Genomic DNA, 57105 nt, shown 5'->3' with positions numbered 1-57105 from the left:
CCACAGATGATGCTCGGCGAATGGGACGTGCCGCTGCTGTCGATGGACGAAGCGCTGCAACGCTGCGATGTCCTGATCGAAATGAGCGCGCAGTTCGGCGCGGACTACCTGCGCGCGTTCCACGAGCGCGGCGGCAAGGTCGTCACGATGCGGGTCGGCAACGACTACGTGATCGACATCGAACGCGCGATGTTCAACAAGCCGTCGGGCTTCCTGTTCTCGGGCGCGCCGTACGACGCGGTGTGGACGATTCCCGAGTTCGAGCGCTCGTGCCTGCACTATTACCAGACCGGCCTGCGCGCGCCGGTCACGATCGTTCCGCACATCTGGCATCCGATGCTGTTCGACAAGGCACGCGCGACGCTCGGCGGCGGTTTGTCGTACGGCTATCAGCCGGGCAAGCCGCGCTGGCGCGTGACGATGTTCGAGCCGAACATCTGCATGGTGAAGACGAGCATCATCCCGATGCTGGTCACGGAAGAGGCGTACCGCGCCGATCCGCGGTTCCTGGAGTTCGTGCGCGTGTGCAACACGATCCACATCAAGGAGCACGCGACCTTCGTCCACTTCGCGAAGAGCCTCGACATCGTGAACCACGGGATCACGACGTTCGAAAGCCGTTATGCGGTGTACGAGTTCATGGCCGCGTACGGCGATGCGGTGGTGTCGCACACGTGGGAAAACGCGCAGAACTACCTGTATTACGAGCTGCTGTACGGCGACTATCCGCTGATCCACAACTCGCCGTTCCTCGGCAAGGCCGGGTATTTCTATCCGGACTTCGACTGCCAGGCCGGCGGCCGTGCACTGCTGCAGGCGTTCGCCGAGCACGACGCGAATCTGGAAGCCTACCGCGAGCAGTCGAAGCACGTGCTGTCGTCGGTCAGCATCTACAACCCCGCGAACGTCGCCGCTTACTCGGACGCGATCGCCGCCCTCTATCGCGACGCGTGACGCGCCGCCCTTTCCGGACCCCGACATGAACGCACGCCCGCCCCTCTCCCGCGCCAAATGGCTGATCGGCTGCGCCGTCGCTTCGATTGCGATCGGCGCACACGCACAATCCGCCGGCGAATCGGCCGACTCGCTGCTGCGCGACTCGAACGCGGTGTTCAAGCTGCTCGACGCCGGCCAGTACGGTGCAGTGTGGAGCGATGCCGCCGCGTTCGTGAAGGCGCGCATCAAGCAGGATCAGTTCGCGGCCGACATGCAACGTGCGCGCCAGTCCTTCGGCGCGGTCGACCATCGCGGCTGGGCGCAGATCACGCGCATCCGCTACTCGAATTCGTCGACGACGCCGGACGGCCTCTACGCGAACGTCGACTACGCGACGACGCTCACGAGCGGCGCGACCGTGTTCGAGAAGCTGAGTTTTCGTCTCGACGACGACGGCCGCTGGCACCTGACGGGCTACGTGCCGCGCCAGTCGCAAGGCGCCGTGCAGTAAGCGAAGAACCGCCCGCCTCACCGGAGCCGATATGAAACTCAATGTCGCGATAACGATGAACGTGCAGCGCGACGCGACGCAGTCGATCTGGTACAACGGCGCGAACCAGCACTGCGTGTACCTGTACATGCTGCTGAAGCAGTCGCCGCTGATCGGCGAGGTCTGGCTCGCGCACGACGACGGCATCACCGACTACCCGCAGGCGCTGATGATGGACGCGTTCGGCGACGCGCTGCGGCCGCTGTCGGCCATCGTCCACCAGACCGACCTGCTGATCGAGATGAACGCGTTCGTCGATCCGTCGCACACGGAGGTCGTGCGCCGGCGCGGCGGCAAGTGCGTGTCGTACCGCTTCGGCAACGACTACGTGATCGCGGTCGAGACGATCAACTTCGAGAAGAACGACTGGCGGCCGAACCCGCACCGCGTGCAGTTCGACGAGATCTGGACCAACCCGCAGCACATGCACACGTGCGCGGCCTATTTCCAGGCCGTCTATCGCGCGCCGGTGATCGAGCTGCCGCACATCTGGTCGCCGTATTTCATCGAACGCAGCCTCGCGGCCGACCCCGAACTGAAGGCGCGCTTCGGTTATCGCAACCACGGCCCCGCGAAGCGCATCGCGTTCTTCGAACCGAACCTGAACGTCGTGAAGAGCTCGATCGTGCCGATGCTCGCCGCGAACGCGTGCTACGTCGAACACCCGGAGCTGGTCGAGCACGTGTACATGACCAACACGTTCGACAAGAAGGAAAACGTCGCCTTCAAGCATCTCGCGCTCGGGCTCGAGATGGTGCGCGACGGCAAGGCGACGGCCGACGTGCGCGCGCCGTTCGTCGCATGGGCTGCGCATCACACCGACATCGTCGTGTCGCATCACTGGGAAAACGGCCTCAACTACCTGCTGTACGACGCGCTGTACGGCAACTACCCGCTGGTGCACAACTCGCCGTTCCTGCGCGACGTCGGTTACTACTACCCGGACTTCGAGATCTTCGACGCGGCGCGCGCGATCGCGACCGCCGCGCAGACGCACGACGCGCGGCTCGACGACTACGCGGCGGCCGCCCGCCGCTGCCTGCACCAGGTCGACACGCTCGCCGAACACAACGTCCGCGCCTATTCCGTGCAGATCCAGCACCTGTTTGCCGGCCGCGTGCCCGGCTGACCTCTTTCGCCTGCCCCTCGCCCATGAATCAGACCGTCCGCAACTTCGTCGTGATCGATTCGATCCACGGCCCGTTCGTCATCAACCGTCACTGCGCGCTCCAGGCGGAGGCGCTGATCAAGACCGGCCGGCCGCATATCCAGGGCGAGCTCGACGTGATGATGCCGGTGATCGACCAGTTGCCCGACGGCGCGATTGCGGTGGACGGCGGCGCCAATGCAGGGCTCGTGTGCGTGCCGATCGCGCATCGGCTGCGCGAGCGCGGCGGCCGCGTCTATGCGTTCGAGCCGCAGCGCACACTGTTCCAGGCGCTCGGCGGCACCGTTGCGCTCAACCAGCTCGACAACCTCCATCTGCTGAACATGGGGCTCGCGAGCGCCAACGGCACGATGAAGGTGCCCGAAGTCGACTACGGACAGGACGCCGACTTCGGTCAGGTCTCGCTCGTCGACGCACACGCGGCGGGCGGCACGCCGACGCCGGTCGTCAGGCTCGATTCGCTCGGCCTGCCGCGGCTCGACTTCCTGAAGCTCGACATCGAAGGGATGGAGATCGACGCGCTGCACGGCGCGCGCCAGCTGATCGAAACGCATCTGCCGTGGTGCTGGATCGAATACTGGAAGGTCGGCGAAGCGCCGATCATCGCGACGTTCGCCGGTCTCGACTACACGTTCTACCGGATCGACGGGCTGAACATGCTCTGCGTGCCGAACCCGCGCTGGGACCGGCAACGCCTGATCATCACGGGCGAACCGCTCGCCGTCGCCGCGGCGGCCGAAAGCGGCGCGGACAGCCCGGCTGCCGCCAACGCCGATACCGATACCGACACGCCCGAGACGAACTGGAACCGTGCACTCGACCACGAATCGCGCTGCGAGTGGGGGCGCGCGATCGACCGCTGGCAACGCGCGCGCGGCCGCGGGCTCGACGACGATGCGATCGCGCTGCAGCTTGCGTCGTGCTACGGCTTCGCCGGCGCGCCCGAGGCCGGGCTCGCGGCACTCGAGCGCTTCGGCGATCCGGCCGTGCTGCCCGACGCGACGCGCGGCCGGATCGAACTGGCGCGCGCGGGGCTACTGCTGCGCGCCGGCCGGCGCGACGAGGCCGCACGCGCCACCGTCGCCAGCGAAAACGTCCTGACGGCCGCGCAGTTCGGGCTGCCGACGGAACGGCTCTATCAGGGCCAGTCGCTGCAAGGCAAGCGGCTGCTCGTGCTCAGCTACGGCGGTGTCGGCGATCAGCTCCAGTACGCGCGTTACCTGCATGCGCTCGACTCGCTCGGTTGCGAGAGCGTGACCGTCGTCGTTCCCGACGCGCTGACGGGCCTGCTGCGCCATACGTTCCCGCGCATCGAGTTCGTCGGCGCGCATGGCGCGTGGGTCGACGCGTCGCAGATCGCGCACGACTACTGGTGCTCGTTCCTGATGCTCGCCGCGCAGTTCGGCTACACACCGGCGCCGGAAGGCGTGCCGGCCGCGTACCTGTCGTGCCCGCCTGCGCACGCGGCCGCATGGCGCGAGCGTGTGTCGCGCGACGGCCACTCGGCCGACACGCGCCGCATCGGGCTCAACTGGCGCGGGCGCGACGACAGCGACGCGCGCTTCCATCGCGCGGCCAGCCTGCGTGACTTCGCGCCGCTGACCCGGATGCAGGGTCACGCCGCGTACTGCATCAACCGTGACCTGTCCGCGCAATCCGAGCAATCGGACCTGCCGGTGACGTTCCCGCATCAGGCAATCGGCGATTTCAGCGATCTCGCGGCACTGACGCTCGCGATGGACGCCGTGGTGACCACCTGCACCGCGCACATCCACCTCGCCGGCGCGCTCGGCGTGCCGGCCGTGCTGCTGCTGAGCCCGAAGGCCGACGCGCGGTGGGAAACCGGCTCGCGCACCGCGCTCTATCCGGGCATCCGGATCGTGCGCGCCGCGCACGTCGGCAAATGGGACGACGCGATCGACCGCGCGATGGCGCTGGTGCTCGGCGGTTTCGGGAAGGATTGATCGATTGGCCGCGCGTCCGGGCGGCTGCGCCCGGACCATGTCGACACCGGCCGCACGCCGGCCAGCACGCGCATTCGCGCGCTACACCAGCACCCGATCGCCGCATTGTGCGGCGAACACGCGGCCATGCCGCCGCCCCGTGTGCGCGAGCACCGCGAAACAACGGGCCGCCGGCCGGCTGGCGCCGGCGGATTGCTTGAAGAGGTTGTCGGATACGCCGCGCGCGATCGCCGAATCGTCGCCGCACGCGCCCGCGATGACGCCGGCGTAATAGTGCCGCGCCGCCAGCTCGCGACCGCCGGCGTCGAGCGGCTTCATCCGCTGAATGCGACGCGCGACGGCTTTCAGGCCGTCGAGATAGGGCGCGACATCGATCGGCACGTCGGTCGATTCGGCGCCCAGTTGCCACAGCATGTCGGCCAGCTCGGCGAGCGCGACCAGGTCGCGCGCATCTGCCGCCTGCGTGCCCGTTCCGACTCCGGCCTTCGTCTCCGCCATGCCCACGCCCCTTTTGTCATTCGCCCCGGCCCCGCGCCGGCCCCGCCTTGCGCACATCACGCGCGCCGCCCCGCCTGTTCGCGCGCCGTCACGCGGCGGCCGGCGACCGCCATGAAAAGCGGATGCCCTGCGCCCACGCGACGCCGGCATCCACGACAATCTGCCGGTCGATCTCGGTCTCCACGCCTTCGACGACGACGTGCCGCGCACCTTCTTGCGCGAACGCGATCAGCCTGCGGAACTGGTAGCGCCCGATCGAGTTGCGCTTGATCATCGCCAGGATCGACCTGTCGAGCTTCACGATGTCGGGATTGCCGACCACCAGATTGTTCAATGCACTGAAGCCGACGCCGAAATCGTCGATCGCGATACGGCATCCGGCCTGCCGGAAGCGGTTCACGAACGACCGGCCCGCGACGGGATTCAGCGGCCCCGTCTCCGTGATCTCGATCACCAGCCGCGCGGCGACCGACGGCTCACGCTCGAGCCGCTTGAAAATGGCCAGCCACGCGTCGTCGACGACCGCGCTCGCCGCCGCGACGTTGCAACCGTAGACGGCGGCCGGATCGGCGCGCAGCCCGTCGATCGTCCTGCCGACCACGAGCCGGTCGAACCAGCGCATCAGCCCGAGCGACTCGAGACGCGGCAGGAAGGCGAGCGGCGGCAGCACATCGCGCTCGCCCCACCGCAATCGCGCCAGGCATTCCCGGTACAGCACGCCACCCGACAGATCGGCCCGGCACACGGGCTCGTGCGCGAACCCGAGCCGGCTTTCCACGAAACTGCGTACCGACGCGAGGTCGGGGTGATCGTCGGGTGCGCCGAACACGAGATCGATTTCGTCACGATTCGCTTCCCGATTCGCCTCCAGGCGAGCTTCGACCGCATTCATCCGGCGCTCCGGCAAATGGCGAGCCCAGACCACGGCTCGACCTCAAGAAACATGCGGAGCAAGCCGATCCTGACGTGCTCCGCCGCCTACCCGGCCCATCCTGTTATGTCGATCTTTTCCGGGGGCGTACTGTTCGCTTCGGCGCGCCGTCAAATTCGATATTTTCAACAATATTCAGTATCTGGGAATACACCATGCGCACCCGATGCCGACAGTGCGACAGGTTACACAACATCAATTGCAGAACCCCGAATCGAAACCGTTTCTCTTTTTCGCCTAAACAGCTTTGTCCGAATCGATTTTTCCGCGATTTACTGGTCTCGCAAATCTGAAATTAGCCAATTAATCTGATGAATAACGGTTCGTGAAGCATCGCCCTCTACCCATGTCCGGGCTTGCTGCACCAGCCTTCTACACGGGCTGCCATCCACCGGAAACCAGCCGCCGCGCATCATTCGATCACCGCAGCATTCAATTTTCTCGTTTCAAACGATATTGTGAATTTTCAAAGCAGAATCAAATCGCGTTGAATCAATAATAGCGCGCTTAATTATATGATGATTAACGATTGAAACATCTTTAACAATCTTCCAGACTTGTTAACCTATAAACTTATTTCCGACGGACTTCCCTCGGAGCCGTCAATTTCGTGCCTTCGAAAACCGTCGAACCGACCCGGTTCGGCGGTTTCTTTTTTTAACGGCACTATTTCGTCAGACATTAGGGTAGGACAACCCCGATGGCGGCCGGCGGCGCAACGAATGTGCGCCGCGGAAAAGCGGGCGTTATGCGGCCGTCGCGCCGACCAGATTCGCGAGCAGCGCGTCGTACTCGGCGACGAGCGCGGGATTCGCCGACGTGTAGCGGCTGAGGATCTCGCGCTGGCGCCGCGTGTACGCTTCCCAGTCGTCGTCATGCGTATGCAGCGCGCGCAGCAGCGCATCGGCGCCCTGCTGCACGTCGTTGTCCGGGTAGTAGTAGCCCAGATCGGGCGCGAGGCTCGCGTTGTGCACGAGCGGGTAGCCCTGCCAGCACACGTCGAAATAGAAATAGTTGAGCGGGTTCGACCATTGATGCGACACGACGATATCGGTCAGGTCGGCCAGGAACAGCGGCGTGTCGAAGCGCCCGACGAAGCTCGCCTTGCCCGCACGCACGATGTCCAGGTAGTTCATCAGCATCACGAACTCGGGGCTGTCGTGCGCGAGGCGATCGGCGTTCGTCACGTGCGTGAAGCAGATCGCATCGGGGTCGCGGCGATACGCTTCGTCGATGATCAGCATCGGATACACGCAGAACTTCACGACGTTGTGATTCGGCTCCATCACCGTCAGTCGCTTGCCGGGCTCGCTGCGCGGCCGGTATTCGCCGTGCTCGGGCAGCGACTGCGCACGCGCGCTCAGGAACATCGGATCCCACACGAACGGCACGACGCGCCCCGGGCAGCGGCGCAGCGACTGCAGGAACGGCAGCGACGACGGCGCGATCTGCGGAATCGCCCACACCTCGTCGTAGCCGCGGTTGATGAAGAGCGCGTCCCACATCCGGCGGCCGAACAGCATCGACTCCATCGCATTGATGTACTCGACGCCGCAGCAGTAGCTGACGATCTTCGCGCCGCGCGCTTTCAGGTAGGCCGTCTGCTCGCCGTCGATCTGCCCGCCAAGCTCGATCACCACGTCGAGCGCATCCTTCATGTCGGCGAACGCGCGCGTGTCGTACACGCCGCGATCCCACGGCAGCGCATCGGTGAGCGGCACGTCGGTGGTGTTGACCAGCGTCACGCAGTAGCCGCGCGGCGACGCCATCAGCAGCTTCGCGAGAAACAGCGCGTTCTGCTTGATGCCGTTGATCCACAGGCTTTCGTCGGGGGCACGCAATCCGATCGTGATACCGATGCGCAGGCCGTTCAGGGCAGGAGACGTCATCGTCGGCGGGATGGAAGGTTGGAAGGGGTGGAATGGACGCAGTGTAGCGCGCGAGGCGCCGCCCGCGTCAAGCGGCGCCCCACGCCGGCGGCAACCCGGTATTTTAGCGGAGCGCCGGCCCGCACACTGTCATGGATGGTTAGTGCCCGGCACGCGGCGCGGGCGGGCCGCACAAATGCGCAAGGCCGTTATACGATACTCGGGCCGCCCGCCGCGCCGCCAGGTCGCGGCTTGTTTTTGGCATTCGAACGGACAACCCACGACCTCGCCGCAACACGATTGAAAAAGGCTGACAAAATGGAACACGACGCCGCGCAAGTCTTCCAGAAAATCCATGACGAAAAGGGGTGGCACTCTCAGGAGAGCGTGTCCGGGTGGGGTTCGGAGCTGAAGAACACCGCGCAGATCATTCGCGAGTTGCCAGGGTTGCTGCGCCGCTTCGGCGTGCGTTCGATGCTCGATGCGCCGTGCGGCGATTTCAACTGGATGCGCCATGTCGACCTCGACGGCATCGACTACATCGGTGCGGATATCGTGCAGAACCTCGTCACGGCCAACCAGGCGACCTGGACCGCGCCGAACCGTCGTTTCGTGCATCTCGACCTGCTGAAGGATCCGCTGCCGGACGCCGACCTGATCCTGTGCCGCGACTGCCTGTTTCACTTTTCCCATGCCGACGTGTTTCGCGCATTCGAGCGCTTCGCGGCCACCAACGCGCGCTACCTGCTGACCACGACCTTCATCTACCGCAGCTATCCGCGCAACGCGAGCATCGCGACCGGCCAGTGGACGCCGATCAACCTCGAAATGGCGCCGTTCGATCTCGATCCGCCGCTGACGCTGATCGTTGAAGGCAGCAACGAATGCATCATCTACGGCGGCGATCTCGGCACGGTGCCCATGTCCGATCGCTGTCTCGGGCTCTGGAGCATGGAGAGCGTTCGCGAGCGCCTGCGGCGCCCGCTTCCCGACCTTGCAGGCGCACGATGATCGTTCTCAGCCATTTCAGTCACGACGCGCCCGCGAGCCTCGAGAATCACCGCCGCTACGCGCAGGCGCACGGCTATCGTCACGAGATCGTCGACGCGTCCGCGATGCCGCAGGCGCTGCCGCTGCGGCCGTTGTATCGCTACGAATCGCTGCTCCACGTGCTGCGCGGCGCGCAGCCCGACGAACTCGTGCTGCTGCTCAGCGAAGACGCGGCGATCGTCGAACCCGTCGCGCTGGATCGCCTGATGCCCGGGCGCGACATGCTGCTCGTCGACGCCTTCGCGCACCCGCTGCCTCAAGTCGACGTGCAGGTCTGGCGCAACACGGCGGCCGTGCGGGCGATCGTGATGCGGCTCGTGCAGCGGTGCAAGCTCGGCAGCGAGCCGCGGCTCACGTCGGAAGCCGCGCTGTTCGCGGATCTGGACACGCATCACTACATGACGCTGATCGACGGGCTGTGCCCGGTGATGCCGACCGGCCCCAACCTCGATCCGATGTGGAGCCGCGTACCGACGTTCGCGGTCAGCATCGACGACACGCCGCACGATCCCGAACGCAAAGGCGCGACGCCGCGCTTTCGGGACGCGCTGGTTGCGTATATCAACCGATGCCGCGCCGCCGGCCAGCCGATGTTCTCGTTCGATCACGACGCCGGCAACGAGCCGGCCGATTCCGCCGAGCGCAGCACCTACAATCCCGGCCGCTCGATTGCCGTGATGACGCTATACACACCGAACATCGGCAACTACGCGCGCATCGCGGAACAGAATTTCCGGCGCTACTGCGACACACACGGCTACACGCTCTATGTGCATCGCGACATCCCCGGCGAGATCGGGCTGAACGCGACCGGCAACTGGTTCAAGCCGTGGCTGCTGCACGGTTATCTGCAGCACCATGACTGGGTGGTGTGGCTCGACGCCGACGTGCTGATCGCGGATCAGCAGAAAGCGCTGGAACCGCTGCTCGAAGGGCGCGACTGGCTGCTCGCGCACGACATCGGCCAGTGGGCGTTCAACTCGGGCGTGATGGCGTTTCGGCGCACCGAGCGCAACGATACGATGCTGCGCGACATGATGGCGACGATCACCGCGCTGCAGGACAGGTCGAGCGTCTATGCGAGCGATGGCGACCAGCTGCACTTCATTCGCGCGATGGAGCGCGACGGGCAGCTGGACGGGGAAGGCGTGGCCGATCTCGTCAGCTTCAACACGCCCTGGCTGTTCCGCCGCGCGGACAGCTACATCGTGCACTACTACGGAATGTGGTCCGACATGCGCGCGCTGATGATGGCGCACGACGACGGGTTGCTGCGCTGAAGCCGCCGATCCGGAATAAGAACCACGAGCGACTGCGCCGGCTGGATGCCTACCAGCCGGCGCGCGTCGCTTGCCGTCAGACCGGCGTGGTGGTCGGCGCGACGGCGGCCGGGTCGGTCAAGCTGGCCTTGCCGGTTTCGACGTGCCCCGCGATGCGGCGCGTCCAGCCCGTATTTCCCGCGACCGCGAACTGCAGATCGTACCAGTGGCTGCTGCACGACAGATCCCAGTGCGCTTCGATGCGCTGCCCCGGCGGAATCGTCAGCGTGCGCGCCGGCCCGCCGTACGCGACATCGGTCGCCGTGACCGTCAGCGCGCTGGCGCCCGCATTGGCGAGCGTCACGTAGACGTCGCCGTTGGCGGCGTCGTAGCACGGCGTGATTTCAGGCTTCGCGCCGGCATCCGCGGCGGCGGACCCCGCGAAGCGCCGGAAATAGCCGTTCGGGCCCCACACGCTCACCAGGTAGTTGCCGTTCGCATCGAGCGCCCACGTATCGGTCAGTTGCTTGCCCGCTTCGACCGTGTAGCGGCGCGGCATTGCGGTGGGGTCACCCGTATAGACCCAGAAGTGCGCACCTTGCGTGCCGGTGTTCGCAAACGTCAGCGCGTAACCTTGCGCGCCGAGCTGGCCGGTGACGTGCAATTCGTACGGCAGCGCACGCGCCGGCCGCGTGCCGGGTTCCTGCGCCGTCACGACCTGCTGCGCGGTGCTGGCCGGCGCGGTCTGCGACGATGCGCGCGAACATTGCAGGTCCGCCTGCGCGACATACGCCTGCGTACTCGGCAGGGTCGGCACCGTCGCATCCGATTTCGAGAAGTCGAGCGCCGACGTCAGGTCGCCGCAGATCGCGCGGCGCCACGGCGAGATGTTGGTTTCCACCACGCCGAAGCGCTTCTCGATGAATTGCAGCACCGACGTGTGATCGAAGACCTGCGAGCACACGAAGCCGCCCTTCGACCACGGCGAGACGACGAACATCGGCACGCGCGGGCCGAGGCCGTACGGCAGGTTGTCGGCCGTGTACGTGCCCGTCTGCGTCGACGTCACGACGTTGTGCCGCTCGAGCGACACGTCCACGGTGCTCATGCCGGAGCCCGGCAGCGTCGGTGCCGACGGCGGCACGACGTGATCGAAGAAACCGTCGTTCTCGTCGTACATGATGAGCAGGACGGTCTTGCTCCACACGTCCGGATTCGACGTCAGCGCATCGAGAATGTTCGACAGGTAATACGCGCCGTAGAGCGGCGTGAACTTCGGATGTTCCGAATACGCGGCGGGCGGCAGCAGCCACGAGACCTGCGGCAGCGCGTTCGCCTGCACGTCGGCTTTCAGCTGCGTGATCGAGCGCGTGCTCATCCCGCGCGTCTGCAGCGACGAACCGGCCGGCGCATTCACGAAGTTGTTGAAGCACGCCAGCATGTTCGTGCCGTAGTTGCCGGTGAAGTTGTCGAACCCGGTGCCCTGCTGGTAGATCTGCCACGAGATGCCCGCTTTCTCGAGGCGCTCCGGATAAGTCGTCCAGCTGAAGGGCGGCAACTGGATCTTGTCGAACTGGTTGTCGATGTAGTCGGTGTTGTCGAGCAGCGGGCCGCCGCCCGTGCCGAGCGGATCGACCATGCCCGTCATCAGGTACATGCGGTTCGGGTGCGTGTTGCCCGGAATCGAGCAGAAGTAGTTGTCGCACACGGTGAACGCATCCGCGAGCGCGTAATGGAACGGAATGTCGTCGCGGACGTGATAGCCCATCGTCATGTTCGACTTCTGCACCGCCCATTGGTCCGCACGGCCGTTGTCGATCGCGCCATGCGTCGTCGCCCACGTATGCGGCAGGCCGCCGATGCACTGCGCGTTGACGCCCGGGACGGTCGTGTCGTAGCGGAACGGCGCGATCACGCTCGTCTTGTCTTCCTGTCGCGGCTGGAACCAGACCGGCTTGCCGTTCGGCAGCGTGACCGGGAATCGGTCGTTGTAGCCGCGCACGCCGCTCAGGTGACCGAGGTAGTGGTCGAACGAGCGGTTCTCCTGCATGAACACGACGATGTGCTGCACATCCTGGATCGTGCCCGTCACGGTATTCGGCTCGATCGCAAGCGCCTTGCGGATCGATTCGGGAAGCAGTGCGGTGGCGGCGGTCGCGCCGGCGAGGCCGGCGGAGAACTTCAGAAAATCGCGTCGCGAATGGGTGGCCATGCTGGTTGCTCTTGATTGGATTTCTGGTGGGAACGGCCGGTATCAGGAAGCGGGCGAGGATGCAGGCGCGGTGAAACCCGGCGGGCAGTGCATCTGCGCGGTGGCGACGGCGGCGCCGCCGCACGCGGCCTTCTGCTGTGCGACGGGCGCGGGGTCGGTGGTCAGGTCGTCGCCGCAGGCGCTGAGGAGTGCGATCAGCGTGAGCGAGCCAACGACCGCGAAGGGCCGGAGGGCCGACTTTCGCATAACGTATCTCCGTGGATGTGATGACGTGACACGAACGCGGACCCGCGCCGGTCATATCGTCGCCGAGATGCTAATTACCACGTGTTACACAACGGTGTCGCGTGCAGGCAGAGGTCGACGTGCTCGCGAACGGAGACACGTGAGGGTGTGGCGGGATACGTCGTGTGTGGCGCGTAATGCAATCGAAAGATTCGCACTGCTCACGCGTGCCGTGACGATCGATGCGGTGCCATAGCGACAACGCGCATGCGGTGAATCGCGAAGCGGTTTGCGCGGGCCGGCAACCGTAGCCGCCGGCCCGCGCACAACGAGAAGGCCCGACTCAGCCTTCCGCCATCATCAGCAACTGCGCGCCATCCGCGACCTGGTCGCCGACACCGTACAGCACTTCGGCAACGACGCCCGCGCTCGGCGCGCCGATCGTGTGCTCCATCTTCATCGCTTCCATCACGATCAGCGGCGTGCCGGCTTCGACTTTCTGGCCGGGCTCGACCAGCACCGCGATCACCTTGCCGGGCATCGGCGCGGTGAGCCGTCCGCCGCCCTGCTCGACGTCGCCCGCATGCGCGATCAGGTTGCGCCATTCGAACGTCTCGGCCGCGCCCTGCGTGAACACATGGAACGTGTCGCCGTCCGCAACCACGCGGCCGCTGCTGCGCACACCGCCGAGCGTCACGTCGAAATCGAGCGGCGTGGCGCCGCGCGTCCACACGAACGGCTGCGCGGCTTCGTCGCCGGCCGCGATGCGTGCACCGGCGCCGTCGTCCTCATACGCGACCGTCAGGTCCGCTTCGCGATCGGTCGCATGCCATTCGAGCGTGCGGCGATAACCGCCGTTCAGCCGCCAGTCCGGCAGCGCGCCCCACGGCGATGCACGATGCGCGACCGCCCCGCGCTCGCGTGCGAGGAGCGCCGCGCAGGCCAGCGCGAGCATTGCACGCGGCGGCTGTTGCGGCGCGAACAGCGCGTCGTGGTTGCGCTCGATCAGGCCCGTGTCGAGGTCGGCCGTCGCGAACGGTTCGCACGCGACGATCCGCTGCAGGAACGCGGCATTCGTATGCAGGCCCACCACCTCGCATGCGCGCAGCGCACGCAGCATCAGGCCCAGCGCTTCCGCGCGGTCGGCGCCGTGGACGATCAGCTTCGCGATCATCGGATCGTAGAACGGCGTGATCGCATCGCCTTCGCGCACGCCGCTGTCGACACGCACCGCCGCGCCGATGGCGAACTCGACGCCGGCCGGCAGCCGCAGGTGCTTCAGCGTGCCGGTGGACGGCAGGAAGCCGCGCCCGGGATTCTCCGCGTAAAGGCGCGCCTCGAGCGCGTGGCCCTGCACGCGCAGCTCGTCCTGCTTCAGTGGCAACGGCTCGCCGGACGCGACGCGCAGCTGCCATTCGACGAGGTCGAGCCCCGTGACCATCTCGGTGACCGGATGCTCGACCTGCAGGCGCGTGTTCATTTCCATGAAGTAGAACGCGTCGCCCGTCATGATGAACTCGACGGTGCCCGCGCCGACATAAGCGACCGCGCGCGCGGCCGCGACGGCCGCCTCGCCCATCGCGCGGCGCAGGTCGTCGGGCAGGCCCGGCGCCGGCGCTTCCTCGAGCACCTTCTGGTGACGGCGCTGCACCGAGCAGTCGCGGTCGAACAGGTACACGGTATTGCCGTGCGTGTCGCCGAACACCTGCACCTCGACGTGGCGCGGACGCGTCAGGTATTTCTCGATCAGCACGCGGTCGTTGCCGAAGCTGCTCGCCGCTTCGCGCTGGCACGACGCTAGCGCCGCGGGGAAATCGTCGGAGCGCTCGACCACGCGCATCCCCTTGCCGCCGCCGCCCGCGCTCGCCTTCAGCAGCACCGGGTAACCGATCTCATCCGCTTCGCGATGCAGGTAGGCCGCGTCCTGGTCGTCGCCGTGATAACCGGGCACGAGCGGCACGGCCGCCGCGTGCATCAGCGCCTTCGCGGCGGCCTTCGACCCCATCGCCGCGATCGCGTCGACCGGCGGCCCGATGAACGCGATGCCGGCCGCTTCGCACGCATGCGCGAAATCCTCGTTCTCCGACAGGAAGCCGTAGCCAGGGTGGATCGCCTGCGCACCCGTTGCGCGAGCGGCTTCGATGATGCGCTCGATGCGCAGGTAGCTGTCCGCGGCGGCCGAGCCGCCGATGTGCACGGCTTCGTCGCACGCGGCCACGTGTTTCGCGTTCGCATCCGCGTCGGAATAGACGGCGACGCTCGCGATCCCGAGACGTTTGCACGTCGCGGCGACGCGGCACGCGATTTCGCCGCGGTTGGCGATCAGAATCTTGTCGAACATGGCTTCGGTGTCGTCCGGAAAGTGTGGGTCACGAGGGCGTCATTCACGCCACGACGGCGTGCGCTTTTCGAAGAAGGACGCGATCCCTTCGCGCGCTTCCGCGCCGGCGCGGGTCCGCGCGATCCAGTCGGCGGTCTGCTCGATCAACGTCGCGTCGAGCGCGCGGCCGGCCACGTCGGTGACGAGCTGCTTGCATGCGCGCACCGCGTCGGGGCCGTTCGCGACCAGCGCCGCGGCCAGCTTCGCGACCGTATCGTCGAGCGCGTCGGCCGGCACAGCGTCGTGAATGAAGCCGAGCGACGCCGCACGCGCGCTGTCGAACACCTCGGCCGTCGTGAAGTAGCGGCGCGCCGCGCGCTCGCCCATCGCGCGCACGACGTACGGCGCGATCGTCGCGGGAATCAGCCCGAGCCGCGCTTCCGACAGACAGAACTTCACGCCGTCGGCGGCGATCGCGATATCGGCCGCCGCGACGAGGCCCACGCCGCCCGCATACGCGTCGCCATGCACGCGCGCGATCACCGGCTTGCCGCAGCGATGGATCGCCTCGAGCATCCGCGCGAGCTTGCGCGCGTCGGCGCGGTTCTCGTCGTCCGAGTAACCGGCCATCTTCTTCATCCAGTTCAGGTCCGCGCCTGCGCAGAACGCGGTGCCTTCCGCCGCGAGCACGATCGCGCGCACGCCGGCGTGCGCATCGAGCCATTCGAACGCGGTGGTCAGCTCGGCGATCGTCGTCTCGTTGAACGCGTTGCGCACGTCGGGACGCGCGAGCGTGACGGTCGCCACGCGATTCGCTTCGACTACCTTGATGGTTTCGTATCGCATCGTCCGCTCCTTGCTCGTTACATCCGGAACACGCCGAAGCGCGTGTCGTCGATCGGCGCGTTCATCGACGCGGCCAGGCCGAGCCCGAGCACGTCGCGCGTCTGCGCGGGGTCGATCACGCCGTCATCCCACAACCGCGCGCTCGCGTAATACGGATGGCCCTGGCGCTCGTACTGGTCGCGGATCGGCTGCTTGAACGCTTCCTCTTCGTCGGTCGACCACGAACCGCCCTTCGCCTCGATGCCGTCGCGGCGCACGGTCGCGAGCACCGACGCAGCCTGCTCGCCGCCCATCACCGAAATGCGGGCGTTCGGCCACATCCACAGGAAACGCGGCCCGAATGCGCGGCCGCACATCCCGTAGTTGCCGGCGCCGAACGAGCCGCCGATGATCACGGTGAACTTCGGCACCTTCGCGTTCGATACGGCCGTCACCATCTTCGCGCCGTGCCGCGCGATGCCTTCGTTCTCGTACTTGCGCCCGACCATGAAGCCCGTGATGTTCTGCAGGAACACGAGCGGGATCTTGCGCTGGCAGCACAGCTCGATGAAATGCGCGCCCTTCACGGCCGATTCGGAAAACAGGATGCCGTTGTTCGCGACGATCCCGACCGGGTGGCCCCAGATGTGCGCGAAGCCCGTGACGAGCGTCGTGCCGTAGCGCGCCTTGAATTCGTCAAACTCGGAATCGTCGACGATGCGCGCAATCACCTCGCGCACGTCGAACGGCTTGCGCGTATCGACGGGAATCACGCCGTACAGGCTCTTCGCGTCGTAGCGCGGCAGCTTCGGCTCGCGCAACGCCACCGGCGACGCGATCTTCGGCGCGAGGTGATCGACGATGTTGCGCGCGATCGACAGCGCATGCGCGTCGTTCTGCGCGAGGTGGTCGGCCACGCCCGACAGGCGCGTGTGCACGTCGCCGCCGCCGAGATCCTCGGCGCTCACTTCCTCGCCGGTCGCGGCCTTCACGAGCGGCGGGCCGCCGAGGAAAATCGTGCCCTGGTCCTTCACGATGATCGACTCGTCGCTCATCGCCGGCACATACGCGCCGCCCGCCGTGCACGAGCCCATCACGACGGCGATCTGCGCGATCCCCGCCGCCGACATCGTCGCCTGGTTGAAGAAGATGCGGCCGAAGTGGTCGCGATCGGGGAACACGTCGTCCTGGTTCGGCAGGTTCGCGCCGCCCGAATCGACGAGGTACACGCACGGCAGCCGGTTTTCCGCGGCGATTTCCTGCGCGCGCACGTGCTTCTTCACGGTGACCGGGTAGTAGGTGCCGCCCTTGACCGTCGCATCGTTGCACACGATCACGCACTCGCGGCCCGCGATCCGGCCGATCCCGGTGATGACGCCCGCGCCCGGCGCGTCGTCGTTGTACATGCCGTTCGCCGCGAGCTGCGACAGCTCGAGGAACGGCGCACCCGGATCGAGCAGTTGCGCGATGCGGTCGCGCGGCAGCAGCTTGCCGCGCGACAGGTGTTTGTCGCGCGCGGCCTGGCCGCCGCCCTGCGCGAGCTGTTCGATCTTCGCGCGCAGGTCGGCGACGACCGCCTCGAGCGCCGCGGCGTTCGCACGGAAATCTTCCGAACGCGGGTTCAATTTGGATTCGATGATCGGCATCGACGGGGCTCCGTTCGCGTGACGTGGGGCGTTACATCGTTTCCGCGAACAGCTCGCGGCCGATCAGCATCCGGCGGATCTCGCTCGTGCCGGCGCCGATCTCGTACAGCTTCGCATCGCGCCACAGGCGGCCGACCGGGTATTCGTTGATGTAGCCGTTGCCGCCGAGGATCTGGATCGCCTCGCCGGCCATCCACGTTGCCTTCTCCGCCGTATAGAGGATCACGCCCGCGCAGTCCTTGCGCACCTGGCGAATGTGGTCGCTGCCCGCCGAGTCGAGATGGCGACCGACCGCGTACAGGTACGCGCGGCACGCCTGGAACGTGGTGTACATGTCGGCGACCTTGCCCTGGATCAGCTGGAATTCGCCGATCGACTGGCCGAACTGCTTGCGATCGTGGATATACGGCACGACCGCGTCGAGGCACGCGGCCATGATGCCCGTCGGGCCGCCCGACAGCACCGCGCGCTCGTAGTCGAGGCCGCTCATCAGCACCTTCACGCCGCCGTTGAGCTGGCCGAGGATGTTCTCTTCCGGCACTTCGACATCCTGGAACACGAGCTCGCCCGTGTGCGAGCCGCGCATGCCGAGCTTGTCGAGCTTCTGCGCGACCGAAAAGCCCTTCATCCCCTTCTCGACGATGAACGCGGTGATGCCGCGCGAATTCGCTTCGATATCCGTCTTCGCGTAGACGACGAGCGTGTCGCAATCGGGGCCGTTGGTGATCCACATCTTCGTGCCGTTCAGCACGTAGCGATCGCCGCGCTTGTCGGCGCGCAGCTTCATGCTGACGACGTCGGAGCCGGCGTTCGGCTCGCTCATCGCGAGCGCGCCGATGTGTTCGCCCGACACGAGCTTCGGCAGGTATTTCTGCTTCTGCGCTTCGGTGCCGTTGCGGTGAATCTGGTTCACGCACAGGTTCGAGTGCGCGCCGTACGACAGGCCGATCGACGCCGATGCGCGCGAGATCTCCTCCATCGCGACCATGTGTGCCGTGTAGCCCATGTTCGCGCCGCCGTATTCCTCGGCCACCGTCATGCCGAGCACGCCGAGATCGCCGAACTTCTTCCACAGATCCATCGGAAACTGGTCGGTGCGGTCGACCTCCGCCGCGCGCGGCGTGATTTCCTTCGCCGCGAACGTCGCGACGGCATCGCGCAGCATCTCGATGTCTTCACCGAGCATGAATTGCACGCCGGGCAGGTTGATCATGTCTCCTCCGTCTCCAGAAAGTGTGTTGCACTCACCGATTTCTGAGTTTCGCTCAGATCGAATGAATGCGCCGATTCATTGACCAATACAGCGGAAATTTTGCACAGTTTCGCGCCTCGTCGGGTTCGGCGTCAATAGTTTTTTGAGTGACACTCAGATATCATGCGGAGATGACAGCCGCTACCGCCGACACCATGACCGACACCGTCAAAGCCGACCGCGCCGACGCGCCGCGCGCGCCCGCCGGGCGCAAATCCCAGCAGCGCGTGCAGGACATTCTGCGCGCCGGCCGTGAAGTGTTCGCCGAAAAGGGTTACGAGCATGCGACGGCCGCCGAGATCGCGCAGCACGTGGGCGTGTCGGAGGCAACGGTGTTCAGCTACTTCCGCGGCAAGCGCGAACTGTGCGCACGCGTCATCGCGGATTGGTACGACGAAATCATCGCCGCGTTCGAGCACGGGATGCCGCAGGAGGCGTCGGTGCAGCAGCAGTTCGCGTTCATCGTGCGCACCCACCTGCGGCTGATGCTCGTGAACGGCACGGGGCTGTGCGCGCTGGTGCTGTCGGAAGGCCGCGCGAAGCAGCATGCGCTGAGCGACGAGCTCACCGCGCTGCAGCGCCGCTACACGGCGCCGCTGATGGACGTGCTCGCGCGCGGCCAGGCGGCCGGGCAGGTTCGCGCGGACCTGCCGCTGAGCCTGCTGCGCTCGATGGTGTTCGGGCCGATCGAGCACGTGCTGTGGGATGCGATCCTCGGGCACCGCAAGCTCGATACGGAAACGACGGCCACGCAGCTGATCGACATGCTGTGGGCCGCCGTGCAGCCGCCCGCGCCGGAGCAGGCGGCGCTCGTGCGCTTCAGGAACGAAGTGGCGGAAGCCGTGCGGCGGCTGGAAGGCGAAAGCACGCGCGCATAGCGCGCCGCGCCACGCCGGTCAGTTGGCGAGGCGGCAGTGGGCCAGCTTCAGCCCCGGCAACACCGGCGCATCGATATAACCTTCGTTCACGCAGCTGAACCGGAAACTCGAGGACGCCGTGAACGGCTTGATCTCGCCGCCGGGAAATTTCGGTTTCAGCGCATCCTGGTCGGCCACGTCGAAATGCGTGTCGAACTGTTCGCCGTCGGACGTCAGCGCGCCGAAATACGTGCCGCCCGGGTCGCTGCCCATCCGGATCACGGCGCCGACGAACGCCAGGCGCTTGCCGTCGTATTTCGTTTTCGCGGCGGCCATGTCCTGTGTGTAGGCCTCGATCACGGCGCCGTAATGCGCGTCGATCGCGGGCTCGCCGTCCGGTGCTGCAAAAGCGGTCTGGTGAACGCCCGCCAGCATGGTGCACGCCGCAAGCGCGGCCGCCGCGAACGGCGCGGAAATCTTTTTCATTGGGTGGTCTCCCGTCTAGCTCGGTGGTTGAAGTGACTGACGTCGGCGCTGCGCCGGCTGCCCGGCACAACGCCCGATGGATGCGCTGCCGCTTTTAATCGTTCGAATGGCGGAACACGGCTGCGATCACTTCACCACCCGCATGGTCGAATGCGGTGCGCAGCGTCGCGCTGAACGCGACGTGACAAGAAGATGACATGTGCGGCCCCCGGCTCTCTCGTTGAATTTCACTGCGTCTGATTTTGGGCGCTACGGTAGCAGACGGCCGACGGCCCGGCAACCAAGGCCCATGCACTGCCGATCGCCTCATTACAATTGCAAATGATTCTCATTACATATATCATGCGCATCCTGGTTGCGGCGACACGCTGCGGCCCGCGACCCGATCCTTAGTACTCCGTCCTGCATCGATTCATGCCATCCCGTCGAACGCCCCGCCGCGCCCGGACCCTTCGTCCGTGGCGCACAAGCCTGCCTGCCCTGATCACCCTGTGCGTCGCGAGCGGCACGCATGCCGCCACCGCCGAGCGCGCGGACACAGCACCCGCCGCATCGACCGCCACGACGTCCGCCGAACACGAACTCCCGGCCATCAGCGTCAACGCATCGGCGGCCGTCGATCCGACGATCGGCTATCAGCCGCGCACCACTAGCATCGCGGGCGGCGACGACCGTTCGCTCAAGGAGATTCCGCAATCGGTCGCGGTGGTCAGCAGCGCCGTGATGCAGGATCAGCAGGCGCGCTCGCTCGACGACGTGCTCGGCAACATCAGCGGCGTCACGCAGACCAACACGCTCGGCGGCACGCGCGACGCGTTCACCAAGCGCGGCTTCGGGTCGAACAACGACGGCTCGGTGCTCGTCGACGGCGTGCGCACGCCGGTGCTGCACAGCTATCTCGCGACGATCGACCGCGTCGAAGTGCTGAAGGGCCCGGCGTCACTGCTGTACGGGATGCAGGACCCGGGCGGCGTGATCAACCTCGTCACGCGCAAGCCGGAAGACACGTTCGGCGGCTCGATCTCGGCATCGCGCACGAGCCACGGCGGCAGCAGCGCGCTGTTCGATCTCACGGGCCCGCTCGGCAAGCCCGGCCAGGTCGCGGGCGGCACGCTCGCGTTCCGGCTGACCGGCGAATACGACACGAGCCGCTACTGGCGCAGCTTCGGCCGCCAGCGCGACGCGCTGATCGCGCCCGCGCTGGCGTGGCACGACGCGAACACGTCGATCGACGTCAGCTACCAGTACGTCGACTACACGACGCCGTTCAATCGCGGCACCGTGCTCGTGAACGGCCAGCTCGACGATGCGCTGCGCTACCGCCGTTACGAGGAAGCGTGGTCGCAAAGCAGCGGCATCCAGGAAACGCTGCGCGCACGCATCGAGCACCGCTTCTCCGACGCGTGGCGCATGCGTGCAACCTACGGCTGGGGCCGCGACCGCTACGACCAGTACATCACCCGCGCCACCGCGTTCAACAGCAAGACGGGCGCAATGACGCGCTCATCCGATGCGAACCTCGGGCGCAACGATTCCGACCAGATCGCCACACTGGGCCTGCTCGGCAACATGACGCTCGCCGGGATGAACCACGCGCTCTACGTCGGCGGCGAATACGAGCGGCAGCGCAGCTTCCGCGGCGACACGATCCGCGGCAAGGCGACGACGGGCTTCAATCTCTACGATCCCGTGTACGGCCTGCTCGCGCCGGGCGGCACGCCGAACCCGAAACAAAGCGACTCGCGTTCGGTGGTGCATGCGTATTCGATGGTCGTGCAGGACTCGGTGAAGCTCACCGACCGGCTGACCGCCGTGGGCGGGCTGCGCTGGGAAAACTGGCAGCAGGAATCGGGGATGGGCCGGCCGTTCGTGTTCGCCGACCGCTCGCGCGGCAATGTCTGGCTGCCGCAGTTCGGGCTCGCGTATGCGCTCACGCCGGCGCTGACCGCGTATGCGAACGTGAGCCGCTCGTTCAAGCCGAACGTCGCAACGAACGTCACCGCGCCGCTCGCGCCGGAATACGGCCGCGTGCTCGAAGCCGGCCTGAAGTTCAGCCTGAAGCCCGCGATCACGGGCACGCTCGCGGTCTACCAGATCGACAAGCGCAATGTCGCGGTCACGGTGGGCGACATCACGTCGACGATCGGCACCGCGCGCTCGCGCGGGATCGAGCTCGACGTCGCGGGGCAGATTACGCGTCACCTGAGCGTGATCGGCAGCTACGCATACACGAACGCGAACGATCGCGACAGCAACACGCCGCTCGTCAACGTCGCGCGCCATACGGGCAGCCTGTTCGCGGTGTACGACACGGCGATCGCGAACCTGCCCGGCCGCTGGCGCTTCGGCGGCGGCGCACGCCTCGTCGGCGCACGCCCCGGCGATACCGCGAACAGCTTCACGCTGCCCGGTTACGTGACGGTCGACGCGTTCGCGGCCTACGAAACGACGATCGGCAAGTTCCCGACACGCATCCAGCTCAACGTGAAGAACCTGCTCGACAAGACCTACTACCCGTCGAGCAACAACAACCTGATCGTCGCGGTCGGCGAACCGCGGCTCGTCACGCTGACGACGACGGTGTCGTTCTAACGGCCGGGGCAGCCTGGGCGGCCGGAAACCGGGCCCGGCGCGACGTCATTCCGCCGTCGGCGGACAGACCCGGTAGAACACGACGCTGCACAGCAACAGGAAGCCTGCCAGGATCGCCATGCCGGTCCGGATGCCCGCGTAACCGATGATCATCGCGCCGAGGATCCCGGACAGGCTCCCGCACGCGTTGATCAGTGCGAGGCCGGCCGCCGCGGCCGCACCGGACAGCACGCGTCCCGGCAGCGTCCAGTAGATCGGCATCAGCGACAGGATGCCCGACGTCGCGACGGTCAGCATGACCAGCGCGAGCCAGAAGCTGTCGTGCGCCACGGTCGCGACGAACAGGCCGACGGCGGCCAGCGCGACCGGCACCACGCCGTGCCGGCGCAGCCGCCCGGACTTCTCCGCGACCTTCGCGTTCACGTACATGCAGATCGCCGCGACGCCGAACGGGATGGCCGTGAACAGTCCGACATCCAGGCTGTTCGCGACACCGGCGTCATGAAACAGCGTCGGCATCCAGAATGTCAGCCCGTAGAAAGCGGTGTTGAAGAGGATCATCACGACGATCAGCGCATAGATCTTCGGTGTCCGGAATGCATCCGCGACGCGATGCGACTTGAATGCCGCCTCCTTCGCGACATTCGCCTCGATGATCTGCTTCTCGCGCGGCGTCAGCCAATCGACGTCGGCCGGCCGGTTCCGCAGCAGCGCCAGGATCACGACGCCCAGCACCGCGGACGGCAACCCTTCGAGCAGGAACAGCCACTGCCATCCCTTGATGCCGGCCACGCCGTTCATCGTCTCCAGGATCGCGCCGGACAGCGGCGCACCGAACACGACGGCAATCGGCAACGCCATCAAGAACAGCGAATACATGCCGCTCTGGCGCCGGGCGGGCAGCCACGTGTTCGTGTAATACATCACGCCCGGCACGAAACCGGCCTCGCAGACGCCAAGCAGGAAGCGCAGCGAATAGAACGCGGCTTCGTTCCTCGAGAAGATCATCAGGGTCGACACGATCCCCCACGTGATCATGATCCGCGCAATCCATGCGCGTGCGCCGACCCGCCGGAGGATCAGGTTGCTCGGAATCTCGAACAGCATATAGCCCCAGAAGAACACGCTCGCGCCGAGCGCGAAGGACGCATTCGTCAGGCCGAAATCGGCCGCCATCTGCAGTTTGGCAAAACCGATGTTCACGCGGTCCAGATAGGACATGATGAAGCCGAGGAAAAACAGCGGGACGATCCTCAGTACCACCTTCCGGTACAACGCGTCTTCGTGCAGTGTTTCGGTGCTTGCGCCGAGCGCGAGCGTTACGTCCGCCTTCATCATCAGTTCTCCCGATGAAAACAAGAGCTTCGGCGGCGATGGATTCGATCCTACGCCGGTTCGTTTCGCAATCCCGTTGCGGGCCGCGCTGCCTGCCGGCGCCGCGTCACGAATGCGCTGACCTCACTGCTCCGCCAGCGCGAGCACGTCGGCCCAGATGCCGTCGTCGACGGCGACGCCCTGCTGCCGCTGTTCGATGCGGGTCCGCAGCGCGCTTTGGCCGGGATACAGCACCTCGCGGCTGTCTTCCGCGAGTTCCGACGTATTCACGTAATCGGCGACGCCGTCGGCGACCTCGTTCGTGAACGCTTCGCCGCCCAGCTTGCGCGGGTCGATCAGGATGAAGACCTGCGAGCAGCCGGTGCAGCTGCCCTGCTGCACGGCATCGATCCCGTTCGTCGCCAGCCCCTCCGACAGCACGGCGGCCAGCACGTCGAGCATGATCGCGAATCCCGAGCCCTTCCAGTACCCCATCGGCAGGATCCGCATCGACGCCTCGATCGGGCCGGGCTCCGCAGTCAGCTTTCCTTCGCTGTCGAAACCGGCGGGAAACGGCATGTTTTTACCCTTGAGGCGGGTCGCCTGCAGTTTTCCGTACGAGTACTGCGACATGGCCATGTCGAGCACGATAGGGCCTTTGTCCCGCGGCACCGCCATCACGAACGGGTTGTTGCCGACGCGCGGTTTTTTCGCACCCCAGCCCGGCATGCAGGATTCGGTATTCGTCCAGCAGATCGCGATGTAGCCGCGATCGGCCGCGTGCCAGCCATACGTGCCGCCGCGCATCCAGTGCGTCGTATTGCGCAGCGCGACGATGCCGACGCCGTGCTCGGCCGCGATCGCCATCGCACGCTCGGTCGCGGACAACGCATTGAGAATGCCGGGGCCGCGGTTGCCGTCCAGGATCTCGATCGCGCCGAAGCGCTTGACCGGCGTGGGGACGCCTTGCAGATTCACCCAGCCCTTGCGGACGTAGTCGACGAAGCGCGCGACGCGATTGATGCCGTGGGAGTTGACGCCGTCGCAGGTCGCCTCGGCATGCACCCGTGCGCAGATGCCGGCGTCGTGCTCGTTCATGCCCGCATTCAGGAGCGCGAGATAAATGGCGCCCTGCAACTCCTCGAACGGAATTCGGATCATCTTGCCTGTCTCCTGAAGTTCTTGTGATGCGGTTCGATCCGGCACCGGATGCCGCCGCCCCGGCTCGCGGCGCGAGCCGGTATCGCTCGTTAATCGCCCGTGAAATCGCCCGCGAAATCGAGCAGGATCTTGCAGCTCTCGGCAGGCCGCTGCTCGGCCATCTCGAACGCCTGCGCGACATCGCGGAAACCGACCTTGTGGGTGACGATATGCTCGGGCTGGATCAGGCCGCGACCGATCCAGTCGATGACTTGCGGGAACATCGCGCAATTTAGCCGCGACGCGGCGAGCGTGAGTTCCTTCTTCGTCAGTTCCGCTTGCACGATCGCCGACGGTTCCGACGAGAACCCGAGCACGCCGATCCGGCCCGCCGGCGCCGCGAGCCGCACGGCCTGTTCCAGAATCGACGGATGGCAGACCGCGTCGAAGATCAGCGTCGGGCCGCCATCGACGCCGCGCTTCTCGAGCGCGTCGGGAAGCGACTCGACGCTCGTGTTGATGATCTCGTCCTCCGCCGCGCCGCACTTGCGCGCGAGCTGCAGGCGCGCATCGAGCCGGTCGGTGATGAACGCGCGAATGCCGTACACGCGCTTGAGCACCTGCAGGATCGTCAGCCCGACCGTGCCCGCGCCATAGATCAGCGCGACGTCGCCCGGCAGCACGCCGGTGCGCGACGTCGCATTCGCGGCGACCGCGAACGGCTCGACGATCGCCGCGCAGGTGTCGGCGATTTCCGCCGGAATCCGGTACGCGTTGCCGGCCGGCACGCAGGTGTACTCGCTGAAGCCGCCGTCGCGATGCACGCCGAGCACGGTCAGATGCCGGCACACGTTGCGCCGGCCGATCGTGCACGCATGGCAATGCCCGCAGCTGATCACGGGATCGACCGCGACGGTCTCGCCGAGCCGCGCCGCGTCGACGCCCGCGCCGACCGACTCGATCGTCCCGACGAATTCGTGGCCGATGATGCGCGGATACGATACGAACGGATTCTTGCCGTGAAAGATGTGCAGGTCCGAGCCGCAGATGCCCGCATAACGGACCTTCACACGCACTTCGCCGGCGGCGGGCACGGGCAGCGGCACGTCGCGCACGCTCATGCTGTTCGGACGATCGACAACGACGCTCAACATTTCGGTTCTCTCCTTCGGATCTTCGTCGCTCACCAGTTCCACATCGACCCGTCGCGCAACCGGGCGACCGGCAGGTACGCACGCTCGTACGGATACTTCGCGGCCAGCGTCTCGTCGATGTCGACGCCGAGGCCCGGCACGTCGTCCATCACGAGATAACCGTCCTCGAAGCGGTAGCTGTGCGGAAACACTTCGTCGGTCAGCGGGCTGTGCGGCATCAGTTCCTGAATGCCGAAGTTCGGCGCCCACAACCCGAAGTTGACCGCCGCCGCCATGCAGACCGGCGACAGGTCGGTCGCGCCATGAAAGCCCGTGCGCACCTGGTACATCGCCGCGTAGTCGGCAATGCGCCGCACGTGCGTGATCCCACCCGCGTGCACGATCGTCGCGCGGATATAGTCGATCAGCTGATCGCGGATCAGGTCCTTGCAATCCCAGATCGAGTTGAACACTTCGCCGACCGCGAGCGGTGTCGTCGTGTGCTGGCGGATCAGGCGGAATGCGTCCTGGTTCTCGGCGGGCGTCGCGTCTTCCAGCCAGAAGAGACGATGCGGCTCGAGATCGCGGCCGAGCCGCGCGGCCTCGATCGGCGTGAGCCGGTGATGCGCGTCGTGCAGCAGGTGCGGCGCATCGCCGACCGCGTCGCGCACCTTGCGGAACAGTTCCGGCGTATGGCGCAGGTAGAGCGCGGTATCCCACGGCTCCTCGGGCGGCAAACCTTTTTCGGCGGGTTCGTAGGCGCCCGCGGTCTTGCCGACGCCGTACACCTTGTCGAGCCCCGGCACGCCCGACTGCACGCGGATCGCACGAAAGCCTTCCTCGATATGCGCGCGCACCGCGTCGACCGCTTCTTCATGATCGCGCCCGTTCGCGTGGCCGTACACCATCAGGCCGTCGCGGCTCTTGCCGCCGAGCAGCTGGTAGACCGGCATGCCCGCGAGCTTGCCCTTGATGTCCCACAACGCCATGTCGATCGCGGCGATCGCCGTCATCGTCACGGGCCCGCGCCGCCAGTACGCACCGCGATACAGGTATTGCCAGATGTCCTCGATGTTGCGTGGGTCGCGGCCGACGAGACACGGGAACACGTGATCTTCCAGATACGCGCGCACCGCGAGCTCGCGCCCGTTGAGCGTCGCGTCGCCGAGACCGTAGACGCCTTCGTCGGTCACGATCTTCACCGTCACGAAGTTCCGGCCCGGACACGTGACGATGGTCTGCAAGCGTTCGATTTTCACTGCGCTCCTCCAGCGGGCGATTCAGTCGACAAAGTAATGGGGCGCGCGGTTGCGCACGCCCGGCAGATGCGAGCCGATCCGGTCGACGTGCGTCGCGACCGATGCGCCGAGCAGCGCCATGTTGCGCGACGCGATATGCGTGAGAATCTGCTCGTGTTCCTGCAACGCGAGACGAGCGTGACCCTCGACGTCGTCGAGCAGCAGCCAGCGCACGCGATCGTACTGACGCTTGATTGGCTGCAGCATTTCCCACACGTGCGGCCGTCCGGCGAACTCGAACATGCGCGCGTGCATCTTCTCGTCGAGCGCGAAAAACACATCGACATCGCCAACGTCGACCGCGTCGCGCTGCGCGTCGATGAGCCGCGCGAGCTCGGTCAGTTGGGCGGGCGCAATCTTCTGCGCGAGTTCGACGTGGTTCGCGCATTCGAGCGTGCTGCGCGCGAAGCGCCCTTCCTCGAGGAGCGATACCGAGATCGGTGCGACGAACGTGCCGACCTTCCGGTGGATCTGCACGAGCCGCTCGTCGGCCAGTTGCGCGAACGCTTCGCGCACGGGCGTGCGGCTGACCTTGATCGTGGTCGAGATCACGGCTTCGGATAACGCGGTGTGCGGCGGCAGCGCGCCCCGGACGATCGCGTTGCGCAGCAGCGCGTGTACCTGCTCCGTATAGGACCGGCTCTCGTCCAGCGAGAACGCCTGCAACGCCGTGACGACGACGCCTTCCTCAAATGCTGCGGTTTCGTTCATGTTTGCCGATGCTTCCGACTTGATATCGATATCTACCATGGTACACAACACAATGAAATTGATCGAACTGGCGTTTACACCAATAACTTCCCGCAATAACCCGCAATAACCTTCGTCCATCCAACTATCTACCATGGTACATCCCGTTGCCGACCGTCATGCCACCTGCCCCCGATTTCCTGCGCACCGCGCCGCCCGGCACGCGCCGCCCCAGTTATGACCGGCACGCGGTCCGCACGGGCATCGTCCATCTCGGCCTCGGCGCGTTCCACCGCGCGCATCAGGCGATCCACACCGAGACCGTGCTCGAGCAGGGCGACCTGCGCTGGGGGATCGTCGGCGTCGAGCTGCGGCGGCGCCATACCGTCGACCTGCTCGCCGCGCAGGACCACCTGTACACGGTGACCGAACGCGACGGCGGCGGCGCGCGCTCCCGGATCGTCGGCGCCGTGCACGGCGCGCTGTTCGCGCCGGAATCGCTGCCCGCGCTGCTTGCGCTGATCGCCGATCCCGGCGTGTCGATCGTCAGCCTGACCGTGACCGAGAAAGGCTATTGCCGCCTGCCGGGTGGCGGTCTCGATACCGACGATCCCGCCCTCCGCGCGGACCTCGCCGCTCCGGACACGCCGCGTACCGCGCTCGGCGTGATCGCCGCCGGCCTCCGGCAGCGGCCTGCCAGCGCACCGCTCACCGTCGTCTGCTGCGACAACATGACGTCGAATGGCGACACGCTGCGCGCGCTGCTGCTCGACTATGCGGAACGCATCGACGACGGCGCGCTGGCTCGACGCATCCGCGACGACGTCGCCTTCCCGAACAGCATGGTCGACCGGATCGTGCCGGCTGCCACGCCCGAGTCGCTCGACTGGGCACAAGCGCACCTCGGCGCGCGCGACGCGGCCGCGATCGTCTGCGAACCGTTCTCGCAATGGGTGATCGAGGATCGCTTCGCCGGCCCGCGCCCGCGCTGGGAAGACGCCGGCGCGCGTGTCGTCGCCGACGTGCGGCCGTACGAAACGATGAAGCTGCGGCTGCTGAACGGCTCGCATTCGGCGATCGCGTATGCGGGGCAACTGCGCGGCCGCGCGACCGTGTCGGACGCGATGGCCGATCCGGCGATCGCGGCGTTCGTCGACGGCGTGATGACGCACGACCTGCTCGCGACCGTCGATGTGCCGCCTGGTTTCGACGCGCACGACTATTGCGCGACGCTCGTGCGGCGCTTCCGGAATCCGACGCTCGCGCACCGCACCGAACAGATCGCGATGGACGGCACGCAGAAGGTGCCGCTGCGCTGGCTGCCCGCGCTCGCCGACAGCGCGGCGGCGGGCGTCGAGCGCCCGTTTCTGGAGCGTGCGCTTGCGCTCTGGCTGTACTACCTGAGCGCCGCGCGCGACGCCGACGGCCGGCCGCTGACGATCAGCGATCCGGGCGCGGCCGCGCTCGCCGCGACGCTCGGTGCTGCCGGCGACGCGAACGGCGCGGTGCGCGCGGCGCTCGCCAGTGCCGCGCTCGCCGGGCCGGCCACCTGGCCCGACGCGCTGGTCGCGCGCGTCGGCGCGCATCTGTCGACGCTGCGTGCGCACGGCACCGATGTGCTGCTCGCGCCGCTGCACGCGCGCTGACCGACCGCTCGACCGGTTCGCACCGAGACGCGCGAACCGCATGACGCCATCACAAGACATGACGGCCGGCCCACCGGCACGAAGGAGACGAACATGAAGCAAAAGACCCAGGCGTGGTTCACGGTATTCCTGCTGTTTCTCGTGTACGGCATCAACTATCTCGACCGCGTCGCGCTGTCGATCGTCGCGCCGATCGTGCAGACCGATCTCGGCATCGACGCCGCGCAGATGGGCCTCGTGTTCAGCACGTTCTTCATCGGTTATGCGCTGTTCAATTTCATCGGCGGCCTCGCGTCCGACCGGCTCGGGCCGAAGCTCGTGTACGTGCTGTCGGTCGGGCTCTGGTCGATCTTCTGCGGGATGACCGCGCTGACCGTCGGCTTCGTGAGCCTGCTGATCGTGCGACTGCTGTTCGGCATGGCCGAAGGCCCGCTGTGCTCGGCCGCGAACAAGATGGTCAACAACTGGCTGCCGCGCGACGCCGCCGCGACCGCGATGGGCCTGCTCAGCGCGGGCTCGCCGCTCGGCGGCGCGATCGCCGGGCCGATCGTCGGCCTGCTGGCCGCGCAGTTCGGCTGGCGGCCGGCGTTCTGGATCGTCTGCGCGATCGGGCTCGCGTGGGTCGTGCTGTGGATGGTGTCGACGTCGGATCGTCCCGCCGCGCCGGTGAACGACGCGCCGCTCGTGCCGGCCGCCGCCAGCGCGGGAGACAGCGACGCATCGGCACCCGCGCGCACGCTGTCGCACTACGTGCGCCAGCCGCGCATCCTCGCCACGGCGGCCGCGTTCTTCAGCTACAACTATGTGCTGTTCTTCTTCCTGAGCTGGTTCCCGAGCTATCTCGTGCGCGCGCATCACCTCAACATCAAGGAGATGAGCGTCGCGACCGTCGTGCCCTGGCTCGTCGGCACGGTCGGCCTCGCGTGCGGCGGCGCCATCTCGGATGCGCTCTACCGGCTCACCGGCAACCTGCTGCTGTCGCGCCGGATCGTGCTCGTCACCTGCCTGCTCGGCGCGGGCGCCTGCGTCGCGATCGCGGGCACCGTGCAGTCGACGCAAGGCGCGGTCGCGCTGATGTCCGTGTCGCTGTTCTTCCTGTACGTCACCGGCGCGATCTACTGGGCGATCGTGCAGGATGTCGTGCACCCGTCGCGCGTCGGCGGCGTGAGCGGCTTCCTGCATTGCATGGGCAGCCTGTCGGGCGTGATCGGGCCGGCCGTGACCGGCCTCATCGTCGAACGCAGCGGCTCGTTCGCGGCCGCCTTCGTGCTGGCCGGCGCGATCGCGCTGACGGGCGCCGTGCTCGCAGGCGTATTCGTGCGCAACAGCCGGCCGTCGGAAGTCTTGCGCGAACGCGCGGCGCACTGACGCTGCGCGGCTACGTGACCGTCAAAGCGTTCGCAGCCTGCGAAACCGCGATCGACAAGGTCCCGACGCGCTGACAACGGTGTCGTTCCAACGTCCTGACACGCGTGGGCCGACCCGCAAGCGGCGGCCCGCGCGCAAACCCCGCCTCGATGCGCCGCCCGCTCTACGCGGCGGCTCGCCCCTCCTCTGCGCAGCATCCCGGCCGCGTCGCGATCGGTCACCGCAGGCGCATACGTGATGCGCCGGAAAATCGCTCGCTATAGCGCCGGAATCCTGTTGACAGCCGGCCCGCGCGACACCTGACGCCGTCATTCGCAAGCGTCCCCGGCAACAACTCCGATGAACGCGAAAATGCATCCCAGCGATGCAATTCCGTCTGATCGCGAACCGCGTCGTACGCCGTATGATCCCCTCGCCGTTTCTCAAGGCCGCCCAATGCGCGCCGCCATCTTCATCCGCTTACGCGTTTCGCCACAACAACCCAGCGAATATGTCCAACTTCTCACTGATACTCGTCGTCTCAATGTTGAGCGCCTTTGGCCTGATCGCGTCCGACGTCTACCTGCCCGCCATGCCATCGATGGCCCATGAATTTTCGATCGGTGCATGGCAGATGCCGCAGACGGTATCGGCCTACCTGATCGCGCTCGCGTGTGCCCAGCTGTTCTACGGCCCCCTCTCCGATCGATGGGGGCGCAAACCCGTGCTGACGGTCGGGATCCTTCTGTACATTCTTGGCTCGATCGGCTGCGCAAGTGCCAGCGGCTTCGCGAGCTTTCTCGGATGGCGAGTGCTCGAGGCCCTCGGTGCGGCTTCCGGTCTCGTGATCGGCCGCGCAATCATCGCCGACACCTGCGATAAAAAGGAATCCGCAAAGGTCTACAGCATCGTGTATCCGCTCGTTTCGCTGTCTCCGGCGATCGCCCCGGCGATCGGCGGATACCTGGCCGCCTGGTTCGGGTGGCGGAGCGATTTCATTTTCGTCGCCGTGTTTGGCGCAGTCGCGCTCGCGCTGGTCCAGCTTCTTCTGAAAGAAACGCGGCCGCCCGTCGCGCCGGGCCAACATCGCGCAGTTCCGCTGGCCGGTTTCTCCGACGTGCTCGGAGATCGCGTGTTCATCCGGTATACGCTCGTCGTCTGCGCAATCTATTGCGCGTGGTTCGTCTACCTGACGCAATCACCCTTCATCTTTTCCGGCCTCGGTCTTTCGGAACAGCAAAGCGGCTGGCTTTATCTGCCGCTGACCGCCGGCATCATTTCCGCGAACATGATCTCGCGCCGCATGCTCGACCGGATGTCCTACGACTCGATCGTCGTGGCCGGGGTGTGCTGCTTCGTCGCCGGCGGCATTGCGTTCGCGTTGTGCGAGTCGTGGCAATTCAAAGGCATCGTCGCAATCGTCTTGCCGATGTTTCTCGTCAGCCTGTCAAACGGATCGTCGCTGTCACTCGCCGTCTCGGGCGCCATCGCGAGCGAACATGGGCGCGCCGCCACGGCGTCCGGACTGGTCGGCTTCTTCCAGATCGGCAGCGCGTCGCTCGCAGCCACCGTGTCCAGCGGACTGCTCGGTACCGGAAGCCACGTGCTGGCGACGGCAATTCCGTTCTTCGCGATCGTCGCCGCGGTCGCGATCGTCCCCCGCTGGTATGCCGCGCGGCGCACGCTCTCGATGCGCAAGACCCTGCCACGTTAAACACGCGGTCTTGCACCGACGAGATCCCGGCCGTTATCGATAACGGTCGAACGAAACAGCGATCTCGTCGGTAACCGCCCGAACGCGCGCCGTCCGGTTCAGGTCCGTATGCGATACGAGCCAGACCTGGTACGGCACGGTTCGAGTCCTGTCGGGCCAGATGCGCACGAGCGAATCGTCCGCCTGCGCCATATATACCGGGAGCTCGCCTATTCCGATGCCCGACCGGATCGAGGTCGCCAGCATCAGGCTCGAACTCACTTGTGCGACGACGCGCCCTTGTTCCATCGACTCGCCGCATAGCGAGAGCTCCTGGTTGGACGTGATGGAGGGCTGGTAGACCACCAGATCATGGCCTTCGAAAGCGGCCCCGATCGCGGGGGCACCACGCGCATCCAGATACTCGCGACTCGCGAACAGCCCGACCTCCCATTCGGCCAGCTTCCGGCGGACAAGATCGGGATTTTCCGGCATCACGGTTCGAATCGCGAGATCCGCATCACGTCGCGTCAGGTTGAGCACCTGCACGGAAGTCGTCAGGACCACGTGTATCCCGGGGTATTTCCGCCTTAACGCCCGTATTGCGGGAACGACAAAATCCATCGCCAGGGAATCGGTTGTCGTCACCCGAACCTCGCCTTCGAGCCGGTCGTCCGAGCCATGCGCGCGGCGCTCGAACTCGCATGCCGCTCGCTCCATCTCTTCCGCGGCCTGCAGCGAATGCTCGCCGATCTGCGTCACGACATAGCCGGACGACGTCTTGAGAAACAGCTTCGCACCCAGCGCCTTCTCAAGTGCCGTCAGCCGCCGCCCCACGGTTGCCTGATCGACATCGAGACAAACTGCAGCCTCGCGCAGCGTCCCGGCGCGATGAACTGCCAAAAAGACGCGTGCATCGTCCCAATTCATGAATAACGTTCTCTCTCGGTAAAGCACTTTTGCATTCTTTGGATGCAATTATACAAGTTGAGCCCATGCTCTCCAACATAGATAATCAGGCCCCCGTATCAAACGGTATATCGCGGCATTCCGGCAACCGTGATTTCCCTCGCCATATCGAGGGATTTAAAAATACAGCCGGCGTATTCGACTCGCATAGATCGTTTCAGATCGAAAGAACAAGCATAAAAAGATGGAAAAGGCAACTCACATTCCGGCCCGATGCGACGTTTCGGGAAGCGTTATGAATCTCCTCCGGTCGCTGCACATCGACCACATTTTTCTGGTCCCCGGAAAGATGGTTTATCCGTTGCTTGACGCGATGGACAAGACGCCAGAAATTCGTGGCATCGTTGCCGCGCACGAGACCGGCAGTGCCTTCATGGCCGACGGTTACGCACGAGCCAGTCGCAAGTTCGGTGTGTGTCTCGCCATCTCCGGGCCCGGCACGATGAATCTCGTTCCCGGCATGGCCGCCGCCCTCGCCGATCGGATCCCGGTTCTCTATCTTGCCGGCGGCATATCGTCCAACGCCGAGGGAAAAGGTGCGTTCCAGGACGGTACGCTGGGAGGCATCGCCGAAAGCAGCGTGGTGCAAAGTCTCGTCGACGACATTGTCGAACTGAAAAACAAGCACAACCTTCTGGCGGAAATGCGTCGGGCTACCGACGGTCTGAACTGGATGCGACGTGCCCGTTCGTTCATCAGCATCCCGCTCGACGTTCAGCAGCAACCGGTGCCGGTCCCGCACGATCGAATGCAACGCCCCTACGCCCAAAGCATCGTGGACGTGAACCACGTCCCGGCCAACCCGGTCGCGGTGCAAGCACTTTGCAAGCAATATCTCTTTCAGGAAAAAAAGGTCGCATTTCTCGTCGGTGGTCGCGGAAACGATCCGGAGACTGCAAAGGTCCTGCTCAAGGTTGCCGAACGATTCAATATTCCGGTTGCGACGACTCTGTCCGGCAAAGGCGCCTTTCCCGAGCGGCACCCCCTTGCGTTGGGTGTTTATGGATTTTCCGGGCACACGCGAGCGGTACAACTGATCAACTCAAACGATCTCGATGCACTCGTCGTACTTGGTTGCGATCTCAACCAACGCGACAGTCTGAATTGGAGCGACAAGCTGAGCGCCGGCAAGGAGCTCATCATTTTCGACGACAGCTTCGATGCGCCGGCAACCGGCCACGTTCCGAGTCGAAGCATTTTCTCCGGCATTACCGCGACCATTCGAATGCTCGCGCATATGCCGGCGGTCTCCGCACAGGAATTCCAGGCGGCATTCGCCCACCGGGATGCGTGGCTCGAGCGTGTCAGGCACGTTCCGCTTTACGATCATCGCTTCGAACCTACGTCGCTCGGAAGCGCTTCCGATTCACTTTCACTCTATCCGGGCGACGTCGTCCGACGGCTCTGCGACCTCGTGCCCGACGAAACCAACGTTGTCGTCGATTCAGGCGCGCATCGAATCTTCATGGCGCACTACTGGCTCTCGTCGGGCCTCGGAAACTACTTCTCGTCGAGCGCGCTTGCCCCGATGGGTTGGGCAGTCGCAGCCGGGATTGGTGTCAAGCTCGCCGCCCCGCATCGCCCCTGCCTCGTGGTCACCGGGGACGGCTGCATGCTGATGCACGGAATGGAGATTCAAACCGCGGCCCGTTACGGGGTCAAGGTGATCTTTATCGTCCTGAACAACTCCGCTCACGGTGCGATTCACATCGACGCCATCACCAAGCGAACCGTCGCAGAGCAGTTCAGCAAGTTGCCTCGCCACGACTGGACACGGTTCGCCGAATCGGTGGGCGTGCCGGCACGCCAGGTCGATTGCCTGGCCGGGCTCGAGCAGGCCGTCGGCGACGCATTGGCATGCGACGGGCCCTTCGTCATTGAAGTGGCCGTCGGTGTCTTCCCGTCGCCAAACCGTTACTACGCCGAATCCTCGACGGCAGCACAAACGAAGCACGAGCAGGTCGACGCATTTGCCACTTCGCCTGTCGCAGCAATCGACACCCCCGAGTGCATCGATTGATGTTGAAAGAACCTGAACGATACGGGACGTTGGAAAGAATGAACCAGACGAAGTGGCCCATCCGTTTTCTAGCGGCTGCAATCAGTGCGCTGTCACTCGCATCCGGCGCGCAAGCGTCCGAGGAAGGGGTGACGGTCGTGCCGCTCGCGCACACATCGCAATCATGGGATGGTGCCTACTACACGCATTATCCGGAAGGTACGCCGCTCATCGACGTGCAGCACGTGCGAATCCCTGCTCACACGACGCTTCCGTGGCATAGCCACGGTGTGGTCAACGCCGTCTATCTGTTGAGCGGCAAGCTCACCGTCGAGAAAAAGAACGGTGAATCCCGGACGACGTTTACCGCAGGACAGGTCATCGCGGACACCGTCGGAACAATCCACCACGGCTATACGACCGACGAACCGGCCGAGATGGTCGTGTTCTTTGCCGGCGCCAAGGGGCAACCCCTGCGCACCCTGGAACAAAACTGACTCAAAGAGCATAGAGCATGTCTGAAATCGTCGTTATCTCCATCAACGTAGCGAAGGCCGGAAAGGAAGCCGAGCTCGAAGCCCTGCTGAGCAGCCTCGTCGCCCCGACCCGAAGCGACCCGGGCATGATCCGATACGAACTCAGTCGCGACCTGCGGAATCCCGGCATCTTCGTCTTCCACGAGATCTGGGAAAGTCAGGAAGCGCTCGACGGGCACCTGAATACGCCACATATCGCCACCTACCGCGCGCTTGTTCCGGATCTCGTCGAGCGCAAGGAATTGCTCATCACCAGAAAGGTCCAGTAACGCATACGGATGTGTGAAGGAACGCCGGTTCCGGAGACGGCTCGGCTTCCTTGCATCCTCTCCCGCTTCCATCAGGCTGTATCTCCCTCCCCGATCTCCATCGCGTCAACCCGCTATCCCGGACCGCGACCGATCCGAATCAAAGCACCATGCAATCCCCAGCCAAAACGCCGGCTACCGTCGGCGCGTCGTCTCTTGTTCCGGCAGAACTGCCCTCCGTCTCCACCATACCCACGCCGTCCGCATCGCCACGCCCGTTCGGTCAGTCGCTGGCCGCCATGACAGGTATCGGGATCGTCAATATGCTCGTCGCGCTCGATCAAACCACCGTCAGCACGGCGCTGCCACAGATCGTCGCAACATTGGGCGGCTTCGAGTGGTACACGTGGATAGCGACCGCGTATCTGCTGACGTCGTTGATTACCGTACCGATTTTCGGTCGACTGGGTGACTACTACGGGCGCAAACCATTCGTCATCGGCGCAATCGCGACGTTTACCGCGGCCTCCGTCCTGTGTGCATCCGCCCCGAACATGGCTACGCTCGTCGCCGCACGAGCGCTTCAGGGCATCGGTGCCGGGATGATGACGGGGACCGCGTTCGCCTCCATACCGGATCTGTTTCCCGCGCCGCTGGAACGCGCCCGATGGCAGGTCGTACTCGCTGCGGCCTATGGCATCGGTACCGCCGCGGGGCCGTCCCTTGGCGGATGGCTGACCGATCAATACGGCTGGCGCTCGACATTCCTGATCAACTTGCCGGTCGGGTTCGCGGCGCTCTACTTCACACAACGCTATCTCCCGCGCCTCGCCCCGTCGTCGGGAACGCGAATCCGTATCGACATCGCCGGAGCGCTGGTGCTCTCCTTGTTGCTGGGATGCATGTTGTTCGCGTTCAGCAGCGAGCTTGGCGAAGCGTCGACACAACTGCGCTGCATCGCAATCGCCAGCCTGCCCGTGCTTGTCGCATTGTTCGTGCGTTGCGAACGGCGCGCAGCAGCACCGCTGGTCCCCCTCGACCTGCTGCGCAATCGACGCATCCTGACGTTGCTCGGGCTTTCGTTTCTGACCGGCGCGGTGATGTTTTCGACGATCTTCTATGCGCCATTGCTGCTCCAGAGCGGCTTCGGACTGTCCGCTACGGCGGCTGGCAGGCTATCGACGCCGCTTGCCGGGTCGATAGCCGTCGGCAGTCTGTTCAACACGGCAATCGTCACACGCGTCGAGCGCCCTGCGATCATCGTGCTCACCGGCTTCTCGATGCTCGTGCTCGCCTGCTATGGCTTGTCGCTCGTCGCGCTGACGAACACGCATGCGCTTCTGATCGTTTCGTTGTTCGGGGCAGGCGTCGGCCTGGGGCTTATCCTCAACAACGTCAACATCTTCACGCAGGAGATCGCGGGAAAAGCACGTGTCGGTATCGCGACATCGCTCATCCAGTCCACACGGATGATCGGCGGGATGGTGGGGCTATCCACGCTCGGCGCCTGGGTATCGACCCACTACAAGGTCGGTGCGGTTCAGGCACTGAACACCCTGGGCGTGACGACTGTCGACCGGCACCTGAACAGCCTGCTGGGAGACCCCCAACTGCTCATCGACCCAAAGAAGCAGTCCGCGATCATCGAATCGATGTCCGGTGCACCGTTCGCGGGCCAGCACGTCATCGGCGCATTGCGCGGTGTCTTCAGCGACGTCCTGCACACCGGATTCCAACTGACCGCTGGAGCCGCCCTCGTCGCCCTTCTGACCACGCTGACCATTCTCGAAGTCCGGTTCGGCTCAGCGTCGAACAACGATGGTGCGCGTCACAACGCAACGTAAAACATCTGCGACCTGCACGCTCCCGAGTGTGCGCCGGTCGCTTGCGCCTTCTTGAGCCATGACAACCCGACCACAACTGCCAAACACATTTCAGGATTTCCTGCTGTTGATCGCCCGCGTGCTGATCGTTGCACTTTATTTGAAAATCGGGATTCCAAAGTTGATGGACTTCGGCGGAGCAATCGCCTACATGAGCCGCATCGGCGCACCCATGCCGATGCTGGCAGCGGCGATCCTGATCGCAATGGACGTCGTCGTTGCGATCGCGATTCTGATCGGATTCCATACCCGACCCGTCGCGTTGCTGCTCGCACTCTATACGCTCGCCGCCGCGATTATCGGTCACCCATTCTGGTTGACGGATGGCTCCCAGCAGATGAACAACATGATTCATTTCTACAAGAACCTGTCGATCATGGGGGGGCTTCTCGCGCTCTGTGCCGCGGGCCCGGGACGCTTTTCGGTCGACCGCGGCTGACAGTTCGCCGGACCGGAGGCCAGGCGCAAATGCGCTGGGCACACCCGCTGGAGGCAATCCACGTACGCGGGCCGGCGGCGCAAGCCGTAGCCCGCGCACGATACCGCATCAGCCGGTGTCGTCCCGCCCAATCATCAGACCCCCGAATATCTCCCATCCGATAACGCGATTTCCGGTATCGATCGCGCGCCCCTAGACTGGCTACGCAGTCGCGACGCCGCGCCGCCGCACGGCAACGCGACACGCCCCCACAATAACGATTCCGGGAGATAAGCCATGTCGGACCGGCACGCGCGCCGCGGCGCGCTCAAGACACTCGGCCTCGCGGCCGGCACCGCGCTGCTCGTCGCCGCGCGCCACGCCCAGGCCGCCGCGCCCGAAACAGGCGCCTTGCTGCCCGGCGGCGCCGCGCACCTCGCCGACCTCACGCGCCGCCTCGCGGCCGCGCCGAGGCGGCGCGACTTCAAGACGGTGCCGATGATCCTCGAACGCCCCGACCAGTGGGATCACACGGCGCTCGCCGAAGTGACCGGCTATCGCGGCGGCCCGAAGCAGGTGTGGGACAACACCGAACTCGGCGGCCCGTGGCTGAACCTGATGCGCAATTCGCTGAACGCGCAGATCTGGTCGTACGGTCATCCGGATTTCCTCGTCGTGTCGGCCACGCACGGCAGCGCGCATCTCGCGCTGTTCGACCAGGCCGCGTGGGACAAATACGGCCTCGCGAAACTGGCCGGCGCCGCGTTCCCGACCAACACGCTGCTCGACGCGAAACCCGCGCAATCGAAAGGCGCGCAGGATCACGAGCTGCCCGACGGCGCGTTCTCGTCGCACGACAACAGCATCGCCGCGCTGCAGCAGCGCGGCGTCGTGTTCCTGTCGTGCCACAACGCGATCTGGGAACTCGCGGAGCGGCTCGACGGCGCGAACGCGAATCCCGACAAGCTGCCGCTCGACGCGCTCGCGGCCGACCTGACCAACCACGTGATCCCGTCGGCGATCGTCACGCCGGGCGCGGTCGGCACGCTGCCCGAATTGCAGCAGGCCGGTTTCACGTACGCGAAATGACGCACGCCATGACCTCGATCCTCACGCATTCGCCGTCGCGCCGCCGGCGGCGCGCGCTGCACGCCGCGCTGGCAGGCTGGCTGTGCTGCGCGTCGGCGCTGTCGCTCGCCGCGCCCGCCGACACCGCTACGAGCATCTTTCCGCCCTGGCAGGACGGCCGCAACAATGACGCAACGCAACGCGGCCTCGAATTCACGGTGCCGCAGGTCGACGTGCTCGCCGATTTCCACGGCGACCTCACCGCGCCGAAGCTCGTGCTGTTCGTCGGCGGCAACTACTTCTTCGCGATGGCGCCGCTCGTCGCGAAGTTCGAGGAAGACCACCCCGAATACCGCGGCCGCATCTACTGGGAAACGATCCCGCCCGGCCTGCTCGTGAAGCAGATCCACGCGGGCGGCACGATCACGGTCGGCAACATGACGTGGACGGTCAAGCCGGACGCGTATTTCGCCGGGCTCGGCAAGATCGACGGGCTGATCGCGGACGGCACGCTCGCGGGCCCGGCCGTGCCGTACGTGACGAACCAGTTGGCGATCATGGTGCGCGCCGGCAATCCGAAGCGCATCGCGTCGCTGAACGATCTCGCGCGGCCCGACGTAAAGCTCGCGATGCCGAACCCGGCGTTCGAAGGCGTCGCGCGGCAGATCCGCGCGTCGCTCGTGAAAGCCGGCGGCGATGCGCTCGCACGCACCGTCTACGACGACAAGGTGCGCGCCGGCACGACCGAACTCACGCACATCCACCACCGGGAAACCGCGCTGTTCCTGATGCAGGGGCGCGCGGACGCGGGCGTGCTGTGGCAATCCGAGGCGGCGTTCCAGGAACAGGTCGGGCATCCGCTGATGCACATCGACATTCCGGCCGCGCAGAATACGACAGCGATCTACGCGGGGGCAATGGTGAAGGACGCGCCGCATCCGGAAGCCGCGCGCGCATGGCTCGCGTTCATCCGGTCGCCGGAGGCATTCCGGATTTTCCAGCGCTACGGCTTCGGCCGATACGATGCGGCGACACCAGCGCAGCACCTCGCGCCGGCGGAGGACGGGCCCGCCGCAGGCTGACGGCCCGGGCCGAACGCGCGGCTGCATGACAGCAAGCACGCACGCGAAAGACAACAAGGAGGGGACACGTGAACGACAAGATCGACACACGGCGACACCGGCTCGCTCCGCTGCTGCTTGCCGCTGCAGCGCTGCTGGCCGGTCACGCGCGCGCGGACGACGCGACGCTCGGCAAGACGCTCGCGACACAGGGCTCGGCGACGGGCGTCGCCGCCTGCATCGGCTGCCACGGCAGCCAGGGCGAAGGCAACGCGGCGGCCGGTTTCCCGCGCCTCGCGGGCACGAATGCCGCGTATCTGTCCGCGCAGCTCGTCGCGTTCGCGGACGGCAGCCGCCAGAACCCGGTCATGCAGCCGCTCTCGAAACTGCTGTCGCCGCACGAGCGCGACGCGGTATCCGCGTACTTCGCGAGCCTGCCCGCGCCGGCCGGCGTCGTCACCCCCGACGACACGTCGATCGATCCGGCGAACACCGGCGCGTGGCTCGCGACGCGCGGGCGCTGGTCGCAGAGCCTGCCTGCGTGCGCGCAATGCCACGGCCCCGGCGGCCTCGGCGTGGGCACCGCATTTCCGCCGCTCGCGGGCCAGCCGGCCGCGTATATCGCCGGCCAGTTGAACGGCTGGAAACACGGCACGCGCCCGCCCGGGCCGATGGCGCTGATGCCGATGATCGCCGGCAAGCTGTCCGACGCCGACATCGACGCGGTGGCCGCCTACTATGCGCGCGGCGGCGCCGCACAAGGAGACAAGCGATGATCGACCGCACGACGCTGATCCGCCGCGCCCGCGCGACGCTGCTCGGCGCGGCCTGGATGCCCGCGCTCGCGTTCGCGGCGGCGCCGCAGGACGCACCGGCCGCCGCCTCCGCACCGGTGGCAACCCCATCGGCAGCCAGGCCATTCGCGCCGCCCGCCGAATCCGCAATCCCCGCCGACGGCTTCGGCAAGACCGTGAAGCTCGGCGAGCAGATCTTCCTGCACACGCCCGAGTTCGCGGGCAAGTACGTCGGCAACAAGCTGACCTGCGCGAGCTGCCACCTCGACGCGGGCCGCCGGCCCGATTCGAGCCCGATGTGGGCCGCGTACCTGCTGTATCCGGCCTACCGCAGCAAGAACGGCCACGTGAACACGTTCGCCGAGCGCCTGCAGGGCTGCTTTCAGTACAGCATGAACGGCAAGGCGCCGCCGGCCGGCGACCCGATCCTCGTCGCGCTCGAAACGTATTCGTACTGGCTCGCGAAGGGCGCGCCGGTCGGCACGAAGCTGCCGGGGCAGGGTTTCCCGAAACTGCCGCCGCCCGTACAGAAGGCCGATTACGCGCGCGGCGCCGCCGTCTACACGCAGCACTGCGCGCTGTGCCACGGCGCGGACGGCCAGGGGCAGTCGAGCGGCGGCAAGCCGGCGTTCCCGGCGCTGTGGGGCGCGCGCTCGTTCAACTGGGGCGCGGGGATGGGCGACATCCGCAATGCGGCCGGCTTCATCAAGGCCAACATGCCGCTCGGGCTCGGCGGCACGCTGACCGATCAGGAGGCGTGGGACGTCGCGACCTTCATGGACAGCCACGAACGTCCGCAGGACCCGCGCTTCACCGGCTCCGTGCAGGACACGCGCGCGAAGTTCCACGATTCGCCCGACTCGATGTACGGGCTCAGCGTGAACGGCCGCGTGCTCGGCGCGCCCTGACGTTCGCCCCGCCCGGCCGGCTCGGTCACGGATGCCAGCGATACACGACGATGCTCGACCCGTTGTAGTTGTCCTTCGTGATCACGTACTCGCCGGTCGAGCGCAGGTAGGCACGGACGCCGTACATCGAGTCGACGTCGTTGCCGACGTCCATCGCCGACGTGTTCGAATTCGTCAGCGTGGTGACGAGCGCGCCGCTGTTCAGGTCGAACACGTCGATGTTCGGCACCGTGTGCACGTAACCGACGAACAGGTAGTGGCCGGCCGCCGCGATCGACTTCGGATTCGCACTCGTCAGGTTGATCACCGGATTCGGCGCACTCGTGTTGCCGTTCTTCCAGCCGTGATAGACCTCGATGTGCCCGTTCATCGCGGTCCAGTCCCAATTGCCGGCGAGGCCCTGCGCGAGGATCATCGTGTCGCTGTCCGCCTGGTAGATGATGCGCGTGACCGGCGCCACGGTGCTCGGCACCGGCGTCGTCGTCGGCTTGCCCCATGACGGCTTGCCGGTCGCGTCGAAGCCCGTCATCGGGAAGCGGGAAAGCACGTTCGATCCGTTCAGCCCGGCCCACACGTCGCCGTTTCCGTCGATGTCGAAACCGGCCGTCACCTGGAGCGTCGTATTGAACGGCTTGCCGGGCAGCGAGCCGGCCGGAATCGCGATATAGCCGCTTGCCGTGTTGAAGTAATAGAAGTTGAAGTTGCCCGGGTTCTGCCCCGACGCGACGAGGATCCGGTTGCCGCCGACCGTCACGAGCTGGCCGAAATGCTGGCCGCGCTGATAGTCGTTCATGTCGAGGCGCGGGTCCTTCGGATAGGTGAACGGGTCGACCGTGTTCGCGACGAACGTGCCGCCCGCCCCTCCCGTGTACACGTTGTTGCCGCTGTAGAAGAATGCGCCGTCGGTCGCCGGATCGGGCGCGGCAATGCCCTCGAAGTTCAGCGCCTGCAGCTTCCATTGCAGCGCGCCCGTCGGGCTGTACGAATGGAGATCGGTGCTGCCGTTGCGGCCGAGATCCCAGCCGCCGCCCCATGCATTGTTCAGCACGTACAGGTTGCCGGCCGAATCCTTGCCGAGCGCCGCGACGCGCGTGAAGCGCTTGTCGCCGACCTGCCCCTTGATGCCCGTCGTCGTGTCGAGATAGCCGCCCTGCACGCCGAACGTGCCGACCTGCATCGGCAGGCCAAGCAGCCCGCTGTAGACCTTGATGTTCATGTCGGGCCCTTCGTCGCCCACCATCAACTGGCCCATCGACGCATCGAAATACAGCGACGCCGGCCGCGCGCCGGCCGCCATCTGGATCGTGTTCATCGCGGTGCCGGTCGCGCTGAACTGCGCGACGACACCCGCGCTCTTGCGTGCGACCCACAGGTTGCCGGCCGCGTCGAGCGCCAGCGCGCCCGGCCCCGACACGCCGATGTCGCGCTGCCAGACGCCATCCGTCGTGTAGACGCGCACGCGGTTGCCGTAGAAGTCGCTCACGTACAGCAGGTTGCCGGCCGTCGCGAGGCCCGTGATCACGTCCGCGTACTGGATGCCCGTCCACGTGCTGACCGGGATGCGCAGGTCGCGCAGGTTCGTGCCGCGGTTGTAGCGGCCCACCGAGCCGCTGCCGAACGTGCGGTTGTAGCCGAGCGCGACGAACAGCGACGTCGAATTGCCGGTGATCGCGCCGCCCTGGAATTCGTCGTGGATGCCGATCGTGCCGATCGGCTGGCCGTTCTGGTACATCGCGACGCCGCCCGCGTTCTCGTCCCAGCGCGACGCGGTGTAGATCACGCCCTCGGGCGCGACCCACATCGAGCGTGCGCCGTTGCCCACGTGCGCGGCCAGCGTGCCGAACGTGTTCGCGAGCCAGTCGGTCGAATATTGCACCTGCGCGTGACTCGCGGGCGCCAGCATCGCCATGCACATTCCCAGCAACGCCGCGCGAATTTGTTTCATTGACATGAATAATGCTCCCAGACGATTGTTTGTCGACACTGTAAATCGCCGCGCATGAAATATTGGTGATTCCGGCAAAAGCGCATTCGCCGTTACCCCGAATTATTCACCCCGCGCTTTATTGCCGTCCGGTGCTTTTTCGTCAACGAAGGTCAAACCCGCCAACCACGCCGCAACGGCCCACCGGCAGCGCGATTCCGGCGCTTTTCCCGGCATTTTCTTCCGAGTCGCCCAATGCGAATGCGTCATTTTTTCTGATATGCCGCATTGCCTTTCAATTCCCCGGAAATCGTTTCAATGATTACAAATCGAAATTGAAATGAAAGAGAAAAAATATTATCCGGCTCGATCGTCTTTTCACGAGCTTGCGGATCGGATGTATCGCGCGGGTGGCGACAGGAAGCGAGGAAGGGAGAGGAGGAATGCGGCGGAGAAAGCCGCGCGCCGGCCGTGCCGGCACGCGGTCGCGATCGTTCAGTTCGCGTTGTCGAACGTCGGGCCGTCCCAGCCGTCGAGGTATTTCGGCAGCGCGTCGACGACGTCGAACACGCGGTGCCGGTAGAACAGATGCATCGTCGGCTGCAGGTCGCCGGGCAGTTGCCCGCCGTGCGCACGCGCGGTCAGGCTGTTCGGCACGACGCGCATGCCGAGCCGGTTCGTCCCGAACACGATCTCGCCGCACGACACGCACCACGTGCGCGACATCGACTTCGCCGGATGCGGGAACGTCGAGCCACTACCGTCGACGGCAACCTGCTCCGGCGGCCACGCGGTCGCGGACAACATCGGCGTGCCGTAGAAATCGCGGCAGGTCGCGCAATGGCAGTTCGCACGCGCCGCCGGCTCGCCGCGCAGCGTAACGGTGATCGCACCGCACAGGCAGCTCGCGGATTGCGTTCGGGTCATGTCGCCTCCTCGAAACAGGGAGGCGACAGTATAGGAGCATGGCTGCAACGTTGCGACCGCAACGACCGCTGCGTCGGCAGCGTCAGAACTTCTGGCGCAGCCCGAGGCTGACGATCGCCTGCGAGCGCGAGTCGGACGAGTGACCGTTCGCCTTGTCGGACACCGACGCGGTCGCGGCCACCGGCCGGCCGAGCGCGTCGAGCGTCATGCCCGATGCATGCTGGTACGCGCCGAGCAGGTAAACGCTGGTGCGCTTCGACAGGTCGTAGACGGCGCCGAGCGTGACGTTGTGGTACTGCGCGCGGTCGTCGACGCCATCGACATCGCTGCCGCGCGTGTAGCTGTAGCCCGCGAACAGTTGGGTCTGCGGCCGCACGTTCCAGCGCGTGAACACACCCGCGACGTTGAACGTCGCGTGGCCCGTGAACAGCGATTGACCACCGCTGCGGTACTGCACGTTGCTGTAGTTCACACCGACGACGGCCGGGCCGAAGTCGTAAGTCGCGCCGGTCGCGATGACCTGCTGCGATTGCGCACTCGCATAACCCTCGTTGATCGACGAGTTGAACAATCCGTCGTCGGTGCTTTGCCACTTACCGGCCGTCGGGTCGGTCGCGCCCGTCTTGCTGTTGTCCGAGCGCTCGTAACCGACGCCGACCCGCAGCGGGCCCGCCGCGTACGCCGCGCCGACGCTCCACGTGTTGCGCTGCTTCATGCTGCCCGGCTGGCCGCCGAAGCCGTACAGCGCACCGAACGTGAAGCCCGAGTAGTTGGCGCTCGTGTACTTGATCGCGCTGTCCACACGCGCGGTCTGGTCGAGATCGTCGATGTCGCCCGGGTGCGCGCCGAACCCGCCGATGAACGACGACGGGCCGACCGGGCTCACGAAGTCGTCGAGCGACGTGTACTGGCGGCCGAGCGTGACCGAACCGTAGCGGTCGCTGCCGATGCCGACGAACGCCTGGCGGCCGAACTGGCGGCCACCCTGCCCCGACGTGCCGTTCGTGATGTCGAAGCCGTTCTCGAGGACGAACAGCGCGCGCATCCCGCCGCCGAGATCCTCGGAACCCTTGATGCCCCAGCGGCTGCCGGACAGGTTGCCGGTCGTGAGCCCAACGCTCGAATGCCCGGTGTACGCGCCTGCCGAGCCGACCCGTTCGTTGCTGCGATAGGTCACGCCCGCATCGACGATGCCGTACAGCGTGACGGAGCTTTGCGCGGATGCGATGCCCGCGAGCGAGAGCAGCAGCGGCGCTGCGATCAGTTGCTTGTTCATGGTTGTCGTGTCTCCGGGCGGTGAACCCGTTGTTCTGGCTGACTGTTGCGAGTAGCGCGCGGGCGGCGAGATCCGCCGGCAGTGCGAGGCCGGCGGGCATGCCCGCTGCGGCCGCCATCGTAATTGGAACCGGTTCCGTTCGAAACCGGAATAATGAAAACAGTTTCTTGCCAAAATCGAGATAGTCGAAAACGCGACCGGGCGCTTGGCTGTCGTGCCTGTACAGCGCGGGCCGGCGCACCCGATAATCGAGCGCACGCCTACCGTCGGGAGTTCCTTCATGCATGAAACGACCCTGCTGATCTTCGCCGCCGTCGCATTCGTCGGCATCGCGACACCCGGCCCGACCGTGCTGCTCGCGCTGACCAACGGCTCGCGTTACGGCGTGCGCCGCGCGGCCTGGGGTTTCGCGGGCGCGATGCTGTCCGACTTCGTGCTGATCGTGGCGGTCGCGCTCGGCCTCGGCGCGCTGCTGATGGCGTCGGCGTTCTGGTTCTCGGTGGTGAAGTGGCTCGGCGCCGCGTACCTCGCGTATGTCGGCATCCGGCTGCTGACGTCGAAGGGTTCGCTCGACGTCGCCGCCGCGCACGGCGGCGCGGCGCCCGAGCGCAACGCGTCGATCTTCGCGAAGAGCTTCCTGACCGCGGTGACGAACCCGAAGGGCTATCTGTTCTTTTCCGCGTTCCTGCCGCAGTTCCTCGATCCGTCCACGCCGCTCGCGCCGCAATACGTCGCGCTCGCGGTCACGTTCGCGCTGCTCGACGGCGTCGTGATGTTCGGCTACGCGCTGCTCGGCGCACGCGCGGTGCGGCTGCTCAAGCGCGCCGGCGCGCTGTGGCTCGAACGCACGTGCGGCGCGATGCTGCTCGCGCTCGCCGGCTCGCTGGCGTTGTATCGGCGTCATGCCGCGTAGCGGTCGGTTCCGATGAGAATCGCCGCACCGCCTCGTTCCCGCTTTCCCGGGCTGTCGCTCAGGCAGCTCGAACGCGCCGATCTCGACGCGTGGTACGCGTACCTGTCGAACCCCGACGTCGTCCGCCACACGAGCTGGAACCTGCGCTCGCGCGACGATCTGCTGCCGCTGTTCGACAGCATCGAATCGGCCGGCCCGGATTCGATCCGGCGTCTCGCGATCGTCGACACCGCATCGGGTGCGCTCGCCGGGACGATCGGGCTGCATACCGTATCCAGCGCGAACCGCTCGGCGGAGATCGCGTACGATCTCGCGCCATCACACTGGGGGCGCGGAATCGCGAGCGCGCTGTGCGCGGCCGTCACCGCGTGGGCATTCGCGGAGGGCGGCTTCATGCGCATCCAGGGCGTCGTGCTGACCAGCAACACCGGCTCCGCGCGCGTGCTGCAGAAGTGCGGATTCCGCTACGAAGGGTTGTTGCGCGCGTACCGGATGGTGCGCGGCACGCCGGGCGATTTCGCGATGTACGCGCGCCTCGCGACCGACTGACGCGCACCACGCGGCATCGCCGCCCGCGCCATTGGACAGGCCGCGCCGAATTGGCGACAATCGCCGTTCCCCTCCTCGACGCTCCGCCATGAAAATCGCCGCGCTCTCCGACATCCACGGCAATCTCGCCGCGCTCGACGCGGTGCTCGACGACGTCCGCCGCCGCGGCGCCGACGTGATCGTCAATCTCGGCGACATCGTGTCGGGCGCGCTCCATCCGGCCGAGACGGCCGACCGCCTGATCGCGCTCGACCTGCCGACCATCAAGGGCAATCACGAACGGCAACTGCTCGGCAGCGATCGCGAGTCGATGCGACTGTCGGATCGCTGGGCGCACGACACGCTGTGCGCCGATCATCTCGCATGGATCGCCGCGCTGCCCGAACGCGTGACGCTCGGCGACGACGTGCTGATGGTGCACGGCACGCCGGCCAGCGACCTCGTCTACTTCCTCGAAACGGTCACGCCCGACGGCTGCCGCGCGGCAACGCCCGATGAAATCGCGCAGCGCGCGGGCGACGAGCCGGCGTCGCTGATCCTGTGCGGCCACACGCACGTGCCGCGCACGGCCAAGCTCGACGACGGCCGGCTGATCGTCAACCCGGGCAGTGTCGGGCTGCAGGCGTACACGGACGACCTGCCGCATCCGCACCGCATCGAGACGGGCTCGCCGCATGCACGCTACGCGATGGTGTCGCGCACGGCGGCCGGCTGGAACGTCGAATTCCATGCAGTCGAATACGACTGGCATACGGCCGCCGCCACCGCGGCATCGCGCGGGCGCGACGACTGGACCGTCGCGCTGCGCACCGGCCGGTGCTGACGCACTCGCGCCGCGCCGTCACCCCGCTTCATCGATCGGAAAACCGACTCGCCATGCCCGTTCCGTCGCAACTGCTCTTCCTGCCCGGCGCCTCGGGCAGCACCGCCTTCTGGCAGCCGCTGGCCAGCCTGCTGACGCATCCGGCCGAGCGGCGGATCGTCGCTTATCCGGGCTTCGGCGACACGCCGCGCGATCCGGCCGTCGACGATTTCGACAGCCTCGTCGGTCATGTGCTCGAGACGATCGACCGGCCGACCGCCGTGATCGCGCAATCGATGGGCGGCGTGATCGCGATGCGCGCGGCGCTCGACAAGCCTGACCTCGTCACGCACCTGGTGCTGACGGTCACGTCCGGCGGCCTCGACATGGAGGGGCTCGGCGCACAGGACTGGCGCACCGGTTTTGCCGAAGCGAACCCGCAGTTGCCCGACTGGTTCATGACGTTTCGCGCCGACCTGTCGCAGGACATCGGCCGCATCGCGCAGCCGACGCTGCTGCTGTGGGGCGACGACGATCCGATCAGCCCCGTCGCGGCCGGCCGGCGCCTGCTCGAACGGCTGCCCGATGCGCGGTTGCATGTGGTGCCGGGCGGCCGCCACGATCTCGCGGCCGTGCATGCGCAGGCGCTCGCACCGCTCGTCGATGCGCATCTGCCGCGCGTGTGACGGAACGCGCTGCGGCTTCAGCTTCGGCTTCGGCCGAGGTATGAACATGAAACCGCGACGCACACGCGCTGCGTCGTATCACCCCGCATTCCTGAGCGTCAGCCTGGCCTCCAGCCCGCCGCCATCCGGCCGGTTGGCCAACGTGAGCGTGCCGCCCATCGCGAGCGCGAGTTGCCGCGCGATGGCAAGACCGAGCCCCGTGCCGCCCGTCTCGCGATTGCGCGATGTCTCCACGCGCCGGAACGGTTCGAACACCGCGTCGAGCTGATCGTCCGGGATGCCGGGCCCGCGATCGAGCACGGCGATGACCGCGCCGCCGTCCGGCGCGGTCTGCACGTCGATCTCGGCCGCGCCCGCGAACTTCAGTGCATTGTCGACGAGGTTGCCGACGATGCGGCGCAGCGCCTTCGGACGCGTGACGAGCGCGAGCGGCGCGCGGCTGTGCAGCGCGACGTCCTGCCCGGCATCCGTGTAGTCGCACACGATGCTGTCGAGCAGCGCATCGAGATCGATGCGGCGCGCAGCCTCCTCGGTGCCGTGCAGCGTGCGCGCGTACGCGACGCCCTCCTTCACCAGGTGCTCCATCTCGATCAGGTCCTGGCGCATCTTCGCGCCCTGCGCGTCGTCGTCCATCACGTCGACGCGCAACCGCATCCGCGTGATCGGCGTCTGCAGGTCGTGCGAGATCGACGCGAGGATCTGCATGCGCTCGGCCATGTACTGCGCGATGCGGTCCTGCATCGCGTTGAACGCCCGGGCAGCGCGCGCGACCTCGGACGGCCCGCCCTCGTTCAGGCGCTCGCCCTTCAGGTCGGGGCCGAGCGCGTCGGCGGCCTGCGCGAGCTGCTTGAGCGGGCGTGTCGCGAGCCGCACCGCGAGCCAGCAGCACGCGGCCAGCACCGCGAGCTGCAGCACGAGCACGACCGGCAGCCAGCCCGACAGCGGCACCGTCGACATCGGATGGATGTCGATCGTCAGCGGCGACCCGTCGGTCAGGCGCAAATGCACCTGCAGATGCTCGCGGTCGCCGGGGATCGCGTTCGCGGTCAACGGATAGTCGCCGCCGATGCCGTCGGAAATCGACCGCTCGACACGCGCCGACAGCCGCGCTTCCGGCGGCGTGCCGGTCTCGCCGGGCCCGAGGATGAACGCATAGCTGCGCCGCCCGAGGCGCGGCAGCCACGCGGCCCGCTCGGCGGGCGACAGGTGATCGAGCAGCGCGACCGAGCTCGCGACCTCGCGTTCGATGTAGCCCATCATCAGGTTGGTGGTCGCCTGGTCGCGCTCGGTCATGGTGAGCCAGAACGACAGCGTCTGCGCGAGCGCGAGGCCCACGCACAGGATCAGCGCGAGCCGCGCGAACAGCGAGCGCGGCCAGTGCCACGGCGTGCGCGCGCTCATGGCGTACCGTCGACGGCGGTCACGGTCGACGAGAACACATAACCTTCGTTGCGCAGCGTCTTGATGTAGCGCGGCTCGCGCGCGCCGTCGCGCAGGCGCTGGCGCAGCCGGCTCACGAGCAGGTCGATCGAGCGGTCGAACGGATCGGACTGCCGCCCCTGCGTGAGGTTGAGCAACTGGTCGCGCGTCAGCACGCGTTGCGGATGGTCGAGAAACACGCGCAGCAACCGGTATTCGGCGCCGCTCAGCGCGACCAGCGTGCCTTCGGTATCGAGCAGGTGGCGCCCCGTCGTGTCGAGCCGCCATTCGCCGAACGCGAGCATCTCGGCCGTTTCCGTCACCTGCATGCCGGGCGGCAGCATGCGCGCGCGGCGCAGCACCGAGCGGATCCGCGCGAGCAGCTCGCGCACCGCGAACGGCTTGGCGAGGTAGTCGTCGGCGCCCATCTCGAGGCCGATGATGCGGTCGGTTTCCTCGCCGCGCGCGGTCAGCATCAGCACCGGCACTGTGCGGAACTTGCCGGCGCGCAGGTCGCGGCACAGCGTGAGGCCGTCCTCGCCCGGCAGCATCAGGTCGAGCACGATCAGGTCGGGCGCGCCGTCGTCCAGCACGTTGCGCATCTCGCGGCCGTTCGCGGCCAGCGACACGCGCATGCCGTTCTTCTCCAGGTAGTCCGCGATCAGTTCGCGGATCGCGCGATCGTCGTCGACGATCAGCACGTGGTCGATCTTGTCCATGAGTCGGTATCGGGTATCGGTGTCGTGGTGTTCGGGCTGGCGATGTCCGCTTTTATACCGCACGGCGGGCACGCGTTTGTATCCCAATGTATCGCGCCGCCGTGACGACACACAACATTGCACACGCGTGGCTTGCCGGACACATCGCAGATACGTCGGCGCAGCTTAATGGGGCCTGTCGAACGAAACCCGTCCGGCCGCCGCGCCCGAGCGGCGGCCTCCCGATCAGGAGAACGCCATGCTGCCCCGACTCAAGACCGCCGCCCTCGTCATCGCCCTCGCCGCCACGGCCGGGCTCGCCGCCTTCGCGGGCACCCGCGACGACGCGGGCCCGCAGGCGTCGATGCCCGGCACGTCGGCGCCCGACTTCACGGGCATCGACCGCTGGCACAACAGCGCGCCGCTGACGCTCGGCCAGTTGCACGGCAAGGTCGTGCTCGTCGATTTCTGGACGTACTCGTGCATCAACTGCATTCATACGATTCCGTACGTGAAAGACTGGTACCGCAAGTATCGCGACCAGGGGCTCGTCGTGGTCGGCGTGCATACGCCCGAATATCCGTTCGAGCGCGACGCGGGCAACGTCGCCGATGCGATCAAGCGCTTCGGCATCCAGTATCCGGTCGCGCAGGACAACCGCTACGACACGTGGCGCGCGTACGGCAACCAGTACTGGCCCGCGCTGTACCTGATCGATGCGAACGGGAAGGTCGTCTATACGCGTTATGGCGAAGGCGAATACGACAAGACGGAGGCGGCGATTCGCGGTGCGCTCGCGCAGGCCGGAGAAGGAACGAAGGGCACGACGCGCACGCAGTAGCCTGGCGGGAGCGCGGGCCCTCGCCCGCGCGTGTCTCGTCTGCTCAGCCGCGCTTTGCGTCGGCCGCCGCCAGCATCGCTTCCCCGATCGCGAGGTTGCCGTCCGCGACCAGCGCGTCGCCGGCGCCGCGGATATCGGCCTCGGCCTTGTTCTGCCCGAGCTTGCGCTTGCCGACGAACCGCGTGATCTCGATCTGCAGCCCGACGATCGCCTGCAGCATCGTGTCGAGATAGTCCTGCGGCGCGTCGCCCATCTTCCACGGCACCGGCTGCGACGCCTCGTGCGTGCGCGTCAGCCGGGCGACCACGCCGCGCACGAACTTCTCGTCGTCGCGCACCGTGATGCGGCCGTGCGCATGCACGACCACGTAGTTCCAGGTCGGCACCTGCCGGTGCGCCACGTGCTTGCTCGGATACCAGTTCGGCGAGATGTACGCGTCGCCGGCGCGGAAGATCACGAGCACCTCGTCGCCGTTCGCGACGTCCTGCCAGACCGGATTCGCGCGCGCGACGTGCGCATGCAGCTCGCCGAGCCCACCGCCGTTAACGTCGGGCAGCAGCTCGAACGGAATGTGATTCGCGTCGAGCCCGTTCTTCCCGTGCGTGATCAGGCTGCCGAACGGGTGCTGCACGATCAGCTCGCGCAGCGCGTCGGGGTTGGGCTCGTTGAAATCGGCGGGGACGTACATGTCGGCTCCACGGTCGTGCAGGGTTGGAAATGGAACAGGCGCGGGCCCGTCGTCCGCCGATTGTGATCCCAAACTGGTTTATGCTGTAGAGCCGGTTTGGAACAATTTCAGCAGACCAGAATCATGGCAAGAACGGCCCGGATCGTCGAAATCCCGTCGCTCGGCGCGCTCGATCGTGCGGCTGGCGACCTGAGCCGCCAGCTCGCGCAGGCACTGCGCGAAGCCGTGCGCCGCGGCGACGTCCGTCCGGGCGACACGCTGCCGTCCACGCGGCTGCTGGCGGCGGCGCTGCAGGTCGCGCGCGGCACCGTCGTCGACGCGTATGCGCAGCTCATCGCCGAAGGCTTTCTCGAATCGCGCGGCGGCGCGGGCACGCGGATCGCGAACGCGCTCGCCGAACCGCCGCCCGTCAACGACCCTGAAGCACCTGCCCCGCGCGGACGCCCGGCGCCCGCCGGGCTGCCCGAACCGGCCGCCACCTTCGCTCGGATTGCCCGCGAATTCCTTCCGTTGCCGGCGATGCCGTTCGCGATCTCGGTGCCGGTCGGCCTCACCGCGCCCGACGACATCTGGCGCCGGCTCGGCAACCGCCTGCGCGCGCGCGGCGCCGGCGCGCCGTCCGGCTATGCCGATCCGCAGGGCGCGCTGCCGCTGCGCGAGGCGATCGCCGACTACGTGCGCCGGTCGCGCTCGGTGCGCTGCCATGCCGGCCAGGTCGTGATCACGAGCGGCACGCAACAGGGGCTGCATCTCGCGAGCCAGGTGCTGCTCGGCGCGAACGATCAGGCGTGGGTCGAGAATCCGGCCTATCGCGGCATCACCGCGCTGCTCGAAAGCACCGGGCGGCGCGACGCAATGGTGCGTGTGCCGGTCGATGCCGACGGCATCGACGTCGACGCCGGCATCCGCCTCGCGCCGCATGCGCGTGCCGCGTTCGTCACGCCGTCGCACCAGTACCCGCTCGGCATGCCGCTGAGCATGGCGCGGCGCAACGCGCTGCTCGCGTGGGCGCGCACGCATCGCGCGTGGGTGGTCGAGGACGACTACGACAGCGAGCTGCGCTACGAGGGCTACCCGTTCCCGTCGCTGCAGGGTCTCGACCCCGACCGCGTGATCTATCTCGGCACCTTCAGCAAGATCCTGTTTCCGTCGCTGCGGCTCGGCTACGTGATCGTGCCCGACGATCTCGTGCCCGCGTTCTGCGGTGCGCGCGTGCTGATGGATCGCCATGCGCCGACCGCCGACCAGCACGTGCTGGCCGCGTTCATCGCGGAAGGTCATCTCGACCGGCACATTCGCCGCGTGCGCGGCGTGTATGCGGAGCAGCGCGCGCTGCTGATCGACACGCTCGGCGCGCGGCTGCCGCGCGAACGCGCGTGGGTGCAGCCGGGCGACCAGGGAATGCACGTCGTGCTGTGGCTTGCCGAAGGGATCGACGATCTCGACGTGGTCGCGCGCGCGGCGCAGGCCGGCGTCGCGGTGCGCGCGGTGTCGCCGATGTTCGCGCCGGGCACGGCGCGCCCGGGGCTCGTGCTCGGCTTCGGCGGGTTCGGGCGCGCGCAGATGGAGGCGGCCGCGCAGCGGCTCGCGGACGTGGTTTCGTCGGAAGAATCGCGGCCGCATACGCGGTAAAAGGTTGTCCGCGGGCAACAAACGTAATCGTCTGTAAATCCTGCAAGCAAACGGCCGTTTCGGCCACCGGCACACGTGCGCCGTTTGCTAGGATCGCGCCTCTTCCGTCCACGCTCCTGCCGCCGTGAATCGCTTCGTGCCGTATCTTCGAGACGCGTGGGCCCGCTGCCGCGCCCGCGTCGCGCCGCTCGCCGCCGCCTGCCGCACGCGCGCCCGCGCACTGTGTGCCGGCGCGCTGCAGCGCCTGCGTCATCCGACGCGGCGCGGCGTGGCGCTGACGCTCGCCGCGATTCCCGTACTGGGCCTGCTGGTCCTGCTCGCGTTCGTGCCGTTCACGCCGAGCATCGGCGACATCCGCAAGGCGCGCATCGACCGCCCCGCGCGCGTGCTGTCGGCCGACGGCGAACTGATCGCCGAGTTCCGGCCGGTCAACCGCGAATGGGTGCCGCTCAAGCAGATCTCGCCGCACATGGTCGACGCGCTGATCGCGACCGAGGACCATCGCTTCTACGCACACCACGGCATCGACTGGCGCCGCACGATCGCGGCCGGGCTGCACACGTTCTCGGGCGACCGCCAGGGCGGCTCGACGATCACACAGCAGCTCGCGCGCAACCTGTACCCGGACGAAGTCGGCCGTTCGCTGACGCTCACGCGCAAGGTGAAGGAGCTGATCACCGCGTTCAAGATCGAATCGGTGTACAGCAAGGACGAGATTCTCGAAACCTACCTGAATACGGTGCCGTTCCTGTACAACGCGTACGGCGTCGAAATGGCCGCGCGCACCTACTTCGGCAAATCGGCGGACCAGCTCGACACCGTCGAAAGCGCGACGCTCGTCGGGATGCTGAAGGGCAACAGCTACTACAACCCGGTGCTGAATCCGGAACGCGCGGTACAGCGGCGCAACATCGTGCTCGGTCGGATGGCGCAGATGGGCATGCTGTCGCCGCAGCAGCTCGCGCAATTGCAGCGCCGGCCGCTGCGCGTCGACTTCGAACCGCAGACGGCGCAGCCCGGCCTTGCCCCGCACTTCGCGGTGCAGCTGCGCAAGTGGCTGATCGCGTGGGCCGACCGCAACAACTACGACCTTTACTCGGACGGCCTCGTCGTGCGCACGACGCTCGACGCGCGGCTGCAGGACATGGCGACGCAGGCGCTGACGCAGCAGACCGACCGGCTGCAGGCGATCGCCGACAGCGCGTGGCGCGGCCCGTCCGGCTGCGGGCTGCGCAACGACCTGTTCCGCGGCTTCATCCGCCAGACGCCCGACTATCGCCAGGCCCGCGACGCCGGGCTCGCCGATGTGGCGGCGCTGAAGCAGCTCGGCGCGAACCGCGCGTTCGTGCGCGCGCTGTGTGAGCGCAAGACGCAGGTGCAGGCCGGCTTCGTCGCGATCGATCCGCGCAACGGCGCGATCAGGGCGTGGGTCGGCAGCCCCGATTTCGGCAGCGAGCCGTTCGATCACGTCGCGCAGGCGCGGCGCCAGCCGGGCTCGACGTTCAAGCCGTTCGTCTATGGCGCCGCGTTCGCGGACGGCATGCGACCCGCCGATACGTTCATCGACCGCCCGGTCGCGATTCCCATCGACGGCCGCGCCGTCTGGCGCCCGACCGATGCGGAGCCGCCGACGGGCGAACCGATGACGCTGCGCGACGCGCTCGCGCTGTCGCGCAACCGCATCACCGCGCAGGTGATGCAGCACGAAGGCGCCGCGAGGGTCGTGCAGCTCGCGCGCGCGATGGGCGTACGCGACAGCCCACTCGACGCGGTGCCGTCGCTCGCGCTCGGCACGAGCCCCGTCACGCTGAAGGAGATGGTGTCCGCGTACGGCACGATCGCGAATCGCGGCGTGTACGTCGCGCCGCAGATGATCACGCGCATCGAGGATCGCGACGGCAAGGTGCTCGCCGCGTTCGCCAGCGCGCCGCCCGAACGCGCGTTGCCGGCGCCTGCCGCGCAGACG

At 66.7% G+C, this 57105-nt stretch carries 49 protein-coding genes (2 of these 49 running past the window's edge); 27 read left to right on the top strand and 22 right to left on the bottom strand.

Annotated elements, in window-relative coordinates; translation table 11 throughout:
* The 4 genes in view from ACTRWB_RS35820 to ACTRWB_RS35805 are tightly spaced (at most 31 nt apart) and all read left to right on the top strand, a layout consistent with a single transcriptional unit that may run on beyond the window.
* Positions 1–954, top strand: the 3' portion of a protein-coding gene (locus ACTRWB_RS35820; protein ID WP_129515741.1) for a DUF2827 domain-containing protein. It extends 201 nt beyond the left edge of the window; 954 of the gene's 1155 nt are visible here — the last part of the coding sequence; its start codon lies off the left edge, out of view; the stop codon is at positions 952–954.
* 25 nt (positions 955–979) lie between these two features.
* A complete protein-coding gene (locus tag ACTRWB_RS35815) occupies positions 980–1447 on the top strand; it encodes a DUF4019 domain-containing protein (RefSeq protein ID WP_446904672.1) in 468 nt (155 codons plus the stop codon).
* A 31-nt stretch (positions 1448–1478) separates the two neighbouring features.
* The gene (locus tag ACTRWB_RS35810; protein WP_446904671.1) at positions 1479–2615 is read left to right on the top strand and encodes a DUF2827 family protein; all 1137 of its coding nucleotides are present in this window, start codon (positions 1479–1481) and stop codon (positions 2613–2615) included.
* A gap of 23 nt (positions 2616–2638) precedes the next feature.
* Positions 2639–4618 (top strand): FkbM family methyltransferase, encoded by a 1980-nt coding sequence (locus ACTRWB_RS35805; RefSeq protein ID WP_446904670.1) that lies wholly within the window; start codon positions 2639–2641, stop codon positions 4616–4618.
* 81 nt (positions 4619–4699) lie between these two features.
* Here the strand turns inward: ACTRWB_RS35805 and ACTRWB_RS35800 are convergent, their stop codons facing one another.
* From ACTRWB_RS35800 to ACTRWB_RS35790, 3 genes are all read right to left on the bottom strand, one after another.
* Positions 4700–5116, bottom strand: a complete 417-nt coding sequence (locus ACTRWB_RS35800) for a hypothetical protein (protein WP_446904669.1) — start codon at positions 5114–5116, stop codon at positions 4700–4702.
* An 88-nt stretch (positions 5117–5204) separates the two neighbouring features.
* On the bottom strand, positions 5205–6008 hold the full coding sequence (locus ACTRWB_RS35795) for an EAL domain-containing protein (RefSeq protein WP_446904668.1): 804 nt from the start codon (positions 6006–6008) through the stop codon (positions 5205–5207).
* A 785-nt stretch (positions 6009–6793) separates the two neighbouring features.
* Complete coding sequence (locus tag ACTRWB_RS35790) at positions 6794–7936, bottom strand: DUF2827 domain-containing protein (RefSeq protein WP_446904667.1); 1143 nt, start codon at positions 7934–7936, stop codon at positions 6794–6796.
* Between the two features lie 18 nt (positions 7937–7954).
* Here ACTRWB_RS35790 and ACTRWB_RS35785 point away from each other — a divergent pair, with 18 nt between their 5' ends.
* Positions 7955–8926 carry a class I SAM-dependent methyltransferase gene (locus ACTRWB_RS35785; RefSeq protein WP_446904666.1) on the top strand — a complete coding sequence of 324 codons (972 nt, stop codon included), beginning with the start codon at positions 7955–7957 and terminating at the stop codon, positions 8924–8926.
* Complete coding sequence (locus ACTRWB_RS35780; RefSeq protein WP_446904665.1) at positions 8923–10245, top strand: galactosyl transferase GMA12/MNN10 domain protein; 1323 nt, start codon at positions 8923–8925, stop codon at positions 10243–10245. Before ACTRWB_RS35785 ends, ACTRWB_RS35780 begins: the two co-directional genes overlap by 4 nt.
* Before the next feature lie 76 nt (positions 10246–10321).
* On the opposite strand, the gene ACTRWB_RS35775 is transcribed toward ACTRWB_RS35780, so the two are convergent.
* The 6 genes from ACTRWB_RS35775 to ACTRWB_RS35750 form a co-directional block, all read right to left on the bottom strand.
* Complete coding sequence (locus ACTRWB_RS35775; protein WP_129515749.1) at positions 10322–12436, bottom strand: phosphocholine-specific phospholipase C; 2115 nt, start codon at positions 12434–12436, stop codon at positions 10322–10324.
* Positions 12437–12478: 42 nt separating this feature from the next.
* Positions 12479–12682, bottom strand: a complete 204-nt coding sequence (locus ACTRWB_RS35770; RefSeq protein WP_048246605.1) for a hypothetical protein — start codon at positions 12680–12682, stop codon at positions 12479–12481.
* Positions 12683–13004: 322 nt separating this feature from the next.
* The gene (locus tag ACTRWB_RS35765; protein WP_446904664.1) at positions 13005–15002 is read right to left on the bottom strand and encodes an acetyl/propionyl/methylcrotonyl-CoA carboxylase subunit alpha; all 1998 of its coding nucleotides are present in this window, start codon (positions 15000–15002) and stop codon (positions 13005–13007) included.
* Positions 15003–15041: 39 nt separating this feature from the next.
* On the bottom strand, positions 15042–15827 hold the full coding sequence (locus ACTRWB_RS35760) for an enoyl-CoA hydratase/isomerase family protein (protein ID WP_446904663.1): 786 nt from the start codon (positions 15825–15827) through the stop codon (positions 15042–15044).
* Positions 15828–15844: 17 nt separating this feature from the next.
* A complete protein-coding gene (locus ACTRWB_RS35755; RefSeq protein ID WP_129515752.1) occupies positions 15845–17452 on the bottom strand; it encodes a carboxyl transferase domain-containing protein in 1608 nt (535 codons plus the stop codon).
* A gap of 31 nt (positions 17453–17483) precedes the next feature.
* Positions 17484–18665, bottom strand: a complete 1182-nt coding sequence (locus ACTRWB_RS35750) for an isovaleryl-CoA dehydrogenase (protein ID WP_069749126.1) — start codon at positions 18663–18665, stop codon at positions 17484–17486.
* A gap of 170 nt (positions 18666–18835) precedes the next feature.
* Here ACTRWB_RS35750 and ACTRWB_RS35745 point away from each other — a divergent pair, with 170 nt between their 5' ends.
* Entirely contained in the window at positions 18836–19582 is a 747-nt protein-coding gene (locus ACTRWB_RS35745; RefSeq protein ID WP_446904662.1) for a TetR/AcrR family transcriptional regulator, read from the top strand.
* Between the two features lie 18 nt (positions 19583–19600).
* On the opposite strand, the gene ACTRWB_RS35740 is transcribed toward ACTRWB_RS35745, so the two are convergent.
* Complete coding sequence (locus tag ACTRWB_RS35740; RefSeq protein ID WP_129515754.1) at positions 19601–20047, bottom strand: hypothetical protein; 447 nt, start codon at positions 20045–20047, stop codon at positions 19601–19603.
* A gap of 414 nt (positions 20048–20461) precedes the next feature.
* Between ACTRWB_RS35740 and ACTRWB_RS35735 the strand changes: the two genes are divergently transcribed.
* Complete coding sequence (locus ACTRWB_RS35735) at positions 20462–22639, top strand: TonB-dependent siderophore receptor (RefSeq protein ID WP_446904661.1); 2178 nt, start codon at positions 20462–20464, stop codon at positions 22637–22639.
* A gap of 45 nt (positions 22640–22684) precedes the next feature.
* On the opposite strand, the gene ACTRWB_RS35730 is transcribed toward ACTRWB_RS35735, so the two are convergent.
* From ACTRWB_RS35730 to ACTRWB_RS35710, 5 genes are all read right to left on the bottom strand, one after another.
* Positions 22685–23974 carry an MFS transporter gene (locus ACTRWB_RS35730; protein WP_446904660.1) on the bottom strand — a complete coding sequence of 430 codons (1290 nt, stop codon included), beginning with the start codon at positions 23972–23974 and terminating at the stop codon, positions 22685–22687.
* Between the two features lie 123 nt (positions 23975–24097).
* Positions 24098–25114, bottom strand: coding sequence for a 3-dehydro-L-gulonate 2-dehydrogenase (gene yiaK, locus ACTRWB_RS35725; protein WP_446904659.1), 1017 nt, complete (start codon positions 25112–25114; stop codon positions 24098–24100).
* Between the two features lie 89 nt (positions 25115–25203).
* Complete coding sequence (locus tag ACTRWB_RS35720) at positions 25204–26247, bottom strand: Zn-dependent oxidoreductase (RefSeq protein ID WP_446904658.1); 1044 nt, start codon at positions 26245–26247, stop codon at positions 25204–25206.
* 29 nt (positions 26248–26276) lie between these two features.
* Entirely contained in the window at positions 26277–27485 is a 1209-nt protein-coding gene (manD, locus tag ACTRWB_RS35715) for a D-mannonate dehydratase ManD (RefSeq protein ID WP_446904657.1), read from the bottom strand.
* Between the two features lie 21 nt (positions 27486–27506).
* The gene (locus ACTRWB_RS35710; RefSeq protein WP_129515759.1) at positions 27507–28235 is read right to left on the bottom strand and encodes a GntR family transcriptional regulator; all 729 of its coding nucleotides are present in this window, start codon (positions 28233–28235) and stop codon (positions 27507–27509) included.
* Positions 28236–28393: 158 nt separating this feature from the next.
* Between ACTRWB_RS35710 and ACTRWB_RS35705 the strand changes: the two genes are divergently transcribed.
* From ACTRWB_RS35705 to ACTRWB_RS35695, 3 genes are all read left to right on the top strand, one after another.
* Positions 28394–29860, top strand: coding sequence for a mannitol dehydrogenase family protein (locus tag ACTRWB_RS35705; protein ID WP_446904656.1), 1467 nt, complete (start codon positions 28394–28396; stop codon positions 29858–29860).
* A 93-nt stretch (positions 29861–29953) separates the two neighbouring features.
* Positions 29954–31228 (top strand): MFS transporter, encoded by a 1275-nt coding sequence (locus tag ACTRWB_RS35700; RefSeq protein WP_446904655.1) that lies wholly within the window; start codon positions 29954–29956, stop codon positions 31226–31228.
* 364 nt (positions 31229–31592) lie between these two features.
* Positions 31593–32921 (top strand): multidrug effflux MFS transporter, encoded by a 1329-nt coding sequence (locus ACTRWB_RS35695; protein ID WP_446904654.1) that lies wholly within the window; start codon positions 31593–31595, stop codon positions 32919–32921.
* Between the two features lie 33 nt (positions 32922–32954).
* On the opposite strand, the gene ACTRWB_RS35690 is transcribed toward ACTRWB_RS35695, so the two are convergent.
* Positions 32955–33830, bottom strand: coding sequence for a LysR family transcriptional regulator (locus tag ACTRWB_RS35690; protein ID WP_446904653.1), 876 nt, complete (start codon positions 33828–33830; stop codon positions 32955–32957).
* A gap of 223 nt (positions 33831–34053) precedes the next feature.
* Between ACTRWB_RS35690 and ACTRWB_RS35685 the strand changes: the two genes are divergently transcribed.
* The 9 genes from ACTRWB_RS35685 to ACTRWB_RS35645 all read left to right on the top strand — a co-directional run bounded on the left by ACTRWB_RS35685 (position 34054) and on the right by ACTRWB_RS35645 (position 42784).
* Positions 34054–35889, top strand: a complete 1836-nt coding sequence (locus tag ACTRWB_RS35685; RefSeq protein ID WP_446904652.1) for a thiamine pyrophosphate-binding protein — start codon at positions 34054–34056, stop codon at positions 35887–35889.
* 38 nt (positions 35890–35927) lie between these two features.
* Positions 35928–36365 carry a cupin domain-containing protein gene (locus ACTRWB_RS35680; protein WP_053077661.1) on the top strand — a complete coding sequence of 146 codons (438 nt, stop codon included), beginning with the start codon at positions 35928–35930 and terminating at the stop codon, positions 36363–36365.
* 17 nt (positions 36366–36382) lie between these two features.
* Complete coding sequence (locus tag ACTRWB_RS35675) at positions 36383–36673, top strand: putative quinol monooxygenase (protein ID WP_446904651.1); 291 nt, start codon at positions 36383–36385, stop codon at positions 36671–36673.
* A gap of 149 nt (positions 36674–36822) precedes the next feature.
* Positions 36823–38496, top strand: coding sequence for an MFS transporter (locus tag ACTRWB_RS35670; RefSeq protein WP_446904650.1), 1674 nt, complete (start codon positions 36823–36825; stop codon positions 38494–38496).
* A gap of 58 nt (positions 38497–38554) precedes the next feature.
* Positions 38555–38974, top strand: a complete 420-nt coding sequence (locus ACTRWB_RS35665) for a DoxX family protein (protein ID WP_446904649.1) — start codon at positions 38555–38557, stop codon at positions 38972–38974.
* A gap of 276 nt (positions 38975–39250) precedes the next feature.
* A complete protein-coding gene (gene tetH / locus ACTRWB_RS35660) occupies positions 39251–40042 on the top strand; it encodes a thiosulfate dehydrogenase (RefSeq protein WP_446904648.1) in 792 nt (263 codons plus the stop codon).
* An 8-nt stretch (positions 40043–40050) separates the two neighbouring features.
* Positions 40051–41103 (top strand): molybdate ABC transporter substrate-binding protein, encoded by a 1053-nt coding sequence (locus ACTRWB_RS35655; protein WP_446904647.1) that lies wholly within the window; start codon positions 40051–40053, stop codon positions 41101–41103.
* Between the two features lie 68 nt (positions 41104–41171).
* Entirely contained in the window at positions 41172–41858 is a 687-nt protein-coding gene (locus ACTRWB_RS35650) for a c-type cytochrome (RefSeq protein WP_446904646.1), read from the top strand.
* Complete coding sequence (locus ACTRWB_RS35645; protein WP_446904645.1) at positions 41855–42784, top strand: c-type cytochrome; 930 nt, start codon at positions 41855–41857, stop codon at positions 42782–42784. Before ACTRWB_RS35650 ends, ACTRWB_RS35645 begins: the two co-directional genes overlap by 4 nt.
* Before the next feature lie 25 nt (positions 42785–42809).
* Here the strand turns inward: ACTRWB_RS35645 and ACTRWB_RS35640 are convergent, their stop codons facing one another.
* From ACTRWB_RS35640 to ACTRWB_RS35630, 3 genes are all read right to left on the bottom strand, one after another.
* Positions 42810–44735: an SMP-30/gluconolaconase/LRE-like region family protein gene (locus tag ACTRWB_RS35640; RefSeq protein ID WP_412023772.1), complete on the bottom strand. Its 1926-nt coding sequence runs from the start codon at positions 44733–44735 to the stop codon at positions 42810–42812.
* A gap of 468 nt (positions 44736–45203) precedes the next feature.
* Positions 45204–45635, bottom strand: a complete 432-nt coding sequence (locus ACTRWB_RS35635; protein ID WP_446904644.1) for a GFA family protein — start codon at positions 45633–45635, stop codon at positions 45204–45206.
* A gap of 82 nt (positions 45636–45717) precedes the next feature.
* Positions 45718–46911, bottom strand: coding sequence for a porin (locus tag ACTRWB_RS35630; protein ID WP_129515768.1), 1194 nt, complete (start codon positions 46909–46911; stop codon positions 45718–45720).
* A gap of 280 nt (positions 46912–47191) precedes the next feature.
* Here ACTRWB_RS35630 and ACTRWB_RS35625 point away from each other — a divergent pair, with 280 nt between their 5' ends.
* The 4 genes from ACTRWB_RS35625 (at position 47192) to ACTRWB_RS35610 (ending at position 49861) form a co-directional block, all read left to right on the top strand.
* Positions 47192–47824, top strand: coding sequence for a LysE family translocator (locus ACTRWB_RS35625; RefSeq protein WP_446904643.1), 633 nt, complete (start codon positions 47192–47194; stop codon positions 47822–47824).
* 12 nt (positions 47825–47836) lie between these two features.
* Positions 47837–48373, top strand: coding sequence for a GNAT family N-acetyltransferase (locus tag ACTRWB_RS35620; protein ID WP_446904642.1), 537 nt, complete (start codon positions 47837–47839; stop codon positions 48371–48373).
* 88 nt (positions 48374–48461) lie between these two features.
* The gene (locus ACTRWB_RS35615) at positions 48462–49196 is read left to right on the top strand and encodes a metallophosphoesterase family protein (protein ID WP_446904641.1); all 735 of its coding nucleotides are present in this window, start codon (positions 48462–48464) and stop codon (positions 49194–49196) included.
* 53 nt (positions 49197–49249) lie between these two features.
* A complete protein-coding gene (locus ACTRWB_RS35610) occupies positions 49250–49861 on the top strand; it encodes an alpha/beta fold hydrolase (RefSeq protein ID WP_446904640.1) in 612 nt (203 codons plus the stop codon).
* Positions 49862–49939: 78 nt separating this feature from the next.
* Here the strand turns inward: ACTRWB_RS35610 and ACTRWB_RS35605 are convergent, their stop codons facing one another.
* Together ACTRWB_RS35605 and ACTRWB_RS35600 are read right to left on the bottom strand one after the other, a co-directional pair.
* Positions 49940–51262 carry an ATP-binding protein gene (locus tag ACTRWB_RS35605; RefSeq protein ID WP_446904639.1) on the bottom strand — a complete coding sequence of 441 codons (1323 nt, stop codon included), beginning with the start codon at positions 51260–51262 and terminating at the stop codon, positions 49940–49942.
* A complete protein-coding gene (locus ACTRWB_RS35600) occupies positions 51259–51999 on the bottom strand; it encodes a response regulator (RefSeq protein ID WP_446904638.1) in 741 nt (246 codons plus the stop codon). Before ACTRWB_RS35600 ends, ACTRWB_RS35605 begins: the two co-directional genes overlap by 4 nt.
* A gap of 238 nt (positions 52000–52237) precedes the next feature.
* Here ACTRWB_RS35600 and ACTRWB_RS35595 point away from each other — a divergent pair, with 238 nt between their 5' ends.
* Positions 52238–52819, top strand: coding sequence for a thioredoxin family protein (locus ACTRWB_RS35595; protein WP_446904637.1), 582 nt, complete (start codon positions 52238–52240; stop codon positions 52817–52819).
* Positions 52820–52862: 43 nt separating this feature from the next.
* Here the strand turns inward: ACTRWB_RS35595 and ACTRWB_RS35590 are convergent, their stop codons facing one another.
* The gene (locus ACTRWB_RS35590; RefSeq protein ID WP_419688545.1) at positions 52863–53507 is read right to left on the bottom strand and encodes an FMN-binding negative transcriptional regulator; all 645 of its coding nucleotides are present in this window, start codon (positions 53505–53507) and stop codon (positions 52863–52865) included.
* Between the two features lie 123 nt (positions 53508–53630).
* Between ACTRWB_RS35590 and pdxR the strand changes: the two genes are divergently transcribed.
* Together pdxR and ACTRWB_RS35580 are read left to right on the top strand one after the other, a co-directional pair.
* Positions 53631–55139, top strand: coding sequence for a MocR-like pyridoxine biosynthesis transcription factor PdxR (pdxR, locus tag ACTRWB_RS35585; RefSeq protein ID WP_446904636.1), 1509 nt, complete (start codon positions 53631–53633; stop codon positions 55137–55139).
* Between the two features lie 124 nt (positions 55140–55263).
* Positions 55264–57105: the 5' portion of a penicillin-binding protein 1A gene (locus tag ACTRWB_RS35580; protein ID WP_446904635.1), read on the top strand. It continues 390 nt past the right edge of the window; only the first 1842 of its 2232 coding nucleotides appear in the window; it begins with the start codon at positions 55264–55266; its stop codon lies off the right edge, out of view.

Source organism: Burkholderia sp. YIM B11467 (assembly GCF_052952715.1).
The sequence above is the reverse complement of the archived record's forward strand: the minus strand, read 5'-3'. Positions and strand labels throughout refer to the sequence as shown.

Excerpts from the sequence above, each read along its gene's own strand:
- ACTRWB_RS35815 (WP_446904672.1), top strand. The coding sequence starts at position 980 with ATGAACGCACGCCCGCCCCTCTCCCGCGCCAAATGGCTGATCGGCTGC.
- ACTRWB_RS35810 (WP_446904671.1), top strand. The coding sequence starts at position 1,479 with ATGAAACTCAATGTCGCGATAACGATGAACGTGCAGCGCGACGCGACG.
- ACTRWB_RS35805 (WP_446904670.1), top strand. The coding sequence starts at position 2,639 with ATGAATCAGACCGTCCGCAACTTCGTCGTGATCGATTCGATCCACGGC.
- ACTRWB_RS35800 (WP_446904669.1), bottom strand. The coding sequence starts at position 5,116 with ATGGCGGAGACGAAGGCCGGAGTCGGAACGGGCACGCAGGCGGCAGAT.
- ACTRWB_RS35795 (WP_446904668.1), bottom strand. The coding sequence starts at position 6,008 with ATGAATGCGGTCGAAGCTCGCCTGGAGGCGAATCGGGAAGCGAATCGT.
- ACTRWB_RS35790 (WP_446904667.1), bottom strand. The coding sequence starts at position 7,936 with ATGACGTCTCCTGCCCTGAACGGCCTGCGCATCGGTATCACGATCGGA.
- ACTRWB_RS35780 (WP_446904665.1), top strand. The coding sequence starts at position 8,923 with ATGATCGTTCTCAGCCATTTCAGTCACGACGCGCCCGCGAGCCTCGAG.
- ACTRWB_RS35775 (WP_129515749.1), bottom strand. The coding sequence starts at position 12,436 with ATGGCCACCCATTCGCGACGCGATTTTCTGAAGTTCTCCGCCGGCCTC.
- ACTRWB_RS35770 (WP_048246605.1), bottom strand. The coding sequence starts at position 12,682 with ATGCGAAAGTCGGCCCTCCGGCCCTTCGCGGTCGTTGGCTCGCTCACG.
- ACTRWB_RS35765 (WP_446904664.1), bottom strand. The coding sequence starts at position 15,002 with ATGTTCGACAAGATTCTGATCGCCAACCGCGGCGAAATCGCGTGCCGC.
- ACTRWB_RS35760 (WP_446904663.1), bottom strand. The coding sequence starts at position 15,827 with ATGCGATACGAAACCATCAAGGTAGTCGAAGCGAATCGCGTGGCGACC.
- ACTRWB_RS35755 (WP_129515752.1), bottom strand. The coding sequence starts at position 17,452 with ATGCCGATCATCGAATCCAAATTGAACCCGCGTTCGGAAGATTTCCGT.
- ACTRWB_RS35750 (WP_069749126.1), bottom strand. The coding sequence starts at position 18,665 with ATGATCAACCTGCCCGGCGTGCAATTCATGCTCGGTGAAGACATCGAG.
- ACTRWB_RS35745 (WP_446904662.1), top strand. The coding sequence starts at position 18,836 with ATGACAGCCGCTACCGCCGACACCATGACCGACACCGTCAAAGCCGAC.
- ACTRWB_RS35740 (WP_129515754.1), bottom strand. The coding sequence starts at position 20,047 with ATGAAAAAGATTTCCGCGCCGTTCGCGGCGGCCGCGCTTGCGGCGTGC.
- ACTRWB_RS35735 (WP_446904661.1), top strand. The coding sequence starts at position 20,462 with ATGCCATCCCGTCGAACGCCCCGCCGCGCCCGGACCCTTCGTCCGTGG.
- ACTRWB_RS35730 (WP_446904660.1), bottom strand. The coding sequence starts at position 23,974 with ATGAAGGCGGACGTAACGCTCGCGCTCGGCGCAAGCACCGAAACACTG.
- yiaK (WP_446904659.1), bottom strand. The coding sequence starts at position 25,114 with ATGATCCGAATTCCGTTCGAGGAGTTGCAGGGCGCCATTTATCTCGCG.
- ACTRWB_RS35720 (WP_446904658.1), bottom strand. The coding sequence starts at position 26,247 with ATGTTGAGCGTCGTTGTCGATCGTCCGAACAGCATGAGCGTGCGCGAC.
- ACTRWB_RS35710 (WP_129515759.1), bottom strand. The coding sequence starts at position 28,235 with ATGAACGAAACCGCAGCATTTGAGGAAGGCGTCGTCGTCACGGCGTTG.
- ACTRWB_RS35705 (WP_446904656.1), top strand. The coding sequence starts at position 28,394 with ATGCCACCTGCCCCCGATTTCCTGCGCACCGCGCCGCCCGGCACGCGC.
- ACTRWB_RS35700 (WP_446904655.1), top strand. The coding sequence starts at position 29,954 with ATGAAGCAAAAGACCCAGGCGTGGTTCACGGTATTCCTGCTGTTTCTC.
- ACTRWB_RS35695 (WP_446904654.1), top strand. The coding sequence starts at position 31,593 with ATGCAATTCCGTCTGATCGCGAACCGCGTCGTACGCCGTATGATCCCC.
- ACTRWB_RS35690 (WP_446904653.1), bottom strand. The coding sequence starts at position 33,830 with ATGAATTGGGACGATGCACGCGTCTTTTTGGCAGTTCATCGCGCCGGG.
- ACTRWB_RS35685 (WP_446904652.1), top strand. The coding sequence starts at position 34,054 with ATGGAAAAGGCAACTCACATTCCGGCCCGATGCGACGTTTCGGGAAGC.
- ACTRWB_RS35680 (WP_053077661.1), top strand. The coding sequence starts at position 35,928 with ATGAACCAGACGAAGTGGCCCATCCGTTTTCTAGCGGCTGCAATCAGT.
- ACTRWB_RS35675 (WP_446904651.1), top strand. The coding sequence starts at position 36,383 with ATGTCTGAAATCGTCGTTATCTCCATCAACGTAGCGAAGGCCGGAAAG.
- ACTRWB_RS35670 (WP_446904650.1), top strand. The coding sequence starts at position 36,823 with ATGCAATCCCCAGCCAAAACGCCGGCTACCGTCGGCGCGTCGTCTCTT.
- ACTRWB_RS35665 (WP_446904649.1), top strand. The coding sequence starts at position 38,555 with ATGACAACCCGACCACAACTGCCAAACACATTTCAGGATTTCCTGCTG.
- tetH (WP_446904648.1), top strand. The coding sequence starts at position 39,251 with ATGTCGGACCGGCACGCGCGCCGCGGCGCGCTCAAGACACTCGGCCTC.
- ACTRWB_RS35655 (WP_446904647.1), top strand. The coding sequence starts at position 40,051 with ATGACCTCGATCCTCACGCATTCGCCGTCGCGCCGCCGGCGGCGCGCG.
- ACTRWB_RS35645 (WP_446904645.1), top strand. The coding sequence starts at position 41,855 with ATGATCGACCGCACGACGCTGATCCGCCGCGCCCGCGCGACGCTGCTC.
- ACTRWB_RS35640 (WP_412023772.1), bottom strand. The coding sequence starts at position 44,735 with ATGTCAATGAAACAAATTCGCGCGGCGTTGCTGGGAATGTGCATGGCG.
- ACTRWB_RS35635 (WP_446904644.1), bottom strand. The coding sequence starts at position 45,635 with ATGACCCGAACGCAATCCGCGAGCTGCCTGTGCGGTGCGATCACCGTT.
- ACTRWB_RS35630 (WP_129515768.1), bottom strand. The coding sequence starts at position 46,911 with ATGAACAAGCAACTGATCGCAGCGCCGCTGCTGCTCTCGCTCGCGGGC.
- ACTRWB_RS35625 (WP_446904643.1), top strand. The coding sequence starts at position 47,192 with ATGCATGAAACGACCCTGCTGATCTTCGCCGCCGTCGCATTCGTCGGC.
- ACTRWB_RS35620 (WP_446904642.1), top strand. The coding sequence starts at position 47,837 with ATGAGAATCGCCGCACCGCCTCGTTCCCGCTTTCCCGGGCTGTCGCTC.
- ACTRWB_RS35615 (WP_446904641.1), top strand. The coding sequence starts at position 48,462 with ATGAAAATCGCCGCGCTCTCCGACATCCACGGCAATCTCGCCGCGCTC.
- ACTRWB_RS35610 (WP_446904640.1), top strand. The coding sequence starts at position 49,250 with ATGCCCGTTCCGTCGCAACTGCTCTTCCTGCCCGGCGCCTCGGGCAGC.
- ACTRWB_RS35605 (WP_446904639.1), bottom strand. The coding sequence starts at position 51,262 with ATGAGCGCGCGCACGCCGTGGCACTGGCCGCGCTCGCTGTTCGCGCGG.
- ACTRWB_RS35600 (WP_446904638.1), bottom strand. The coding sequence starts at position 51,999 with ATGGACAAGATCGACCACGTGCTGATCGTCGACGACGATCGCGCGATC.
- ACTRWB_RS35595 (WP_446904637.1), top strand. The coding sequence starts at position 52,238 with ATGCTGCCCCGACTCAAGACCGCCGCCCTCGTCATCGCCCTCGCCGCC.
- ACTRWB_RS35590 (WP_419688545.1), bottom strand. The coding sequence starts at position 53,507 with ATGTACGTCCCCGCCGATTTCAACGAGCCCAACCCCGACGCGCTGCGC.
- pdxR (WP_446904636.1), top strand. The coding sequence starts at position 53,631 with ATGGCAAGAACGGCCCGGATCGTCGAAATCCCGTCGCTCGGCGCGCTC.